Annotated in this window: 54 protein-coding genes (2 of these 54 running past the window's edge); 29 read left to right on the forward strand and 25 right to left on the reverse strand. The window is 73.0% G+C overall.

What is annotated here, in order from left to right; all coding sequences use genetic code 11:
• On the forward strand, nucleotides 1–520 hold the final stretch of the coding sequence (locus AB0G59_RS02350) for an SAV2148 family HEPN domain-containing protein (RefSeq protein ID WP_071964142.1). 725 nt of this gene lie to the left of the window's left edge; only the last 520 of its 1,245 coding nucleotides appear in the window; its start codon lies beyond the left edge, outside the window; the stop codon is at nucleotides 518–520.
• Between the two features lie 108 nt (nucleotides 521–628).
• Complete coding sequence (locus tag AB0G59_RS02355) at nucleotides 629–1,345, forward strand: 3'-5' exonuclease (protein WP_360907090.1); 717 nt, start codon at nucleotides 629–631, stop codon at nucleotides 1,343–1,345.
• 24 nt (nucleotides 1,346–1,369) lie between these two features.
• Here the strand turns inward: AB0G59_RS02355 and AB0G59_RS02360 are convergent, their stop codons facing one another.
• Nucleotides 1,370–1,720, reverse strand: a complete 351-nt coding sequence (locus AB0G59_RS02360) for a hypothetical protein (RefSeq protein WP_360907092.1) — start codon at nucleotides 1,718–1,720, stop codon at nucleotides 1,370–1,372.
• 196 nt (nucleotides 1,721–1,916) lie between these two features.
• Between AB0G59_RS02360 and AB0G59_RS02365 the strand changes: the two genes are divergently transcribed.
• Nucleotides 1,917–2,858 (forward strand): zinc metalloprotease, encoded by a 942-nt coding sequence (locus tag AB0G59_RS02365; RefSeq protein ID WP_360907094.1) that lies wholly within the window; start codon nucleotides 1,917–1,919, stop codon nucleotides 2,856–2,858.
• Between the two features lie 25 nt (nucleotides 2,859–2,883).
• On the opposite strand, the gene AB0G59_RS02370 is transcribed toward AB0G59_RS02365, so the two are convergent.
• Nucleotides 2,884–3,756 (reverse strand): aminoglycoside phosphotransferase family protein, encoded by an 873-nt coding sequence (locus AB0G59_RS02370; RefSeq protein ID WP_360907096.1) that lies wholly within the window; start codon nucleotides 3,754–3,756, stop codon nucleotides 2,884–2,886.
• A 178-nt stretch (nucleotides 3,757–3,934) separates the two neighbouring features.
• On the opposite strand from AB0G59_RS02370, the gene mgt reads away from it, so the two are divergent.
• Nucleotides 3,935–5,146, forward strand: a complete 1,212-nt coding sequence (gene mgt, locus AB0G59_RS02375) for a macrolide-inactivating glycosyltransferase (RefSeq protein ID WP_360907098.1) — start codon at nucleotides 3,935–3,937, stop codon at nucleotides 5,144–5,146.
• Here mgt and AB0G59_RS02380 read toward each other — a convergent pair.
• From AB0G59_RS02380 to AB0G59_RS02440, 13 genes are all read right to left on the reverse strand, one after another.
• Entirely contained in the window at nucleotides 5,115–5,921 is an 807-nt protein-coding gene (locus AB0G59_RS02380) for a sirohydrochlorin chelatase (protein WP_360907100.1), read from the reverse strand. The genes mgt and AB0G59_RS02380 overlap by 32 nt on opposite strands.
• A gap of 9 nt (nucleotides 5,922–5,930) precedes the next feature.
• Nucleotides 5,931–6,815: an ABC transporter permease gene (locus AB0G59_RS02385; protein ID WP_360907102.1), complete on the reverse strand. Its 885-nt coding sequence runs from the start codon at nucleotides 6,813–6,815 to the stop codon at nucleotides 5,931–5,933.
• Nucleotides 6,802–7,602, reverse strand: a complete 801-nt coding sequence (locus AB0G59_RS02390) for an ABC transporter ATP-binding protein (protein ID WP_360907104.1) — start codon at nucleotides 7,600–7,602, stop codon at nucleotides 6,802–6,804. Before AB0G59_RS02390 ends, AB0G59_RS02385 begins: the two co-directional genes overlap by 14 nt.
• 56 nt (nucleotides 7,603–7,658) lie before the next feature.
• A complete protein-coding gene (locus AB0G59_RS02395) occupies nucleotides 7,659–8,771 on the reverse strand; it encodes an aliphatic sulfonate ABC transporter substrate-binding protein (protein ID WP_360907106.1) in 1,113 nt (370 codons plus the stop codon).
• A 210-nt stretch (nucleotides 8,772–8,981) separates the two neighbouring features.
• The gene (locus AB0G59_RS02400; protein ID WP_360907108.1) at nucleotides 8,982–10,307 is read right to left on the reverse strand and encodes a GTP-binding protein; all 1,326 of its coding nucleotides are present in this window, start codon (nucleotides 10,305–10,307) and stop codon (nucleotides 8,982–8,984) included.
• A 2-nt stretch (nucleotides 10,308–10,309) separates the two neighbouring features.
• Nucleotides 10,310–11,218: a sulfate adenylyltransferase subunit CysD gene (gene cysD, locus AB0G59_RS02405; protein WP_360907110.1), complete on the reverse strand. Its 909-nt coding sequence runs from the start codon at nucleotides 11,216–11,218 to the stop codon at nucleotides 10,310–10,312.
• Entirely contained in the window at nucleotides 11,215–11,748 is a 534-nt protein-coding gene (gene cysC, locus AB0G59_RS02410; protein WP_360907112.1) for an adenylyl-sulfate kinase, read from the reverse strand. The genes cysD and cysC overlap by 4 nt, the downstream gene beginning before the upstream one ends.
• A 20-nt stretch (nucleotides 11,749–11,768) precedes the next feature.
• Nucleotides 11,769–12,452: a phosphoadenylyl-sulfate reductase gene (locus AB0G59_RS02415; RefSeq protein ID WP_360907114.1), complete on the reverse strand. Its 684-nt coding sequence runs from the start codon at nucleotides 12,450–12,452 to the stop codon at nucleotides 11,769–11,771.
• Complete coding sequence (locus tag AB0G59_RS02420; RefSeq protein WP_360907116.1) at nucleotides 12,439–12,615, reverse strand: hypothetical protein; 177 nt, start codon at nucleotides 12,613–12,615, stop codon at nucleotides 12,439–12,441. The genes AB0G59_RS02415 and AB0G59_RS02420 overlap by 14 nt, the downstream gene beginning before the upstream one ends.
• Entirely contained in the window at nucleotides 12,612–14,309 is a 1,698-nt protein-coding gene (locus AB0G59_RS02425) for a nitrite/sulfite reductase (RefSeq protein WP_360907118.1), read from the reverse strand. The genes AB0G59_RS02420 and AB0G59_RS02425 overlap by 4 nt, the downstream gene beginning before the upstream one ends.
• Nucleotides 14,310–14,427: 118 nt before the next feature.
• Nucleotides 14,428–14,511: a putative leader peptide gene (locus AB0G59_RS02430; RefSeq protein WP_360907560.1), complete on the reverse strand. Its 84-nt coding sequence runs from the start codon at nucleotides 14,509–14,511 to the stop codon at nucleotides 14,428–14,430.
• Between the two features lie 115 nt (nucleotides 14,512–14,626).
• Complete coding sequence (locus AB0G59_RS02435) at nucleotides 14,627–15,205, reverse strand: GNAT family N-acetyltransferase (protein ID WP_360907120.1); 579 nt, start codon at nucleotides 15,203–15,205, stop codon at nucleotides 14,627–14,629.
• 27 nt (nucleotides 15,206–15,232) lie between these two features.
• On the reverse strand, nucleotides 15,233–16,489 hold the full coding sequence (locus tag AB0G59_RS02440) for a GAF domain-containing protein (protein ID WP_360907122.1): 1,257 nt from the start codon (nucleotides 16,487–16,489) through the stop codon (nucleotides 15,233–15,235).
• A gap of 233 nt (nucleotides 16,490–16,722) precedes the next feature.
• On the opposite strand from AB0G59_RS02440, the gene AB0G59_RS02445 reads away from it, so the two are divergent.
• The 4 genes from AB0G59_RS02445 (at nucleotide 16,723) to AB0G59_RS02460 (ending at nucleotide 21,326) form a co-directional block, all read left to right on the forward strand.
• A complete protein-coding gene (locus AB0G59_RS02445; protein ID WP_360907124.1) occupies nucleotides 16,723–17,907 on the forward strand; it encodes a YihY/virulence factor BrkB family protein in 1,185 nt (394 codons plus the stop codon).
• A gap of 216 nt (nucleotides 17,908–18,123) precedes the next feature.
• The gene (gene rsgA, locus AB0G59_RS02450) at nucleotides 18,124–19,221 is read left to right on the forward strand and encodes a ribosome small subunit-dependent GTPase A (RefSeq protein ID WP_360907126.1); all 1,098 of its coding nucleotides are present in this window, start codon (nucleotides 18,124–18,126) and stop codon (nucleotides 19,219–19,221) included.
• A 103-nt stretch (nucleotides 19,222–19,324) separates the two neighbouring features.
• Nucleotides 19,325–20,827 carry an AlkA N-terminal domain-containing protein gene (locus AB0G59_RS02455; RefSeq protein ID WP_360907128.1) on the forward strand — a complete coding sequence of 501 codons (1,503 nt, stop codon included), beginning with the start codon at nucleotides 19,325–19,327 and terminating at the stop codon, nucleotides 20,825–20,827.
• A gap of 1 nt (nucleotide 20,828) precedes the next feature.
• Complete coding sequence (locus AB0G59_RS02460; protein WP_360907130.1) at nucleotides 20,829–21,326, forward strand: methylated-DNA--[protein]-cysteine S-methyltransferase; 498 nt, start codon at nucleotides 20,829–20,831, stop codon at nucleotides 21,324–21,326.
• 22 nt (nucleotides 21,327–21,348) lie between these two features.
• Here the strand turns inward: AB0G59_RS02460 and AB0G59_RS02465 are convergent, their stop codons facing one another.
• Both AB0G59_RS02465 and AB0G59_RS02470 read right to left on the reverse strand, forming a co-directional pair.
• Complete coding sequence (locus AB0G59_RS02465) at nucleotides 21,349–21,831, reverse strand: DUF456 domain-containing protein (RefSeq protein ID WP_360907132.1); 483 nt, start codon at nucleotides 21,829–21,831, stop codon at nucleotides 21,349–21,351.
• Nucleotides 21,832–21,925: 94 nt separating this feature from the next.
• Nucleotides 21,926–22,639, reverse strand: coding sequence for a winged helix-turn-helix transcriptional regulator (locus tag AB0G59_RS02470; RefSeq protein WP_360907134.1), 714 nt, complete (start codon nucleotides 22,637–22,639; stop codon nucleotides 21,926–21,928).
• A 112-nt stretch (nucleotides 22,640–22,751) separates the two neighbouring features.
• On the opposite strand from AB0G59_RS02470, the gene AB0G59_RS02475 reads away from it, so the two are divergent.
• Entirely contained in the window at nucleotides 22,752–24,545 is a 1,794-nt protein-coding gene (locus AB0G59_RS02475) for a protein phosphatase 2C domain-containing protein (RefSeq protein ID WP_360907136.1), read from the forward strand.
• A 30-nt stretch (nucleotides 24,546–24,575) separates the two neighbouring features.
• Here the strand turns inward: AB0G59_RS02475 and AB0G59_RS02480 are convergent, their stop codons facing one another.
• Entirely contained in the window at nucleotides 24,576–25,121 is a 546-nt protein-coding gene (locus tag AB0G59_RS02480; RefSeq protein ID WP_360907138.1) for a DinB family protein, read from the reverse strand.
• Nucleotides 25,122–25,335: 214 nt separating this feature from the next.
• Here AB0G59_RS02480 and AB0G59_RS02485 point away from each other — a divergent pair, with 214 nt between their 5' ends.
• Nucleotides 25,336–25,896: an ATP-binding protein gene (locus AB0G59_RS02485; protein ID WP_360907140.1), complete on the forward strand. Its 561-nt coding sequence runs from the start codon at nucleotides 25,336–25,338 to the stop codon at nucleotides 25,894–25,896.
• 43 nt (nucleotides 25,897–25,939) lie between these two features.
• Here AB0G59_RS02485 and AB0G59_RS02490 read toward each other — a convergent pair whose 3' ends face one another.
• Together AB0G59_RS02490 and AB0G59_RS02495 are read right to left on the reverse strand one after the other, a co-directional pair.
• Nucleotides 25,940–26,998, reverse strand: coding sequence for a DUF2637 domain-containing protein (locus AB0G59_RS02490; RefSeq protein ID WP_071963020.1), 1,059 nt, complete (start codon nucleotides 26,996–26,998; stop codon nucleotides 25,940–25,942).
• Between the two features lie 194 nt (nucleotides 26,999–27,192).
• Entirely contained in the window at nucleotides 27,193–28,038 is an 846-nt protein-coding gene (locus AB0G59_RS02495; protein ID WP_360907142.1) for a (2Fe-2S)-binding protein, read from the reverse strand.
• A gap of 116 nt (nucleotides 28,039–28,154) precedes the next feature.
• Here AB0G59_RS02495 and AB0G59_RS02500 point away from each other — a divergent pair, with 116 nt between their 5' ends.
• A complete protein-coding gene (locus AB0G59_RS02500) occupies nucleotides 28,155–28,901 on the forward strand; it encodes a GntR family transcriptional regulator (protein ID WP_360907144.1) in 747 nt (248 codons plus the stop codon).
• Nucleotides 28,902–29,046: 145 nt separating this feature from the next.
• Here AB0G59_RS02500 and AB0G59_RS02505 read toward each other — a convergent pair whose 3' ends face one another.
• Nucleotides 29,047–29,751 (reverse strand): hypothetical protein, encoded by a 705-nt coding sequence (locus AB0G59_RS02505; RefSeq protein WP_360907146.1) that lies wholly within the window; start codon nucleotides 29,749–29,751, stop codon nucleotides 29,047–29,049.
• A 335-nt stretch (nucleotides 29,752–30,086) separates the two neighbouring features.
• Nucleotides 30,087–31,766: a PucR family transcriptional regulator ligand-binding domain-containing protein gene (locus tag AB0G59_RS02510; protein ID WP_360907148.1), complete on the reverse strand. Its 1,680-nt coding sequence runs from the start codon at nucleotides 31,764–31,766 to the stop codon at nucleotides 30,087–30,089.
• 232 nt (nucleotides 31,767–31,998) lie between these two features.
• On the opposite strand from AB0G59_RS02510, the gene AB0G59_RS02515 reads away from it, so the two are divergent.
• The 6 genes from AB0G59_RS02515 (at nucleotide 31,999) to AB0G59_RS02540 (ending at nucleotide 39,262) form a co-directional block, all read left to right on the forward strand.
• Nucleotides 31,999–32,889 (forward strand): FAD binding domain-containing protein, encoded by an 891-nt coding sequence (locus AB0G59_RS02515; RefSeq protein ID WP_360907562.1) that lies wholly within the window; start codon nucleotides 31,999–32,001, stop codon nucleotides 32,887–32,889.
• Nucleotides 32,880–33,371, forward strand: coding sequence for a (2Fe-2S)-binding protein (locus tag AB0G59_RS02520; RefSeq protein ID WP_360907150.1), 492 nt, complete (start codon nucleotides 32,880–32,882; stop codon nucleotides 33,369–33,371). Before AB0G59_RS02515 ends, AB0G59_RS02520 begins: the two co-directional genes overlap by 10 nt.
• Entirely contained in the window at nucleotides 33,368–35,752 is a 2,385-nt protein-coding gene (gene pucD, locus AB0G59_RS02525; RefSeq protein ID WP_360907152.1) for a xanthine dehydrogenase subunit D, read from the forward strand. The genes AB0G59_RS02520 and pucD overlap by 4 nt, the downstream gene beginning before the upstream one ends.
• Nucleotides 35,753–35,832: 80 nt before the next feature.
• Complete coding sequence (locus AB0G59_RS02530) at nucleotides 35,833–37,278, forward strand: NCS2 family permease (RefSeq protein ID WP_360907154.1); 1,446 nt, start codon at nucleotides 35,833–35,835, stop codon at nucleotides 37,276–37,278.
• A 27-nt stretch (nucleotides 37,279–37,305) separates the two neighbouring features.
• Nucleotides 37,306–38,448: an XdhC/CoxI family protein gene (locus AB0G59_RS02535; RefSeq protein WP_360907156.1), complete on the forward strand. Its 1,143-nt coding sequence runs from the start codon at nucleotides 37,306–37,308 to the stop codon at nucleotides 38,446–38,448.
• Nucleotides 38,449–38,494: 46 nt separating this feature from the next.
• Entirely contained in the window at nucleotides 38,495–39,262 is a 768-nt protein-coding gene (locus tag AB0G59_RS02540) for a hypothetical protein (protein ID WP_360907158.1), read from the forward strand.
• A gap of 61 nt (nucleotides 39,263–39,323) precedes the next feature.
• Here AB0G59_RS02540 and AB0G59_RS02545 read toward each other — a convergent pair whose 3' ends face one another.
• Complete coding sequence (locus AB0G59_RS02545; protein WP_360907160.1) at nucleotides 39,324–43,277, reverse strand: SGNH/GDSL hydrolase family protein; 3,954 nt, start codon at nucleotides 43,275–43,277, stop codon at nucleotides 39,324–39,326.
• A 521-nt stretch (nucleotides 43,278–43,798) separates the two neighbouring features.
• Between AB0G59_RS02545 and AB0G59_RS02550 the strand changes: the two genes are divergently transcribed.
• Nucleotides 43,799–44,605: an MgtC/SapB family protein gene (locus AB0G59_RS02550; RefSeq protein ID WP_360907162.1), complete on the forward strand. Its 807-nt coding sequence runs from the start codon at nucleotides 43,799–43,801 to the stop codon at nucleotides 44,603–44,605.
• A gap of 37 nt (nucleotides 44,606–44,642) precedes the next feature.
• Here AB0G59_RS02550 and AB0G59_RS02555 read toward each other — a convergent pair whose 3' ends face one another.
• Nucleotides 44,643–45,092 (reverse strand): PPOX class F420-dependent oxidoreductase, encoded by a 450-nt coding sequence (locus AB0G59_RS02555; protein WP_360907564.1) that lies wholly within the window; start codon nucleotides 45,090–45,092, stop codon nucleotides 44,643–44,645.
• Between the two features lie 28 nt (nucleotides 45,093–45,120).
• Nucleotides 45,121–45,657, reverse strand: a complete 537-nt coding sequence (locus tag AB0G59_RS02560; protein WP_360907566.1) for a PadR family transcriptional regulator — start codon at nucleotides 45,655–45,657, stop codon at nucleotides 45,121–45,123.
• A 153-nt stretch (nucleotides 45,658–45,810) separates the two neighbouring features.
• On the opposite strand from AB0G59_RS02560, the gene AB0G59_RS02565 reads away from it, so the two are divergent.
• The 11 genes from AB0G59_RS02565 to AB0G59_RS02615 all read left to right on the forward strand — a co-directional run.
• Nucleotides 45,811–47,043, forward strand: coding sequence for an MFS transporter (locus tag AB0G59_RS02565; RefSeq protein WP_360907164.1), 1,233 nt, complete (start codon nucleotides 45,811–45,813; stop codon nucleotides 47,041–47,043).
• A gap of 223 nt (nucleotides 47,044–47,266) precedes the next feature.
• Entirely contained in the window at nucleotides 47,267–47,926 is a 660-nt protein-coding gene (locus AB0G59_RS02570; RefSeq protein WP_360907166.1) for a ScbR family autoregulator-binding transcription factor, read from the forward strand.
• Between the two features lie 745 nt (nucleotides 47,927–48,671).
• Complete coding sequence (locus tag AB0G59_RS02575; protein ID WP_360907168.1) at nucleotides 48,672–49,631, forward strand: ketoacyl-ACP synthase III family protein; 960 nt, start codon at nucleotides 48,672–48,674, stop codon at nucleotides 49,629–49,631.
• A gap of 15 nt (nucleotides 49,632–49,646) precedes the next feature.
• Nucleotides 49,647–50,630 (forward strand): ketoacyl-ACP synthase III, encoded by a 984-nt coding sequence (locus tag AB0G59_RS02580; protein WP_360907170.1) that lies wholly within the window; start codon nucleotides 49,647–49,649, stop codon nucleotides 50,628–50,630.
• 40 nt (nucleotides 50,631–50,670) lie between these two features.
• On the forward strand, nucleotides 50,671–51,408 hold the full coding sequence (locus tag AB0G59_RS02585; RefSeq protein WP_360907172.1) for an SDR family NAD(P)-dependent oxidoreductase: 738 nt from the start codon (nucleotides 50,671–50,673) through the stop codon (nucleotides 51,406–51,408).
• A gap of 77 nt (nucleotides 51,409–51,485) precedes the next feature.
• Entirely contained in the window at nucleotides 51,486–52,244 is a 759-nt protein-coding gene (locus AB0G59_RS02590) for an enoyl-CoA hydratase-related protein (protein WP_360907568.1), read from the forward strand.
• 79 nt (nucleotides 52,245–52,323) lie between these two features.
• Nucleotides 52,324–53,376, forward strand: coding sequence for a 2OG-Fe(II) oxygenase family protein (locus AB0G59_RS02595; RefSeq protein ID WP_360907174.1), 1,053 nt, complete (start codon nucleotides 52,324–52,326; stop codon nucleotides 53,374–53,376).
• The gene (locus AB0G59_RS02600; RefSeq protein ID WP_360907176.1) at nucleotides 53,373–54,374 is read left to right on the forward strand and encodes a DMT family transporter; all 1,002 of its coding nucleotides are present in this window, start codon (nucleotides 53,373–53,375) and stop codon (nucleotides 54,372–54,374) included. The genes AB0G59_RS02595 and AB0G59_RS02600 overlap by 4 nt, the downstream gene beginning before the upstream one ends.
• Nucleotides 54,371–55,135, forward strand: coding sequence for an FAD-dependent thymidylate synthase (gene thyX / locus AB0G59_RS02605; RefSeq protein WP_360907178.1), 765 nt, complete (start codon nucleotides 54,371–54,373; stop codon nucleotides 55,133–55,135). Before AB0G59_RS02600 ends, thyX begins: the two co-directional genes overlap by 4 nt.
• Before the next feature lie 131 nt (nucleotides 55,136–55,266).
• Entirely contained in the window at nucleotides 55,267–55,866 is a 600-nt protein-coding gene (locus tag AB0G59_RS02610; protein ID WP_360907180.1) for a TIGR00730 family Rossman fold protein, read from the forward strand.
• 16 nt (nucleotides 55,867–55,882) lie between these two features.
• Nucleotides 55,883–55,950, forward strand: partial view of an AMP-binding protein gene (locus tag AB0G59_RS02615; protein WP_360907182.1) — the 5' end (the start) only. It continues 1,582 nt past the right edge of the window; the window shows 68 of its 1,650 coding nt (coding positions 1–68); its start codon is at nucleotides 55,883–55,885; the stop codon falls past the right edge of the window.

A 55,950-nucleotide genomic window follows, 5' to 3' on the forward strand; every position in this document is an offset into this window, starting at 1 on the left:
GGAGGACCTCTTCGGCAGCGCCCGCCGCCTCGACGCGGTCGGCATAGGCCTGAACCTGCTCGTGCAGAACTACTCCGGGCGGCGCCTGGTGCGCCTGGCGGAGACCGGCTGCCGCGCCCGCCTGCTCTTCCTCAACCCCGCCAGCAGCGCGGTGCGCCGCCGCGAGCGGGAACTGGGGATCAAGAAGGGCGAGATGAGCCGGTCCGTGGAGATGAACATCATGCACATGCGGCGCGTGCGCGACCGCCTCCGCGACACCGCCGCCTTCGAGATCCGCGTCTTCGACGAGACCCCGCGCTTCACCGCCTACCTCGTCAACGGCGACGGCTCGGACGGGCTCGCCGTGGTGCAGTCCTACCTGCGCAAGGCGCGCGGCATGGAGTCCCCCGTGCTGGTGCTGCGGGGCGGGAACCGGGACGTGCTGCGCCAGGGCCGGCCCGCCGACGACACCGGCGGGCTCTTCGAGACCTACCGCGAGGAGTTCGAAGGCGTGTGGGCCGACTCACGGCCCGTGTCCTGAAGCACTCCTGACGCAGCCTCCGAAGGCCGCCGGCCACGGCCCGTTGTCAGTGGCGCGTGGCAGGCTGGGGAACCAGACGGGGGAAGCACCACCGAAGGGGGAACCGCCATGGCGTGGCACGAGGAGCTGCTGATCGGCTTCGACCTGGAGACGACCGGCACCGATCCCGCACAGGCCCGGATCGTCACGGCCGCGGTCGTGGAGACCAAGGGCGGCGAGCCGGTGCGCAGTCTGCACTGGCTGGCCGACCCGGGCGTCCCCATCCCGGCTGAGGCCGCCGCCATCCACGGCATCACGGGCGAACGGGCCGCCGAGCAGGGCCGGCCCGCCCGCGAGGTGGTGGAGGAGATCGCCGCCGCGCTGGCCGGGCACTGGGCGCTGGGCGTGCCCATCGTCGCCTACAACGCCTCCTTCGACCTCAGCCTGCTGGAGGCGGAGCTGCGCCGGCACGGGCTGCGCCCGCTGGGGGAGCGGCTGGCCGGGGAGACGGGCGAGCCGGCGACGGTGGGCCCGGTCGTCGATCCGTACACCATGGACCGGGCCGTCGACCGCTACCGCAAGGGCCGGCGGACGCTGGAGGCGGTCTGCCGGGAGTACGGCGTGGTCCTGGGCGAGGCGCACGAGGCCGGCGCGGACGCGCTGGCGGCGGTGCGGGTGGCCCGGGCGATAGCCGCGCGCCACCCCCGCATAGCGGAGGCGGAGCTGTGGGAGCTCCACCGCGACCAGGTGCGCTGGTACGGCGAGTGGGCCGCGGGCTATCAGCAGTGGCTGCGCCGCCAGGGGGATCCGCGGGCCGTGGTCGAGGGGGCCTGGCCGCTGCGCTGACCGCGGGCGCCGGGGCCCCGGCCGTCACTCCCGCAGCCTGAGCACCGTGGGGTCGCAGGCGAGGATCTCCAGCGCACGGCCGGGCCGGCCGGTGCCCGGGAAGGAGAGCGCGAGGTGCCGGCCGTCCTCGGTGCGCCAGGATCCGCGCACCGAGTCCGGGGCGTCGCCCCGCCCGATGGGGTGGTCGACGAAGGTGCAGTCCGCGGCGAACTCCATCGCGCGCCGGCCGCGGGCGGGCGGGAAGGCATAGCCGCCGGGCCGGTAGACCGTCACGCCGTCGCCGTCCTCCTCGCGGGAGTGCACCCAGCGCCGGAAGAGGGCGTCGGGCGGGCGGGCCGACCGCTCGGGGCCGGTGGGTCCGGCTGCCTCGTTCATGCCTCACGCACCTCCGAAATCACCCGGATTCACCGAGGTTTACCCGGGTTTACCCAAATATGGAATGCCGCTGCGCACTTACTGCCGGTTCTGCGATGTCCCTAGATGTCGTAGCTGTGCGGGTCTACGGTAATCCGTACCGGGCCCGCGTTCCCCACCCTGCCGTGTACGCACGGCGATTCGAGGAGGGCGCAGCATGCCCGAGAACCAGCCCCCCGCATCCCGGCCGCCCGGCCGCAGACTCTGCGCGACCATGGCGGTCCACCGCCGGCTGCTCAGCGAGAACCCCGCCTACGCCGCCGCCCGGGCGGCTGTGGAGAACAGGGCGTTCGCCTACGAACGGGGGATGGAGCGGCCCGCCCGTACTGGCATCACCTGCCTTCCCGTCGTCGTGCACGTCGTCTTCCACACCGACGAGCAGAACATCGACGACACGCAGATCGCCAGTCAGATCAGTGTCCTCAACGCCGACTTCCGCAAGCGCAACGCGGACGTCGCCCAGGTGCCGGCGGTGTGGCGGCCGCTCGCGGCCGACGCCCGGGTGGAGTTCCGGCTGGCCACGGTGGACCCCGCCGGGCGGCCCACCACGGGCATCACCCGTACGCGGACGGACGTGGCGGAGTTCCCCGCCGACGACTCGGTGAAGTCCACCGCGCAGGGCGGCCACGGCGCCTGGCCCGCGGACCGCTACCTCAATGTGTGGGTCTGCCTGCTGGGCGAGTCGCTGCTGGGGTACGCCCAGTTCCCCGGCGGCCCGGCCGCCACCGACGGGGTGGTCATCCTGCACTCGGCGTTCGGCACGTCCGGCACCGCGACGGCACCGTTCGACCTCGGGCGGACCGCCACCCACGAGGTGGGGCACTGGCTCAATCTGTTCCACATCTGGGGCGACGACGGCACCGGCTGCAGCGGCAGCGACTTCGTCGCCGACACCCCCAACCAGGGCGGCCCCAATTTCGGCAGCCCCGATTTCCCGCACGTCTCCTGCGGCAACGCCCCCAACGGCGACATGTTCATGAACTACATGGACTATGTCGATGACGCGGCCATGTTCATGTTCACGCAAGGTCAGGTGACCCGCGTGGACGCCACCCTTGACGGCCCCCGGAGCAGCTTCCCCGCCGCCGGCCCCTGCTGACGGGGCCCGGCCTCGTCGGAGGACGTCAGAAGGGGTACCACCGCACCGCCGGGTCCCCCTCCCGCAGGGAGGCGACCCGGCGGGCGAACTCCGCGCGCGCCGCCGGGTTGGCCGGCGCGTGCTGGGCCACCCATGCGCAGCTCGCCGTCTCCCGGGCCCCGCGCAGCACGGCGCAGCCGTCCCACTCCCGTACGTCCCAGCCGTAGGTGTGGACGAAGGTGTGGTAGGCCTCCGGGGCCAGCCCGTAGCGGTCCCGGCTGAGGGCCATCACGACCAGGTCGTGCTCGCGCAGATCGGTGGCGAAGGTCTCCAGGTCGACCAGGACCGGCCCGTCCGGTCCGATGTGCACGTTGCGCGGGAGCGCGTCGCCGTGGACCGGGCCCGGCGTCAGACGGGGCGTCAGTGCGGCGGCCGCGGCGGCGAACCCGTCGCGGCGCTCGCGCAGATAGTCGGCGTCGGCCGGGTCGATCGCGTCCCCGGCCAGCCGCAGCCACCGCTCGACGCCGCCGAGCAGCTCCCGGCGGGGCAGCGCGAAGCCGGGTTCGGGAAGCGCGTGGACCTGCCGCAGCAGTGCCGCCAGATCGGCGGGGTCCGCCGGGCGCACGGCCTCCGGGAGCCGGTGCCAGAGCGTCACCGGATGGCCGTCGGCGACCAGCGCCGTCGGCTGCGCCGCCCGTACGGCGGAAATGCCGCTCTCCGCGAGCCAGGCGGCGATGCGCAGCTCACGGTCGGCGCGCTCGCGCAGGGAGGCGTCCCGGCCGACCTTGGCGACGAGGCCGTCGGCGGCGAAGACCGCGTTCTCGCCGAGCGCGAGCAGCCGCGCGTCGGCCGCCGGCAGCGGCGTCCCGGCAGCGGCGAGGAGCTCGCGTGCCCGTTGTTCCGTGAATGCCGCGTCCACCACCACGTCGTACCTTCCGTGCCCCGCTGTTCCCGGGGCGTGCGTGCCCGGGCCGGTCATGGCAAGTGTCCCCTTTGGCGGGGAGCGGGGCGGCACCGGGTGGCCGGAAGGCCGCAGGGAAGGGGTGGCTCGAAAAAAACCATTGAACGAGACGTATCGTCTCGCCTATGGTGCTCCCATGCCTGCTTCCCCCGCCGTTCGGCCCGCCCATATCGCCATGTTCAGCATCGCGGCCTCCGGCCACGTCAACCCCACCCTCGAGGTCATCCGCGAACTCGTCGCCCGTGGCCACCGGGTCACCTACGCCATCCCCGAGTCCTTCGCCGAGGTCGTGGCCGCGGCCGGCGCCGAGCCGAAGATCTACGACTCGACGCTTCCCACCGCTGAGGACCCCGACGCCTGGGGCTCGGAACTCATCGACCACTTCGAGCTGTTCCTCAACGACGCCGTCCATGTCCTGCCGCAGCTGATCAAGGCCTACGAGGGCGACGAGCCGGACCTGGTCCTGTACGACATCACCGCCTACCCCGCCCGCGTCCTCGCCCACCGCTGGCGCGTGCCCATCGTCCAGCTGTCGCCCAACCTGGTCGCCTGGGAGGGCTACACGGAGGAGGTCGGGGCCGCGATGGTCGAGCCGATCAAGCGCTCCCCGCGCGGCGCCGCCTACTACGCGCGCTTCGCCGAGTGGCTGCGGGACAACGGCCTCGCCCTGGACCCCGACTCCTTCAAGGGCCGGCCCGACCGGTGCCTCGCCGTCATCCCGCGCGCCATGCAGCCGCACGCCGACCGGGTCGACGAGACGGTCACCACCTTCACCGGGCCGTGCCAGGGCGACCGCGCGGACCAGGGCACCTGGCAGCGCCCGGCGGACGCGGAGAAGGTCCTGCTGGTCTCCCTGGGCTCGACGTTCACCAAGCAGCCCGGCTTCTACCGCGAGTGCGTCAAGGCCTTCGGCGACCTGCCCGGCTGGCACGTGGTGCTGCAGATCGGCAAGCACGTCGGCCTCGGGGACCTGGGCGAGGTGCCCGCCAACATCGAGGTGAGCCGCTGGGTGCCCCAGCTCTCCGTCCTCCGCCAGGCCGACGCCTTCGTCACCCACGCCGGCATGGGCGGCTCCCAGGAGGGTCTGGCGTGCGGCGTCCCCATGGTCGCGGTGCCACAGGCCGTCGACCAGTTCGGCAACGCCGCGATCCTCCAGGAGCTGGGCGTCGCCCGGCACCTGCCGACGGAGGAGGCCACCGCCGAGGCGCTGCGGGAGGCGGTGCTGTCCCTGACCGGCGACCCCGCGGTGGCCGCGCGCTCGGCGGCGCTGAAGGCCGAGCTCGCGGCGGAGGGCGGCACTCCTTACGCGGCCGACCTCATCGAGGCGGAGCTTCGGCCCGCCCGCTGACCCCTGGTACGGTCCCGTGCCAACGGTCGCCGTGCCCAACCCCCACGGGGCGCGGCGGCCGGCGTCCGTCGTCGTAGCGCCGCAGCAGCAGCGAGACCACCTCCGGCGCCGGCCCCAGCACCTCGGCCAGCACATCGGCCCCCGCCGCCCGGGCCCCCGCGGCGATGCGGTCCGGCAGCCGCCCGGGAGCCAGCGCGTACGGGGCCACCGCGATCCGGCGGACCCCCTCCGCGCGCAGCGCCCGCACGGCGTCCTCGGTGCGCGGCGGGGAAGCGGAGGCGAACGCGGGCCGCACGGCGCACCAACCGGTGTGCCGCCACTCCCGCGCGATGTCAGCGATCACCGCGTTCGCCTCCGGGTCGGAGGAGCCCGCCGAGGCCAGGACGACCCCGGTCGAGCCCCGGTGGCCGGGGCGCACCCCGGCCTCGTACAGCCGCCGCTCCAGCGCCGCCGTCAGCAGCGTGGAAGGACCGAGCACCCTCGCCTGACGTACCGTCAAACCGGGCAGTGCGGCCCGCGCCCGGTCCAGGACGGCGGGGACGTCGGACTTGGCGTGGAAGGCACGGGTCAGCAGCAGCGGCACCGCGACCACCTCCCGCTCGCCCTCCGCGGCCAGCCGGGCCAGCGCCTCCTGCACCCCGGGGACGCAGAAGTCCAGGAACCCCGCCTCCACGCGCAGCCCGGGCCGCCGGGCCGCCAGGCGCGAGCACAGCGCGGCGACCGTCGCCGCGTGCCGGGGATCGCGGCTGCCGTGCGCGACGATCAGCAGGGCCACGGCCGGCCCCTACCGCGTCGCCAGCCCGCGCGTGCGCAGCACACGGCGTTCCAGCGGGCTGAAGACGATCAGGTCGATGGCGATGCCGACGAACAGGATGAGCAGGATGCCCAGCAGCACCCCCGGCATGTCGGAGTCGGTGCGGGCGTTCTCCAGGAACTGCCCCAGGCCCAGCCCCAGATCCGGGGAGGAGGCGATGAGCTCCGCCGCCATCAGCGAGCGCCACGAGAACGCCCAGCCCTGCTTGAGCCCGGCGATGTACCCCGGCAGGGCCGCCGGCAGCAGGACGTGCCGCGCCCCGCGCACCCCCGTCGCGCCCATCGTGCGGCCCGCCCGCAGATACAGCGGCGGCACCTGGTCGATGCCGGAGACCAGGCCGTTGGCGATGGACGGCACCGCGCCCAGCAGGATCACCGCGTACATCGCCGAGTCCGTGATGCCCAGCCAGATCACCGCCGCCGGCACCCAGGCCACCGACGGCAGCGACTGCAGCCCCGACAGGATCGGCCCGAGGGCCGCCCGCACCACCGGCACCCGGGCCACCAGCAGCCCGAGCGGGGTACCGAGGGCGAGCGCGGCGAAGAAGCCCAGCAGTCCGCGCGAGACGCTCGTCCAGACGATGGACAACAGCGTGCCGTTCAGCCACAGTTCGCGCAGGCTGCTCCAGACCGCGGACGGGTCGGGCAGCTTGTAGTCGTCGGTGACCTCCGCCAGGACCAGCAGCTTCCACACGGCCAGCACCAGCACCACGGCCACCAGCGGCGGCAGCACCTTCTGCAGCAGCACCTGCCGCAGCGGGGTGCGCTTGACCTGGACCGCGTCCAGCGCGTCGAGTCCGGCCTCCAGGCCGGCGAGGTCGCCCTCGGCGGCCTTGGTGGTCTCAAGTCCGGCCATGGCGGCGGATCTCCCCCCGTAGTTCCTCGGTGATCTCCACCGACAGATCGGCCACCGCCGCGTCCTCGATGCGGCGCGGCTGCGGGATGCCGACCTCCCACTCGCGCACCACCCGGCCCGGCCGGGACGACAGCAGCACCACCCGCTGCCCCAGCCGCACCGCCTCGCGGACGTTGTGCGTCACGAACAGCACCGACAGCCGCGTCTCCGACCAGATGCGGGTCAGCTCGTGGTGCAGCACGTCCCGCGTGATGGCGTCCAGCGCCGCGAACGGCTCGTCCATCAGCAGCACCCGGCTGTCCTGCGCCAGCGCCCGGGCCAGGGCGACGCGCTGGCGCATGCCGCCCGACAGCTCGTGCACGCGCTTGCCGTACGAGCCGCCCAGCCGGACGAGGTCCAGCAGCCGCTCGGCCTCCGCCTGCCGGGCGCCCCGGGGCACCCCGCGCAGCCGCAGGGCCAGTTCGATGTTGCGGCCCGCCGTCAGCCACGGGAACAGCGCGTGCTCCTGGAACATCAGCGCGGGGCGGCCGCCGGGCACCGCGATGGTGCCGGCGGACGGCCGGTCCAGCCCGGCGACCAGGTTCAGCAGCGTGGACTTGCCGCAGCCGGACGCGCCCAGGAGGCAGACGAACTCGCCGGGCCGGACGTCGAGCGTGATGTCGTCGAGCACGGGCCGGTCCGCGCCCGGGCGGCCGAAGCTCTTGTGGACGTTCTGGATCCGGACGGCCGCCGGTATGTCGTCATCGACGGCCGTGCCGGAGGTCGCGGTGGTCAACGCCGGGGTCATCCGGTCACCTCCTGGAGTGCGGACGGGCATGCGCGCCCCTACTGCCGTGTACACGGTCACTGCCTGCCGAGCTTCGCGGTGTCGACGGCCGGCTTGCCCTCGGCCTTGAGCACCTTGTTGAGGAGGGTCACGTCGTAGATGCCGGACAGGTCCGGCCGGTCCAGCAGCCCGGCGCCGACGGCGTGGTCGGCCTGGGCCCGCAGCGTCGTCGCCAACGGATCGTCGGTCGTGACGATGGACTTCCACGCCGGGTCGAGCACCTGGGCCGGCAGCTCCTTGCCGGAGAGCTTCTTCAGCGCCGCGTTGGCCGAGGCCTTCGCCTTGTCCGGGTTCGCCGCGATCCAGGCGTTCGTACGCACCGATCCGCGCAGCACGGCCTCGACCACGTCCGGGTGCGCGTCGAGGAACTTCTGCGACACGACCACATTGGTGATCACGAACTTTCCGTCCGGCCACAGCGAGCTCTCGTCCAGCAGCACCTTGCCGCCCTGCGAGACCAGCTTGGAGGCCGTCGGCTCCGGCACCCAGGCGCCGTCGACGGAACCGGACGCGAAGGCGTCGGGCGTGACCTTGTTGTCCGTACGGACCACGGAGACGTCGCCCTTGCCGCTGCTCGGGTCGACCTTCCAGCCCTTCTCCGCGATCCAGTGGAGGAAGGCCACGTCCTGGGTGTTGCCCTTCTGCGGCGTGGCGATGCGCTTGCCCTTGACGTCGTCGAGGGAGGAGACGCGGTCCGGGTGCACCACGAGCTTCACCCCGCCGGAGGCGGAGCCGGAGACGATCCGCAGGCTCTTGCCCTTGGACTTCACATAGCCGTTGATCGCCGGCGACGGGCCGATCCAGCCGATGTCGATGGAGCCCGCGTTGAGCGCCTCGATCTCCGACGGCCCGGCGTTGAAGGTCGTCGACTTGAGCTCGGTGCCGCCCAGTTCCTTCTGCAGGAGCCCCTCCTGCTCGCCGACCAGCGGAGTTGCGTGGGTGATGTTGGGGAAGTAGCCGATGCGCACGGTGTCGGCGGAGAGCTTGCGGCCGTCGGCCGTGGCCTTCGCGCCGGCGGTGGAGGAGTCCTTCTGCGATCCGTACCCACAGGCCCCGAGGAGGCCGGTCAGCAGCGGGAGGGCGACCGCGGCCGCCAGGGCTCGGCGGCGGGGAGATGCGGCGGCAGACATGAGGGGGGTTCCTCTCTGCGGGCCGGTGCGTACGGCGGGTACGCCCGGCGGGTTCACATGGGGCTGGGGGGACGGGGATGCGGCGGGGGTACGGACGTCAGCGCGCACATCGCCCGACGCCGCCCTGCCCGCTGCCGAGGACACCGCTGCCGATGCGGCCGCCCTCCTTGTCGAATGCCGAGAAGAAGTCCCGGGTGAGCCCGGTCATGGTCAGAAGTCCCAGCCCTCGTCGTCGGCCGCCGCCCGCGGGGCCGGCGCCGCGAAGGCCGCACCCGCCATGCCCGCCGTCAGTGTCGTCCCGTCGGCCGGGTCGACCAGCAGGAACGAACCGGTGCGCCGGGAGTCGGCGTACGCGTCGAGCGCCAGCGGCTCGGCGGTGCGCAGCACCACGCGGCCGATGTCGTTGGCGGCCAGTTCGCCGGGCGCGCGGTGGTGGGACAGGTCGCCCAGCGTCAGCCGCGAGGGGATGTCCTTGACGATCGCCTTGACCGTACGAGTGGTGTGCTTGAGCAGCACCCGGTCCCCGGTGCGCAGCGGCCGGTCGGCCACGTGGCAGACGGTCGCCTCGACGTCCCGGGTGGGGACGGGCGCGCCGGCGGTGGGGGCGATCAGGTCGCCGCGGGAGACGTCGAGGTCGTCGGCCAGGCGCAGGGTCACCGACTGCGGCGCCCACGCCAGGTCCACGCTCGCGCCCAGCGCGTCGATGCCGGCGATCGTGCTGACCCGTCCCGAGGGCAGCACGGTGACGGGCTCGCCGACGCGCAGCACCCCGGAGGCGAGCTGGCCGGCGTAGCCGCGGTAGTCGGGGTGCTCGGGCGTCTGGGGGCGGATGACGTACTGGACGGGAAAGCGGGCCGGGTCGCCGGTGGGGTCGGCCACGACGGGCACGCTCTCCAGGTGCTCGAGGACGGTCGGGCCGCCGTACCAGTCCATGTGCGCCGAGGCGGTCACCACGTTGTCGCCGGCCAGGGCCGAGATCGGGATCGCGGTGACGTCGGGCACGCCCAGCGAGGCGGCGTACGCCGTGAACTCCCCGGCGATGGCGGCGAAGACGGGCTCGGCGTAGTCGACGAGGTCCATCTTGTTGACGGCGAGCACCACGTGCGGGACCCGCAGCAGCGCCGCGACGGCGGCGTGCCGCCGGGTCTGCTCGACGACGCCGTTGCGGGCGTCGACCAGCACCACGGCCAGCTCGGCGGTCGAGGCGCCGGTGACCATGTTGCGGGTGTACTGCACGTGCCCGGGGGTGTCGGCGAGGACGAACCGGCGGCGCGGCGTGGCGAAATAGCGGTACGCGACGTCGATGGTGATGCCCTGCTCGCGCTCCGCGCGCAGCCCGTCGGTCAGCAGCGCCAGGTCCGGCTCCTGCTGTCCGCGGCCCCGCGAGGCCCGCTCGACGGCCTCCAGCTGGTCGGACAGCACCGACTTGGAGTCGTGCAGCAGCCGGCCCACCAGCGTGGACTTGCCGTCGTCCACCGAGCCGGCGGTGGCGAAGCGCAGCAGCGAGGTCGCCGCCGGGTCGATCGATGTGCTCATGGCTAGAAGTACCCCTCGCGCTTGCGGTCCTCCATCGCGGCCTCCGACAGCTTGTCGTCGGCCCTCGTCGCGCCCCGCTCGGTGAGCCGGGACGCGGCGATCTCGGCGATGACCTCCTCGATCGTCACCGCGCCGGAGTCGACGGCCCCGGTGCAGGACATGTCGCCGACCGTGCGGTAGCGCACCAGCCGTCTCTCGGTCCGCTCGCCCTCCCGGGGGCCGCCCCACCCGCCCGCCGCCAGCCACATGCCGTCCCGGGCGAACACCTCGCGCTCGTGGGCGTAGTAGATGGCCGGCAGCTCGATCTTCTCCCGGGCGATGTACTGCCACACGTCCAGCTCGGTCCAGTTCGACAGCGGGAAGACCCGCACGTGCTCACCGGGGGAGTGGCGGCCGTTGTACAGCTGCCACAGCTCCGGGCGCTGCCGGCGCGGATCCCAGCCGCCGAACTCGTCCCGCAGCGAGAAGACCCGCTCCTTCGCGCGCGCCTTCTCCTCGTCCCGGCGGCCCCCGCCGAAGACGGCGTCGAAGCGGTGCGCGGCGATCGCGTCCAGCAGGGGGACGGTCTGCAGGGGGTTGCGGGTGCCGTCGGGGCGCTCACGCAGCCGGCCGTCGTCGATGAAGTCCTGTACGGACGCCACGTGCAGCCGCAGACCGTGCTCGGCCACCGTGCGGTCGCGGTAGGCCAGGACCTCGGGGAAGTTGTGGCCGGTGTCCACGTGCAGCAGCGAGAACGGCACCGCCGCCGGCGCGAACGCCTTCAGCGCCAGGTGCAGCATGACGATCGAGTCCTTGCCGCCGGAGAAGAGGATCACCGGCCGCTCGAACTCCCCCGCCACCTCGCGGAAGATGTGCACCGCCTCGGACTCCAGGGAGTCCAGGTGCGTCAGGGCGTAGGGGCTCTCGCTCACAGCAGCCCCCGCCCGGCCAGCAGTCCGTACACGGCCGCCGCCGACTCCTCGACGCTCTGCTCGTGCGCCTCGACGCGCAGGTCCGGATCGAGGGGAGCCTCGTACGGGTCGTCCACCCCCGTCAGACCGGACAGCTCGCCCGCCGCCTGCCGCGCGTACAGGCCCTTCACGTCCCGTACGGAGCACACGTCCACCGGCGTCGCCACGTGCACCTCCACATATCCGGTGCCGTGTTCCTGATGGCGCTTGCGGACCGCCTCGCGCGAGTGCGTGTACGGCGCGATGACCGGTACGAGCACGGTCACGCCGTGCGCGGCCAGCAGCCGGGCGACGAAGCCGATCCGCTGCACATTGGTGTCGCGGTCCTCGCGGGAGAAGCCGAGACCGGCCGAGAGGAACTCGCGTATCTCGTCCCCGTCCAGCACCTCCACCCGGTGCCCCTCGTCACTCAGCCGTCCCGCCAGCGCACGGGCGATCGTCGTCTTGCCCGCGCTCGGCAGCCCGGTGAGCCAAACCGTGGCCCCACTCATGTCCCGCTCCCCGTCTCGTGTCATCCGTGCAACCCGCACTCGGTCTTGCCGCGCCCGGCCCACCGGCCGGCCCTCGCGTCCTCGCCGGCCGCGACGGGCCGGGTGCAGGGCGCACATCCGATGGAGGCATATCCCTCCGTCAGCAGAGGATTGGTGAGCACTGCGTGTTCCGCGACATAGGCGTCCACGTCGGCCTGCGTCCAGCGGGCGATCGGCGAGACCTTCACCTTTTGCCGGCGGGCGTCCCAGCCCACGACCGCGGTGCCCGCCCGGGTCGGGGACTCGTCGCGGCGCAGTCCCGTCGCCCAGGCGTCGTAGGAGGCGAGCCCCTCCTCCAACGGCCGCACCTTGCGCAGCGCACAGCACAGGTCGGGGTCCCTCTCATGCAGCCTCGCCCCGTACGCGGCGTCCTGTTCGGCGACGCTCTGGCGCGGGGTGAGGGTGATGACGCGCACGTCCAGCACGGCCGCCACGGCGTCCCTGGTGCCGATGGTCTCCGGGAAGTGGTAGCCGGTGTCCAGGAAGACCACGTCGACGCCGGGCAGGACGCGGGAGGCGAGGTGGGCGACCACCGCGTCCTCCATGGAGGAGGTCACGCAGAAGCGCTCCCCGAAGGTCTCGGCCGCCCAGCGCAGGATCTCCTGCGCCGGCGCGTCCTCCAGCTCGCGGCCCGCCCGCCGGGCCATCCCCTCAAGTCCGCTCATCGACGGCCCCCTTGGCCAGGCCCCGGGCGAGGAGCCCGAGGAACGAGAGCTTGAAGGCCCGGTTGCAGGCACCGCACTCCCAGGCGCCGTGGCCCTGTTCGCCGGGGCGCAGGTCCTCGTCACCGCAGTACGGGCAGTGGAAGGGCGCGGCACGCTCACTCATGAGAGGTCCTCCTCGTCGGCCCGCGTCACCCACTGCGCGAAGCGCTCGCCGTCCGCGCGCTGCTCCTGGAAGCGCCGCAGGACGCGTTCGACGTAGTCGGGCAGCTGCGCCGAGGTCACCTTCAGCCCCCGCACCTTGCGGCCGAATCCGGCTTCCAGGCCCAGGGCGCCGCCCAGGTGCACCTGGAAGCCCTCGACCTGGTTGCCCTCGTCGTCGACGACCAGCTGGCCCTTGAGGCCGATGTCGGCGACCTGGATGCGGGCGCAGGCGTTCGGGCAGCCGTTGACGTTGATGGTGAGGGGCTCGTCGAAGTCCGGGAGGCGGCGCTCGAGTTCGTCGATGAGCGAGGCGCCGCGCGCCTTGGTCTCCACGATCGCGAGCTTGCAGAACTCGATGCCGGTGCAGGCCATCGTGCCGCGCCGGAAGGGGGAGGGGCCGACCCGCAGGTCCAGCGCCTCCAGGCCCGCCACCAGCGAGGCGACCTGCTCCCCGGGCACGTCGAGGACGATCATCTTCTGCTCGGCGGTGGTGCGCAGCCGGCCCGAGCCGTGCTCCTCGGCGAGGCCCGCGATCTTGGTGAGGGTGGCGCCGTCGACGCGGCCGACGCGCGGGGCGAAGCCGACGTAGAAGCGGCCGTCCTTCTGCCGGTGCACGCCGACGTGGTCGCGCCAGCGCTCCACGGGCTGGGCGGGGGCCGGTCCGTCGGTGAGCGGGCGGCCCAGGTACTCCTCCTCCAGCACCTGCCGGAACCTCTTCGGACCCCAGTCGGCGAGGAGGAACTTCAGCCGGGCGCGGTTGCGCAGCCGCCGGTAGCCGTAGTCGCGGAAGATGCCGATGACGCCGCCGTAGACGTCCGCGACGTCCTCCAGCGGCACCCAGGCGCCCAGCCGGACGCCGATCCTGGGGTTGGTGGACAGACCGCCGCCCACCCACAGGTCGAAGCCGGGGCCGTGCTCGGGGTGGCGGACGCCGACGAAGGCGACGTCGTTGATCTCGTGCGCCACGTCCAGCAGCGGCGAGCCGGACACCGCCGACTTGAACTTCCGCGGCAGGTTGGAGAAGTCGGGGTTGCCGATGAAACGGCGGTGGATCTCCTCGATGGCCGGGGTGCCGTCGAGGATCTCGTCCTCGGCGATCCCGGCGACCGGCGAGCCGAGGATGACCCGGGGCGTGTCGCCGCAGGCCTCGGTCGTCGACAGGCCCACGGCCTCCAGCCGCCGCCAGATCTCCGGCACGTCCTCGATGCGGATCCAGTGGTACTGGATGTTCTGCCGGTCGGTGAGGTCGGCGGTGCCGCGCGCGAACTCCTCGGAGATCTCGCCGACGACGCGCAGTTGCGCGGTGGTCAGCCGGCCGCCGTCGATGCGCACCCGCAGCATGAAGAACTCGTCGTCCAGCTCCTCCGGCGCCAGGACGGCCGTCTTGCCGCCGTCGATGCCGGGCTTGCGCTGGGTGTACAGGCCCCACCAGCGCATACGGCCACGCAGATCGCTGGGGTCGATGGAGTCGAAGCCGGCCTTGGAGTAGATCGTCTCAATGCGTGTCCGCACATTGAGACCGTCGTCGTCCTTCTTGAACTGCTCGTTGGCGTTCAGGGGCGTGAAGTGGCCGACGGCCCACTGGCCCTCGCCGCGGTGGCGGCCGGTTTTGCGCCGGGGCGGGGCGGCGGGTGAGGCGGAAGGGGAGTCAGCCATGGCGAAATGTCCTTAAAGTCCGCATGCGTGGGTAAGGAAGGCATGGGAAAAGGGGTAGGGAGAGACCCCGTCGGCGGCAGTGGCGACGAGAGGTGGAACGGCGGTGGTGCTGTGACTGTCAGCCCGCCGGACAGATGGCGCTGGACATGCGGCAGAGATCGACGTGACGCCGACTCACCAAGGCGATTCCAGCACGGGACATGGGGGAAGCGTGGCACGGCGCTCTTCGGCCAGTCCACTGTTGTCCGTATGATGAGAAAAGCCGTCCCGAATGATGGGACGGCTTTCTGTTCCGGCGGGCCGTGCCCGCCCTGCGGCTAGCGGGCGCCGGGCCAGGGGCCGGGCACGGGAACGTCCGGCTCCTCCTCAGTCCTCGTCTCGAACACACGGAAGCCGCGCCGCTCGTAGTTGGCCACCGCGTGCGGCCCGTCCTTGCTGCAGGTGTGCAGCCAGACCCGCTTGGTGGGCTCCCGCTCCGGCCAGCGAACGGCCAGGTCCCAGGCCCGCGCCGTGCCGAACGCCAGCAGGTGCCCGCCGATGCCGCGGCCCTGGAACTGCCCCATCAGACCGAAGTAGATGATCTCGACGGCCCCCTCCGGCTGCGGGTCGAGCTCGATGTACCCGGCCGGCGTCCCGTGCTCGTACGCCACCCACGTCTCGACGCCGGGTCGCTCCAGATAGGCGCGCCACCGCTCGTACGACCACGGCAGCCGGTCCGTCCAGCTCAGGTCCCCGCCCACGGCCGTATAGAGGAAGCGGCTGAACTCCGGCGAGGGCACCTCCGCCCGTTCGATCCGGATCCCGGACGAGGTGTCCGGAACGCGGGCGGGCCGCAGGTCGGCCGGCGAGGTCTGCTCCATGGACCAGGTGGTCACGGTCGTCGTGCTGTCGCTCATGCACCGAAGCCAACCACGGCCGCCGCCCTAACCCGTTGGCAGCCCCCGCCGCGCCGCCATCACCACCGGCGCCCTGGAGGCGGGCAGCAGGTCCTCGGCCCGGGTCGGTGCCAGCAGCCGCACCTCCAGCCCGTCGGCGAAGCGGTACGGGCGGTGGCCGAGCACCCCCGCCAGCGTGCGCCGTATCCGCGACAGCTCCGCCCGCACCGTCACCGTGCGCGTCGGATCGCCGAACAGGTCCGCCGCCAGCTCCGCGGCCGTCCGCCCGGCCGGGTGCCGGGCCAGTACGTACAGCAGCTCCGCGTGGCGCGGGCTGAGCTCGTGCGACCAGTCGCCCGCCGCACCGGAGACGGTGACCGTCCAGTCGCGGGGCCGGCGCAGGTCCAGCACCAGCCGGCCCGGCGGGGCGTCCTCGCCCCGGTCCTCCTCGATCCGCACCAGCCAGCCGTCCGGCAGCGGTTCGAGCAGGCACGGTCCCAGCGACGGCAGCCACACCCGTCCCGGCCGCACGGACCGCGGCAGCACCACCCGGCCGACCGGGGCCATGCCCGTCACCGCCGCCGTCCAGCCGTCCCGGTCCACGGCCAGCGCCCGGCCGCGCAGCCGCGCCAGCATCGGCGCGGCGACCGTACGCAGCCGGTCCACGGACTCCCAGTGCCGGGCGCGCAGCTCCGCCTCGCCCACCTTGGCGACGGCGGTCACCAGCGCCAGCGTCGCCGGGTTGAACGCGGGCGCGGGCCCGCTGACGTTCAGCACCCCCAGCAGCCGCCCGTCGCGCGGATCGTGCAACGGGGCCGCCGCGCACGTCCAGGCGTGATGGGAGCGCACGAAGTGCTCGGCGGAGTGCACCTGCACCGGCCGGCGCTCCACCAGCGCCAGCCCGATGCCGTTGGTGCCCACCAGCTCCTCCGTCCAGGAGGCCCCCACCTCGAAGCCCAGCCGGTCGGCGGACCTGCGCACCCCCGAGCTGCCCTCCCGCCACAGCACCCGGCCGTCCGTGTCCGTGACGGCAATCAGGTGCCGCACGGCGTCGGCCGCCTCCAGCAGCCCCTCGCGCAACTGCGGCAACAGCTCGCCCAGCGGGGAGGCGTGGCGGCGGTGCTCCAGCTCCTCGGCCGAGATCAGCGGGACCGGCCGCCCGTTGTCCGGGTCCACGCCGTGCCGGCGCACCCGGTGCCACGACTCCCCGATGACCGGTCTGGGCCGCGCCGGGGGTCGTGAGCCGGCGAGGGCCGCCTCCCGGATGGCGGGAAGCAGCCCCGCGTCGATTGGTATGCGCTTCACGCTGCAATGGTGCCCGCCCGAAGGCGCCCCGCGCCGGGGCATCCGCGATATTGCAACGCCATGCAACCATTGCGGCCGCCCTCGCCCCGGGCGGAAGGTGACGGTGAGCGGCCGGAGGGTGGTGCCGAGTCGGCGCAGCACCACCCTCCGCGGCCTCCCACCAGCGGTGTCCGCGCTTCCGTCCGCCGGGCCGCCGGATGAATCGACCCGCCCGCGGCCGATACGGTTAGGGCGTGCAGGCAGCAAAAGAACATTCGGCCCGGCAGGTCGGCCGGCTCCACAGGGCCAGGGCCCTGTACCGAAATGTCTCCAAACGCAGGATGACGTGGCTGCTCCTGAAGGACACCGTCAACTCCTGCATGGAGTACCGCGTCACCGGCCTCGCCGCGGAGGCCGCCTTCTTCACCCTCCTGTCGCTGCCGCCCCTGCTGCTCGGCCTCCTCGGCCTGCTCCGCTACCTGGACGACTGGACGGGCACCGACACCATCGGCGCCATCCAGCAGAACATCCTCACCGCCTCCGCGGCCGTCCTGTCGGACAAGGGCACCCAGGAGATCGCCCAGCCGCTGGTGCGCGAAGTCATCAGGATCGGCCGCCCGGACGTCATCTCGGTCGGCTTCGCCGTCGCCCTGTGGTCCGGCTCCCGGGCCGTCAACGTCTTCGTCGACACCATCACGATCATGTACGGGCTGGAGGGCAAGCGCGGCATCGTCAAGACCCGGCTGCTGGCCTTCCTCCTCTACGTCGTGGCGCTCGTCGTCGGGGCGGTGGCCCTGCCGCTGATGGTGGCCGGGCCCGAGGCGGTGGTGGACATCGTGCCGTGGAGCGCCGACGTCGTGCGCTTCCTGTACTGGCCCGTCGTCATCATCCTGTCCATCGCCTTCCTCACCACCCTCTACCACGTGTCCGTGCCGGTGCGCTCGCCGTGGGAGGAGGACATCCCCGGAGCCCTCGTCGCCCTCGCGATGTGGGTGCTCGGCAGCTTCCTGCTGCGCCTCTACCTGACGCACACGGTCGAGGGCGTCACCATCTACGCCTCGCTCGCCGCGCCCGTCGCCGTGCTGCTGTGGATCGGCGTCTCGGCCTTCGCGGTGCTCGTCGGCGCCGCGGTCAACGCCGCGTTGGACCGCGTCTGGCCGTCGGTCGCCACCGCCGCCGCCCGCGCCGAGGTCGACCGCCTGCGCGAGGCCGCCGCGGCCCAGGCGGCCGCCGAACGCGCCGCGCTGGCGTTGGTGCACGAGCTCGAGGACGACCCCTTCGAGGAGCCCGAGGACGACGGCGTCATAGGCCAGGACCGCGAACCCCCCTCGGAGTTCCCCGAGCGCTGGGCCCAGTTCCTCCCCCACGAGGACGTCCGCTCCCGCCTCCACAAACCGGAACACCAGCCCAAACACGCGAAGCCGAACCGACGCGACTGACTGTCCTCAAACGCCGGACGGGCTGGAGAAATCCAGCCCGTCCGGCGTTTGAGGACAGAAAAAACCCGTGGCGACAGGGCGCCCACCGCACCTACGATCGCCGCACCAGCACAAGGTCCCCCACAGGAGGTGAGTACGCGATGACTGTCACGGCAACGGGCACGGCCCGCACTCGGAAGCACGCTCATCCCACCTCCCTCCTGAAGGACCACTGTCTTGTCCGAGTTCCCCACCGCACACCCCCTCACCGCCTACGGCTGGGACGCGGGGTTCGCTGACAGCTTCGCCCCGCACGCCGCCGACGGGCTCGTGCCCGGGCGGATCGTCCGCGTCGACCGCGGCCGCTGCGACCTCGTCGTCCCCGACGGCGACGGCGTCCGCACCGTCCTGGCCGACACCGCGCTCGTCACCACCGGCGACCCGCTGAACATCATGTGCACCGGCGACTGGGCCGCCGTCGACCCCGCCGGGCGCTACGTACGGGCGCTGCTGCCGCGCCGCACGGCCTTCGTGCGGTCCACCTCCTCCAAGCGGTCCGAGGGCCAGGTCCTCGCCGCCAACGTCGACCACGCCGTCGTCGCCGTCTCCCTGGCCGTCGAGCTCGACCTCGGCCGGATCGAGCGGTTCCTGACCCTGGCCTGGGAGAGCGGCGCCGTACCGCTCGTCGTGCTCACCAAGGCCGACCTCGTCCCCGGGCCCGACGTCCTGGGCCACCTGATCGCCGACACCGAGGCCGCGTCGCCCGGGGTCCAGGTGCTGGCGGTCAGCGCCGAGACCGGCGAAGGCGTCGACGTCCTCGCCGCGGTGCTGGCCGGCGGCACCTCCGTGCTGCTCGGCCAGTCCGGCGCCGGGAAGTCCACCCTCGCCAACGCCCTCGTCGGCGAGGACGTCCAGGCGGTGCAGGCCGCGCGCGACCGGGACGGCAAGGGGCGGCACACCACCACCACGCGCAATCTGCTGCCGCTGCCCGGCGGCGGCGTCCTCATCGACACCCCCGGCCTGCGCGGCGTGGGGCTGTGGGACGCCGAGGGCGGCGTCGCGCAGACCTTCTCCGAGATCGAGGCCCTCGCGGAGGACTGCCGCTTCCACGACTGCGGCCACGACGCCGAGCCGGGCTGCGCGGTCCTCGAAGCGGTCGCCGGCGGCGCACTGCCGCAGCGCCGCCTCGACAGCTATCGCAAGCTGCTCCGCGAGAACGCCCACATCGCGGCCCGTACCGACGCCCGGCTACGGGCGGAGATGCGCCGCGAGTGGAAGCTGAAGATCACCGCCGGACGGCACATCGCCGCCCACAAGCGGGGTGACATCCGCTAGCCGCACCCACCGGCCGCCCCACCACGGCATGGCCCTCGCCCCGGCGAGGGCCATGTCCGTTTTCCGCCAGTCCCGGCCCCGTGCGTACCGCAGACTGGAACGCATGACGGACCTCGCGAGACAGCTCGACGACTCCCGCTACCAGGCGGTGAGCAGCCGGGACGCGCGCTTCGACGGAGAGTTCTACTTCGCCGTGGCCACCACCGGCATCTACTGCCGCCCGAGCTGTCCCGCCGTGACCCCCAAGCGCGTCAACGTGCGCTTCTACCCCTCGGCGGCGGCCGCCCAGGGCGCCGGCTTCCGCGCCTGCCGCCGCTGCCGCCCCGACGCGGCCCCCGGCTCGGCCGAGTGGAACGTACGGGCCGACCTGGCCGGCCGCGCGGTGCGGCTGATCGGCGACGGCGTCGTCGACCGCGACGGCGTCGAGGGCCTCGCCGACCGCCTCGGCTACAGCTCCCGCCACGTGCACCGCAGCCTCACCGAGGAACTGGGCGCCGGCCCCGTCGCCCTCGCCCGCAGCCGGCGCGCCCACACCGCCCGGGTGCTGCTGGAGACCACCGGCCTGCCGGTCACGGAGATCGCCTTCGCGGCGGGCTTCGCCAGCGTCCGGCAGTTCAACGACACGATCCGCGAGATCTACGCCCGCACCCCCAGCGAGCTACGGGCCCGCCCCGCCCACCGCCGCACCGGCGACGGCGTGCCGGGCGGCATCCCGCTGCGGCTCGCCCACCGCGGCCCCTACGCCGCCCGCCAGGTCTTCGACTTCCTCCAGCGCCGCGCCATCACCGGCATCGAGGAGGTGCTCGGCGAGAGCGGCGCCCGCCGCTACCGCCGCACCCTGCGGCTGCCCTACGGCGCCGGCATCGCCGAGGTCCGCGAACCGCGGCCCGCCGCCTCCCGGAGCGGCGACTGGCTCGAGTGCCGGCTCCACCTCACCGACCCCCGCGACCTGTCGACGGCCGTGCAGCGCGTGCGACGGCTCTTCGACCTCGACGCGGATCCCTACGCCGTCGCCGAGCGGCTCGGCGCCGACCCCCAGCTGCGGCCCCTGGTCGCGGCCCGCCCGGGGCTGCGCTCGCCCGGCGCGGCGGACGCCGAGGAGCTGGCGGTACGGGCCGTGCTGGGCCAGCAGGTCTCGGTGGCCGCGGCCGCGCGGCTCGCCGGCACGCTGGTGGCCGCCTACGGAAAGCCGCTGGCCGCGCCGGACGGCGCCCTCACCCACGTCTTCCCCGAACCCGGCACGCTGGCCGGCGCCGCCCTCGACGAGCTGGGCATGCCGGACGCGCGCAGGCGCGCCCTGCGCACGCTCGCCGCCGCGCTGGCGGACGGCTCGGTCCGGCTCGACGCGGGCGTCGACCGGGACGCCGCCGAGCGCGAGCTGCTCGCCCTGCCGGGCATCGGCCCCTGGACGGCCGGCTACATCCGGATGCGGGCGCTCGGCGACCCGGACGTCTTCCTGCCGGGCGACGCGGGCGTACGCCACGGGCTCGCCGCGCTCGGCGCCACCGCGGGCGACGCCCGGGCCTGGCGGCCCTGGCGCTCGTACGCCCTGCACCACCTGTGGAACGCCCCCGGGCACACCCCGGACACCCCGAAGGACATCTGACATGCTCTACACCGACTTCGACAGCCCCCTCGGCCGGCTGCTCCTCACCGGCGTCCCCTCGGCCACCGCCCCCGGCGGGACGGCCATCGCCTCCCTGTCCGTACCGGGGCAGAAGAACGCCCCGACCGTGGAACCGGACTGGCGGCGCGAGTCGGCCGCGTTCGCGGAGGCACGACGGCAGATCGAGGCCTACTTCGCGGGGGACGCCCAGGACTTCACCCTCGAATACACCGTCCAGGGCACCGAGTTCCGCCGGAAGGTGTGGGACGCGCTGGACGCCGTCCCGTACGGCGCCACCACCAGCTACGGCGCGCTGGCCGCCCGCATCGGCGCACCGCGCGCCGCGGTGCGCGCCGTGGGCGGGGCGATCGGCGCCAACCCCCTGCTCGTGCTGAGGCCCTGCCACCGGGTGATCGGCGCGGACGGCTCCCTCACCGGCTACGCGGGCGGCCTGGAGCGCAAGCGGCTGCTGCTGGCGCTGGAGAACGCCCCGCTGTGAGCCGCCCGCGGCCGCGGGCGGCTCAGCCCGCGACCACCGCGCCGATCCAGGCGCCCACCACCAGCAGGCAGGCGAACAGCTCGACGAGCACGCTGGTGCCCAGCGCCCGCATCACCGTCCGCGTGGACGCCCACGCCTCGCCGCGGCCGCCCAGCCGCTGCCGTTCCATGCCGTAGATCCCGGCCAGGAAGCCCGGCACCGCACCGAGCAGCGGAACGACGAAGAAGCCGGCTATCCCGGCCGCGCCCGCCACCAGGAAGGCGCGGCGGGTGATGCCCGCGCCCTTGAGCCGGCGCGGCGGCAGCAGCCGGATCACGGCCTGGTCCAGCAACAGCACACCGGTCGCCCCGGCCAGCACGGCCCAGGCCAGGGCGGTGCCGGCGGCCGTCGACCACCACAGGATCCCGGCCCAGACGATCAGCGGTCCGGGCACGCCCGGAGTCACCACACCGAGCAGTCCGAGCAGCATCACGAGGCCGACGAGGAGCAGCTGCCAGGTCCCCATGGACCCAGGTTGCCGGAACGCGGCCGGTGGCGCCCCCGGGCGATTGTGGCCACGTGGGCCGAGACCTTTCCCCTGCCGGCGCCGGCCCGGTACGTCAGTGGCGCGTGGTCCAGCCGTGCTCGGCCGCGTGCCAGCCCAGCTGCAGCCTGGTGGTCACCCCGGCGAGCTCCATCAGCCGCTTGACCCTGCGCTGCACGGTGCGCAGGCCGAGGCCGAGCTGCTTGGCGACGCTGGCGTCGGTCAGGCCGGCCAGCAGCAGCGCCAGCACGTCGAGGTCGGTGGCGTCGGGGCCGGCCGCGGTGCCCCCACAGCCGGCGCCGGGCACGCCGGGGCGCAGCGGGCGGCCCTCGTGCCAGACGTCCTCGAAGAGGTCGACCAGGAAGTTCAGCAGCCTGCCGTCGTGGACGACGAGGGCGGCGGCCCCGTCGGTGCCGCAGGTCAGGGGCAGCAGGGCCACCCGGCGGTCGGCGATGACCAGTTCGGCGGGTATGCGGTCGACCACCCGCAGGCGCCCGCCGCGCCCGCCGTCCGGCACGAGGGCGACCGGGTGTTCGACGACGGTGCGGTGAGACACCGCGTGGGCGCCGTCGGGAACGGCGCCGCGGGGTCTCTCCGTCAACGCCCCGGGTCTGCCCGTCAACATGGCGCACACCTCGTCCACCGCGCCGAGCCGTAGTCGCAGCAGCCGACGGGCGACCGCTTCGACGCCCGTCACCACCTCCACCGGACTTCCGCCGACGGGCCGTTCCACCCGTCTTTCCCCGTGTGCCGCCTGCCGGATGGCGTCCACACCCATGGCACCGAGCATGCGCGACTCCCCTCCCCGTCCCCACAACCGCGTTGCGCCTCGGGACATCATCCCTGGGGTGGTGTTCGCCGTGCACTCTTCCCGTATGCCCCGCAGTGTGGACAATAAGGGCATGAGTCAGCAGGGGGACCATTACGCCGAACAAGAGGACGCCTGGTGGCGCGAGTTGTACGGCAGGAGTGAACCCGACACGGGAGCGGCCGCCGGCGACAGCCTCGACGAGAGATTCTCCTCCGCCTCGGCGGTGGTCGGGCCCGAACCGGTACGGCCGAGGGCCGAGCCCAAGCGGCCGCGCGTCGCCGAGCCGCCGGGCCGGCCCGACCAACGCGTGCTGCCCGGGCCGCCGTCCGCCTCTCCGTCCGGGCTCTCGCCCGCCCTCTCGCGCGGGGTGCCGCGGCAGACCAAGCGCTGGGTCGCGCCCGCCAACGGCTCCCTGCCCGTCCCCGCCGACCCGGCCGGACCGCAGCCCCCGGCCCCGCCCCCCGGCGCCGGCGCTCGTGAACCGCGCCCGTCCGTCGGCCCGGACCTGATCCCCGAGGGCCCGCCGCCCCCCGACCCCCGCACCCGGGTCTGCCCGCCGCCCCCGCCGGCGCCGGGGGCCGTCGACGTGCCGGACGCACCCCGGGCCCCGCAGGTCCCCAAGGCGTCCCCGCCCCCGCAGGCACCGGAAGGCTCCGGGATCGCCCGGGGCGGCGCACGCCAGGCCAGGGCCGCGAGGGAAGCCCGCGAGGCCGCGGAGGCCGGGGAAGCGCTCGAGATCAGGGAGGCCCGGGACGTCACCGGCTTCACCGACGTCACTGGCTTCACCGACGTCACCGGCTTCACGGACCTCACCGACCTCGCCGACTTCTCCGAGGCGGCCGGAGCCCTCGACACCGCCGAGATGTCCGAGGTCCCTCCGCCGGTCCCCCCGCACCGCACCGCACCCGCGCGCAGGAACGGAACACGGCTGCGCGCCGCCGAGTTCGTCGGCCGGCGGCCGCCCACCTACGAGGCCGAGCCGACCGCCTGGCCGCCCGCCGACCCGGGCGCGCTCGAGGACCTCGTGCCCGACACCGTGCTCGACGGCGCCCGCTACGGCGCCATGGTCCTGCGGGCCGTCTCACTGCGCGGCGACTCCGCGCGCTACCGCGGCGAGCCCCGCCGCGACGCCCTGCTCACCGCCCGCTTCGGCACGGGGGAGGACGCACTGCTCCTGGTCGCCCTGGCGAGCGGCGCCCGTGCCGCGGAGGGCGCCCACCTTGCGGCGCGCGAGGTCTGCGAGTGGATCGGCGGCGCGGTGGGGCGCAGCCACGCCCGGCTCGCCGAGGACATCCACGCGGGCCGCCGCGACGAGCTGAAGTCCGGACTGCACCGGCTCACCGACCGCACCTACGGGCGGTTGCGCGTCCGCGCGGGCGAACTGGGCCTGCGCCCGGCCGAGTACACCGCGAGCCTGCGCTGTCTGCTGCTGCCCGCCGACGTCCGCTGCCGCACCCGGGTCTTCTTCGGCGTCGGCGTGGGCGGCCTCTTCCGGCTGCGCGACGGCTCCTGGCAGGACCTGGACCCCGAGCCGCACGAACCGGAGCCGACGGGCGAGCCCGTCGTCGGCTACGGCGCCGGTGACCGCATCACCGTGGACCTGGGCATCCCCACGCCCGGCATCACCCCCGTCATAGACCCCGCCGACGTGCCCAGCGAACCCTTCCGCTTCCGGGCGTCGATCGCGCGGCCCGGTGACGCCCTGCTGCTGTGCACCGCAGGGCTCGCCGACCCCCTGCGCGGCGAGCCGGAGCTGGGCGTACGGCTCGCCGAGCGGTGGGCGCGCGAGGAGCCGCCGGGGCTCGCCGAGTACCTCGCCGACGTCCAACTGCGCGTCAAGGGCTACGCCGACGACCGCAGCGCCTGCACCGTCTGGGAGGGATGAGCCGGGCATCCGTGGGGCAAGGAGCGGCGCTCAGAACCCCGTGGCGCCGTCGATGCGCTCGCGGAGCAGGTCGGCATGGCCGGTGTGGCGGGCGTACTCGGCTATGAGCTTGACCAGGACGACCCGCAGGGAGATCGGCTTCCCGGTCGCGACGACCCGGCCCGTGGCGTCCAGCGACGGCGTGGCGGCGACGATCTCGCGGGCCCGCTCGCACTCCGCCCGCCATACCGCGAGGGCCTCGGCGGGATCGCCGTCCAGCGACGCGAAGTCCTGGTCCGGATCGTCGTCCGCGTAGTACAGAAGGGGCACGTCCTCACCTGCGAACTGCGTGCGGAACCACCAGCGTTCCACCCCGGCCAGGTGCCGGATCAGGCCGTGGAGGCTCAATCCGGAGGGCGGAACACCCTTGTCGGAGAGGCGCTCCGGGGCGACGCCTGAGCATTTGAGCGCGAAGGTCTCGCGATGCCAGTCCAGGAACGCGGTCAGGATCTCGCGCTCGCCGCCGGTCGTGGGCAGCTCGGGACGGGATCCGTCGCGCCAGCCCGGGGCGTAGTTCTCTGCCGGAATCTCGGTCATGCGGCGAGTCTCGCAGGGGGCACTGACATTCGGCGCCGCCCGCCGCCCGGCAGGCCCCTGGCAGCTATTCGCGAAGGGCACAAGAGGCGCCCCCATGCCGGTCATATAACCATGTTGATGCGTCAACAGGCGTCGATTCAGCCGGTGCGGGGCATGCATTTGCCGTGAGCCTGTTCGATGCCGGGGCGCCGGGGAGGGGTCGGGGCGGCGAAGGATGAAGCGGCGGACTGCACACTGGGTGGGCGCGGAGCGGCGCGAGGGCAGGGGAGGGTCCGCCGAGGGCATCGCTCAGGAGGCGGCGGGGGAAAGCGATCCGGTGGCCACGGCGCGGTGCTGGGAGAGACGGCTCCGGCGCAAGGAACTGACGGCCGTCGCGGAGGTGCGCTCGGGACTGCGCGAGCTGCTCGCCCGATGGGGCGGCCCCGGGCGGGCGGACACCGCCGAACTGTTGGTGAGCGAGCTGGTGACCAACGCGCTCGTGCACACCGACGGCGGAGCGGTGGTCACGGCCAGGTTCACCGGCGGCCCGGAGGCGCCCGAGAAGGGCCGGTTGCGCGTGGAGGTGCGGGACTTCCTCTCCCGGCACCCGACGCTGCGCCCGCCCCCGGCCGGCTCCGCGCGCGGCAACGGCACCGCCGGCCCTCCGGGGGCCGAGGCGACCGCCACCTCCGGGCGCGGGCTGCTGCTGGTGCACGCCCTGGCGGACGGCTGGGGCGTGCGGGCCCACGGGGTGGGCAAGGCCGTGTGGTTCGAGCTGGACGCGCAAGAGCCCTGAGCCGCCTCGTGTGCGACGGCTCAGGGCTCCTGGACGGTGGACGTCAGCCGAACTGGCGCTCGATCTGGGCCAGTTTGGCCTCCAGCGAGTCGAGTCGCGGGATGGCCTGGGTGTCGTCCTCGGCGGTGAGGTCGATGGGGTCTGGCTTGCCCACCGCCTGCAGTGGGCGGGAGCGTACCGGAAGCTGACCCGGCTCGACTATGGAGGGATCCGACCCCGCTTGCGAGCCGATCTGGGCCGGCTGCGCGGCCGACGGCATGGCGGGCCCGGTGACGTCGACCTGCCGGCCGCCGCGGGCGCGGCCCCACACGCGGTGCTGCCGGTTGTACGCCTTGATGCGGGCCCGTTCCAGCTTGCCCGCCTCCCTCCGGCGCATCCGGTGCTGTGCTTGCTGACGTTTGTCCTCGCGGACCTCCTCCACGGCTTCGTCCAGCGTGCGCACGCCCTCGAGGAGCATCAGCGACCAGGCGCCGAAGGTCTCGCGCGGCGCCCGCAGCCAGCGCACTATGCGGATCTGGGGCAGAGGGCGCGGTACGAGCCCCTGTTCGCGCAGCGCCGCCCGGCGGGTCTGCTTGAGCGCCCGGTCGAAGAGCACCGCCGCCGACAGCGACATGCCGGCGAAGAACTGCGGAGCCCCCGCGTGGTCCAGGCCCCTCGGGGCGTGCACCCAGTTGAACCAGGCGGCCGCGCCGGCGAAGGTCCACACCAGCAGCCGGGAGCCGAGCGCGGCATCGCCGTGGCTCGCCTCGCGCACCGCCAGCACCGAACAGAACATCGCGGCACCGTCGAGGCCGAAGGGCACCAGGTATTCCCAGCCGTCCGTCAGTCCCAGATTCTGCTGGCCGAATCCGACCAGGCCATGGAAGGACAGGGCCGCGGCGACCGCGGCGCAGCAGAAGAGAAGTACGTACGAGGCGCTGCCGTAAATGGCCTCCTTGCGGCGTCTGCGCTCCTCGTTGCGCTCCCAGGAGTCCGTGCCGGCCGCTGTGTCCTCCGAGCCGGATTGCCGGCCGCGCGCGTACACCGTCACCGCCACCACTGCCCCGATGAGTGCCACGGCACTGGGGAGCACCCAATTCAGCGGTATGTCGGTCACTCTCATCTTGCGTCCCTTGCGTGCAGTACGGTTTCGCGCGCCATCCTGACGGAATCGGGCCGTACGCCAAGGGGTTTCGCAGCAACTCACCGCGAATGGACGGCAAGGATATACGGAGAGCGACGATGAATTTCGAACGCCCCCCAGGCGAAAGGTCATTGAGTTCTAATCAATCCACCCTAACGGGTGGCTTAGGTGATTCACTGCGCTGACAGACGCTCGATGCGGTCGGCATCGCTGGTGCGCGGGCAGGTGGCGCAGGTGTCGTCGGGGCGCAGGGTGTAGAAGAAACAGCAGCTCGCGCGGTCGCGGGTGGGCCACGACTCGCCCCGGGGGCCGGTCAGTTCACGGAAGGCGGCGCCCCCGACGTACGGCGCCGTGGCCCCCGGCAGCAGCAGCCCCAGTTCGTGCCGTGCGCGCTCCTCCTCGCCGAGCAGCCGGCCCACGTGCCACAGGCCCTCGGCGACCTCGTCCGTCGCCATGCCCCACAGGGCCCGCGCCCCGCGCCGCATGCGCGGCCGGAAGCCCTCCAGCACGGGCGCCAGGTGTGCCGCCACCGCCGCGCGCACCTCCGCGCGCAGCACCTCGGCGTCCGCCACGGGCCGGGCTCCCGGCAGCGCCGCGGCCGGGTCGCCGGGCAGACAGGCGAACTCCCCGGTCTCGGCGGTGATCCGCCCGGTGCTCCGGTGGAACGACACGGCCCCCGCCGGCAGCCGGGGCACGCGCCGGTGCAGGAACCAGGGGAGGGTGATCAGCAGGCACGCGTGCCACGCGTAGCGGTGCAGCCCGAACGAGGCGACGACGTCGGGGCGGGCCCGCTGCCCGTAGTCGCGCAGCACCTGCGCGTCGTCCCACGCGAGGAACGCGTCGAGCTCGGCGCCGCCCGCCGCGATCCCCGCGGCGCTCACCCAGCCCTTGCCGCGCCGTGGGGGACCGGACAGCACGGTCAGCGCCGGCAGGGCCTCCTTCAGCCGGGCGTACGCGGCCGCGAAGGGGGAGGCGGCCCGGGGGCCGTACGAGAGCGGGGCAGCCGAGGCAGCGGACATGCGAGGACCACCGAATCTCGATCGTTAACAGGTAAGGCTTACCTTACCCGCGCTGCCCGGGGTTTGAACTGCTGGAGGGGCCGCCTATCGTTCCGAATGACACCAGGAGGACCCCAATGGAGCAGGGCAGACCCCACGGCACGGGAGTACGGCCGGGCATCGCCGTCCCCGCACAGGCGACGTCGTCCGCGCGGGGGGAGCACACCCACGACGAGAGCGAGTACGACTACGGCCGCGCGGCCCGGCCCGCGCGGCGGGTCCCGCAGCGGTACTCCGTGCGGGGACAGGTCCTCGACGCCCTGCGCAAGGCGCTCGTCAGCGGGGAGCTCGTGCCGGGCGAGGTCTACTCGGGCCCCGCGCTCGGCGAGCGGTTCGGGGTGTCGGCCACGCCCGTCCGCGAGGCCATGCAGCAGCTGGCCCTCGAGGGCGCGGTCGAGGTCGTCCCCAACCGCGGCTTCCGCGTCACCAGCCGCACCCCGCGCGACGTGGCCGAGCTCGCCGAGGTCCGCGCGCTCCTCGAGGTCCCCGCCCTGCTGCGGATGGCCCGGACCGTGCCGGCCGGGCGCTGGTGCGAGCTGCGGCCGCTGGCCGAGACCGCGGCCGTGGTGGCGGCGGGCGGCGACCGGGCCGCGTACGCGGAGGCGGACCGGGCCTTTCACCGGGCGCTGTTCGCCCTGGGGGGCAATCAGCAGCTGGTGCTCGTCGCCGACGAGCTGCACCGGCGGGCGCAGTGGGCTGCGCCCTGTGCCGCGAACCTTGTCGCTGACGCGGCGGAGCACTTGGCGTTGCTCGACGCATTGGCTGCGCGGGACCTCGCGGCGGTTGAGGCCCTCGCCGCGAGGCACTGCGGAGTCTGCCTCTGACCCTCCCTCTCACCGTCTCTTGTCCTCAATCGCCGGACGGGCTGGATTTTCCGCCGGTTCCGGGCAACAAATCAGCCCGTCTGGGGGCACCTCCCAGCGGTAGCTGGGGGAGATTGAGGACCGGGGTCCGGGGCGGAGCCCCGGGTCAGGGCAGGCGCTTCGCCAGCCAGGCCGGGACGCCGCCCAGGAGGCGGACCAGGCGGCGGGCCTCCGCGCGCAGGCGGGCCGCCTCCTCGGCGTCCGGCAGGACCGCCGCCAGCGAGGCCAGCGCCGGGGCGATCCCGACCAGATAGCCCAGCTCCTCCCGGATGCGCAGCGACTCGGCGAAGCCGTGCCGTGCCTCGGCGAGCTCGCCGTCGTGCTCGGCCATCGCCGCCACGTGCCGCCAGGTGAACGAGAGCAGCAGCTGGTGGCCCTGGGCCGTGGCGCCCGTGTGCGCCCGCTGGAAGGCGGCGGTCGCGTCGGAGGGGTTGTCGGAGAGGTGCTGGGCGATCAGGCCCCGCCGGAAGTCCAGCAGCGGCCGCGTCGGTGAGCGCGGCGTGAGCAGGGCCGCCGCGCGGCCCAGGGCGGACCGTGCCTCGTCGGCCCGGTCGCGTACGCCCAAAAGAGTGGCCGCGTACGCGAGGTGACCGCGTTCGCAGGCCGCCGCGCCGCGTTCCTCGTCGTCCGTGGCCAGGGCTTCTGCCGACCGGAGGGAATCCTCGGCGGCCGCCCAGCCCTCGGAGGTGAACATGCACCGTTCGACGAGGATCGCCGTGCGGTGCAGCGCCGGACCGGCCTCGGTCGCCGCGCGCGGGGCGAGCAGCGCGGCCGCGTCGTCCCAGCAGGCCCGCGAACGCAGCCGCCACACGGCGCGGACGAGCGGATCTTCCCCCAGCGGATCCAGTGGTTTCCGTGGTCCCGGTGGCTCCGACAACCCAGAATTCCGCATGGCGGTGTCCGCCACAGTGCCCTCCCCAAGCGCGCCGTCGAGCTGGAAGCCTGCTCCGATCACAGCACGAAGGCACGGGCGCGGCCAAGGGCCAGGTGTGAACCAATTCACAAACCCGGGGGCCCGTACGCCAAAAGGGTGGCCGCCGAGGCGCCCCGCGACTCGTGGTGACGGGCGCAGGCTACCCAAGATCGAACCGCTCCATGAGCGGCGATCCGGGGCCCGCGGTGCGCGCGCGGCGGCCTGATATCCCGTCAGCTCATGCGCAGCGCCAGGAAGAAGTCCAGCTTGTCCTCCAGGCGGGACAGGTCGCGCCCGGTCAGCTGCTCGATGCGGCCCACGCGGTACCGCAGCGTGTTCACGTGCAGATGCAGCCGGGTCGCACAGCGCGTCCAGGAGCCGTCGCAGTCCAGGAAGGCCTCCAGCGTCGGGATCAGCTCCGCGCGGTGCCGGCGGTCGTAGTCGCGCAGGGGGTCCAGGAGGCGGGCGGTGAAGGCGCGCCGGACGTCGTCGGGGACGAAGGGCAGCAGCAGGACGTGCGAGGCCAGCTCCTGGTGGCCCGCCGCGCAGACCCGGCCCGGCCGGGCGGCGGCCACGCGGCGTGCGTGCCGGGCCTCCTCCAGGGCGCCGCGCAGGCCCTCGGCCGAGTGGACGGCGGCGCTGACGCCGAAGGTCAGGCGCCCGTCGTCGGCGAGGCCCTGGGCCAGCGGGTCGCGGACGGCCGCGAGGAGCGTGTCGGCGTGCAGGCTCGGCACGGCCGGCTCCTCGGCCCCGGTGAGCACGGCCGGCAGCGGCACGAGCGCCACGGCCTCGTCGCCCGTATGGGCGACGGCGATGCGGTCGGAGGGCTCGGGCCCGGACGCGTCCGGGTCGACCAGCACCTCCTCCAGCAGCGCCTGGGCCACCGGGCCGCCGGGGATGTCGCCGCCCTCCCACTCGACGCGCGCCACGACGACCTGCCAGTGCGGGGCCGTGCCCAGCCCGGGCAGCAGCACGGGCGCGGCCACCCGCAGCCGGGCCGCGATCTCGGCGGGCGCGGCACCCGCCTGGACCAGTTCGAGGACCTCCTGGGCGAGCCGGCGCCGCACCGTACGGGCCGCGTCCCGGCGGTCCCGCTCGACGGCGATCAGCTGGGTGACGCCGTGCAGCAGGTCGAGCCGCTCCTCGGGCCAGTCCCCGGCGTCCGCCTCGACGGCCAGCAGCCAGTCCGACAGCACCGTCTCGCGCACGTCCCGGGCGGACGCGGCGCGGCCGCTGCTGCGAATGGGGAACAGGGAGTACGTGCTGCCGGCCGCCGTCACCCGGTGCGGGCCGCGCCGGCCCGTGCGCGCGGCGGCCAGGTGCTCGCCCGCCAGGGCGGCGCCGACGGCGGCGGGCAGGCCGGGCCCGGAGTCCGCCAGCGAGGAGCCGGCGATCTGCCGGCCGGTGGGGGACAGCACCCAGGCGCGCAGGTCCAGGTCGGAGCCGAGCAGGTCCAGCACGACCTCCGGGCCGCCGCCCGCCGGGCCGCCCGTCATCAGGCGGCGGTGCCGGTCCACGACGGCCGCCAGGTCGCCCGCCCGCTCGCTGGAGACCTGCCGCACGACGTGCTCGGTGATGGAGGCGAAGGAGACCTTCTCGTTCACCGAGAACAGCGGCATCCGGTGCCGGGCGCAGGCCTCGATCAGGTCGTCGGGCGTCGAGGCGATCTCCGCCTCGCCCGCGGCGAGCCCGGCCACGCCCGCGGCCGTCAGGATGCGGACGAACCGCTCGGAGTCCTCCGGCTCCCGCCGCCACGCGAGCCCGGTGAGCACCAGCTCCCCGCCGGAGAGATAGCGGCTGGGGTCGCGCAGGTCGGTGGTCATCACGCCGCGGACGGTGCGGTCCAGCTCTTCCTCGCCGCCGAGCAGCCGAAGGCCCAGGGCATCGGTCTCCAGCAGTGCGCGCAGCCGCATCGTCGTCGCCGCCGATCTGTCTTCTTGTAACCAGTGGAATGCAGTGAGGTTTCTGAACCCCGTCTTTCGTTCGAATCTACAAGACAGGGGCCCTGGCCAGCCAACCGCTTCATGTTTTCGGTGACTGCACCGGCGGGTCCGTACGTCGCTCTACTGGGCCCACGCCGCGAGAAACCGTCCCGGAACAGCCATGAACGACCCCGCCGCAGCCCCCCTCGAGAAGAGACATTTCATGGACTTCCTGCGCCCCGCCAGCTGGGAGGAGGCTCTGGCCGCGAAGGCCGAGCACCCCACGGCCGTGCCCATAGCGGGCGGCACGGACGTGATGGTCGAGATCAACTTCGACCACCGCCGGCCGGAGTACCTGCTGGACCTCAACCGCATCGGCGAACTCCACACGTGGCAGACCGGCGAGCACCACGTCCGCCTGGGCGCCGCCGTCCCGTACACCCGCATCCTCGAGGACCTGCGCACCGAGCTGCCCGGCCTCGCGCTGGCCGCCCACACCGTCGGCTCCCCGCAGATCCGCAACCGCGGCAGCGTCGGCGGCAACCTCGGCGCCGCCTCCCCGGCCGGGGACAGCCACCCGGCGCTGCTGGCGGCGGGCGCCGAGGTGGAGGCCGCCTCGGTGCGCGGCACCCGCATGATCCCGGTCGAGGAGTTCTACACCGGCGTCAAGCGCAACGCGCTCGCGCCCGACGAGCTGATCAGGGCCGTGCACATCCGCAAGGCCACCGGACCGCAGCAGTTCTCCAAGGTCGGCACCCGCAACGCCATGGTCATCGCCGTGTGCGCCTTCGGCATCGCCCTGCACCCCGGAAGCCGCGCCGTGCGCACCGGCATCGGCTCGGCCGCGCCCACGCCCGTACGGGCCCGTGTGGCGGAGGAGTTCCTGGCCGCCGCGCTGGAGGAGGACCGTCTGTGGGACTCCGGCCGGCCCATCGCGCCGGCCACGGCCGGGGAGTTCGGCCGGCTGGCGGCCGGCGCCTGCAGTCCCATCGACGACGTGCGCGGCAGCGCCGCCTACCGCAGGCGCGCCGTCGCCGTCATGGCCCGCCGCACGCTGGGCTGGGTCTGGGACGCCTACCGGGGAAGCGAAGGGAGGGGAGCACTGTGCGCGTGAACTTCACCGTCAACGGCCGGTCCCAGGAGGTCGACGACGTATGGGAGGGCGAGAGCCTGCTGTACGTCCTGCGCGAGCGCGTCGGCCTGCCGGGCTCGAAGAACGCCTGCGAACAGGGCGAGTGCGGCTCCTGCACCGTCCGCCTCGACGGCGTCCCGGTCTGCGCGTGCCTGGTGGCCGCCGGCCAGGCCGAGGGCCGTGAGGTGGTCACCGTCGAGGGCCTCGCCGCTCGCGCCGGGGCCCCCGAGGGGCAACTCGCCCCGGTCCAGCAGGCGTTCGTCGACGCCGGCGCCGTCCAGTGCGGCTTCTGCACCCCCGGCCTCCTGGTCGCCACCGACGAGCTGCTGGAGCGCAATCCCGGCCCCTCCGACGCCGACATCCGCGAGGCCCTCTCGGGCAACCTGTGCCGATGTACGGGCTACGAGAAGATCCTCGACGCCGTGCGCCTGGCCGCCGCCCGCGCAGAGGCGGCCCGGTCATGAACGAGGTGACGCGCACCCCCACCGCCCTCACCCAGGGCAGCCGCACCCCGGGCGGCATCGGCGAGTCCACCCCGCGCCCGGACGGCACCCTCAAGGTCACCGGCGAGTTCGCCTACGCCTCCGACCTGTGGCACAAGGACATGCTGTGGGGCTTCACCCTCCGCAGCCCCCACGCCCACGCGCGGATCCGCTCCGTCGATGTCTCCGCCGCCCTCGCCACGGCGGGCGTCCACGCCGTCATGACGCACGACGACCTCCCCGCCGCGACCCGCTACGGGCTGGAGATCCAGGACACCCCCGTCCTCGCCGACGGCGTCGTCCGCCACCACGGCGAACCGGTGGCCCTCGTCGCCGCCGACCACCCCGAGACCGCCCGCCGCGCCGCCGCCAAGATCAAGGTCGACTACGAGCAACTGCCCGTCGTCACCGACGAGGAGAGCGCCACCGCCCCCGGCGCCCCGGTCCTCCACCCCGGCCGCACGGACGACCACGCCCCCCACGTCCCGCACCCCAACATCGTCCACCGCCAGCCCGTCGTCCGCGGCGACGCGGCCGCCGCCCGGGCCCGCGCGGACGTCGTCGTCAGCGGCGAGTACACGATGGGCATGCAGGACCAGGCCTTCCTCGGCCCCGAGTCGGGCCTGGCCGTCCCCGCCGAGGACGGCGGCGTCGACCTCTACATCGCCACCCAGTGGCTCCACGCCGACCTGCGCCAGATCGCGCCCGTCCTCGGCCTGCCCGAGGACAAGGTCCGCATGACCCTCTCCGGCGTCGGCGGCGCCTTCGGCGGCCGCGAGGACCTCTCCATGCAGGCCCACGCCTGCCTGCTCGCCCTGCGCACCGGCCGGCCCGTGAAGATCGTCTACAACCGCTTCGAGTCCTTCTTCGGGCACGTCCACCGCCACCCCGCCCGCCTGCGCTACGAACACGGCGCCACCCGCGACGGCAAGCTCACCCACATGACGTGCCGCATCGTGCTGGACGGCGGCGCCTACGCCTCCTCCTCCCCGGCCGTCGTCGGCAACGCCGCCTCGCTCTCCGCCGGCCCCTACGTCATCGACGACGTCGACATCGAGGCGGTCGCGCTCTACACCAACAACCCGCCCTGCGGGGCGATGCGCGGCTTCGGCGCCGTCCAGGCGTGCTTCGCCTACGAGGCGCAGATGGACAAGCTGGCCGCCGCGCTGGGGATGGACCCGGTGGAGTTCCGCCGCCTCAACGCCATGTCGCAGGGCTCTACCATGCCCACCGGCCAGGTCGTCGACTCGCCCGCGCCCGTCGCCGAACTCCTGCGCCGCGTCAAGGCGATGCCGCTGCCGCCGCAGCGGCAGTGGGAGAGCGCCGGCGGCGCCCCCGACATCCGCGCACTGCCGGGCGGGCTGTCCAACACCACCCACGGCGAGGGCGTGGTCCGGGGCGTCGGCTACGCGGTCGGCATCAAGAACGTCGGCTTCTCGGAGGGCTTCGACGACTACTCCACCGCCCGCGTCCGGCTGGAGGCGGTGGCCGGCGAGCCCGTCGCCACCGTCCACACCGCCATGGCGGAGGTCGGCCAGGGCGGCGTCACCGTGCACGCCCAGATCGCCCGCACCGAACTGGGCGTCGCCCGCGTCACCATCCACCCTGCCGACACCCGCGTCGGCTCCGCCGGCTCCACCTCCGCCTCCCGCCAGACCTACGTCACCGGCGGCGCCGTCAAGAACGCCTGCGAGGCCGTGCGGGAGCGGGTGCTGGAGCTGGGGCGGGCCAAGTTCGGCACGTACCACCCGGCGTGGGCGTCGGCCGAACTCCTGCTGGAGGGCGGCAAGGTCGTCACCGACGGCGGCGAGGTCCTCGCCGAGCTCGCGGACGTCCTCGAGGACGGCTGCGTCGACATCGAGCGGGAGTGGCGGCACCGCCCCACCGAGCCCTTCGACCTGCGCACCGGCCAGGGCTTCGGGCACGTCCAGTACTCCTTCGCCGCCCACCGCGCGGTCGTCGAGGTCGACACCGAGCTGGGCCTGGTCAAGGTCGTCGAGCTGGCCTGCGCCCAGGACGTCGGCAAGGCCCTCAACCCGCTGTCCGTCGTCGGCCAGATCCAGGGCGGCAGCACCCAGGGCCTGGGCCTCGCGGTCATGGAGGAGATCGTGGTCGACCCGGCCACCGCGAAGGTCCGCAACCCCTCCTTCACCGACTACCTGATCCCCACCATCCTCGACACCCCCGCCCTCCCCGTCGACGTGCTCGAACTCGCCGACGACCACGCCCCGTACGGCCTGCGCGGCGTCGGCGAGGCGCCCACGCTCTCCTCGACACCCGCCGTCGTCGCGGCCGTCCGCCAGGCCACGGGCCTGGCCCTGGACCGCGTCCCGGTCCGCCCGGAACACCTCACGGGCACCTGACCCCCGCGGCGCCGTCATCCGTTTCGTCTCGGGCCGTCCCCCGGGTCGTGCAGCCCCCCACCGGACCTGGAGCAGGCACCATGACCCACGCACCCGCCCGGCACCCCACGGCGGCGGGCTCGCGCCCGCCCGCCGGACGGTCCCGGCTCGACCGCTACTTCCACATCACCGAACGGGGGTCGACGCTCGCGCGCGAAGTGCGCGGCGGCATCACCACCTTCATGGCGATGAGCTACATCCTGCTGCTCAACCCGCTGATCCTCTCCGGCCCCGACGCGGCGCACCACACCCTCGGCCGGGCCGGGCTGATCACTGCCACCGCCTGCGCCGCGGCGGCCTGCACGCTGCTGATGGGACTGGTCGGCAAGGTGCCGCTGGCGCTGGCGGCCGGGCTGGGCGTCTCGGGGGTGGTCTCGACCCAGGTCGCACCCCATATGACATGGCCCCAGGCGATGGGCATGTGTGTGATCTACGGTGTGGTGATCATGCTGTTGGTGCTCACCGGTCTGCGCGAGCGCGTCATGAACGCCATTCCCCTGGCGCTCAAGCACGCCATCACCATGGGCATCGGCATGTTCATCGCCCTGATCGGCCTGGTGAAGGCCGGCTTCGTGCACGCCTCCAAGGCCGGCGGCCCGGTCACGCTGGGACCGGCCGGCGAGCTGGCCGGCTGGCCCGTGCTGCTCTTCTGTGTGACGCTGCTGCTGATCTTCATGCTGCAGGCGCGCGAGGTGCCCGGGGCGATCCTCATCGGCATCGTCGCGGGCACCGTGCTCGCGGTCGTCGTCAACGCCGTCGCCGGCCCGGACCCCCGCACCTGGCAGAACGGCGCCCCCGAACTGAAGGGCGGCGTCGTCTCCATGCCCGACTTCTCGCTCTTCGGGAAGGTGGAGTTCGGCGGCTGGGGCGCGGTGGGCGGAGTGACCGTCGGCATGATCGTCTTCACGCTGGTGCTGGCCGGCTTCTTCGACGCCATGGCCACCATCATCGGCGTGGGCACCGAGGCCGGCCTCGCCGACGAGCGGGGCCGGATGCCCGGACTGAGCAGGGCCCTGCTCGTCGACGGCGCCGGCGGCGCGATCGGCGGTGCGACGGGGGCCTCGGGGCAGACGGTCTTCATCGAGTCCGCGACGGGGGTGGGCGAGGGCGCCCGCACCGGACTGTCCTCCGTCGTCACCGGGCTGTTCTTCGCCGCGTGCCTGTTCTTCACCCCGCTCACCCGCATCGTCCCCGGCGAGATCGCGGCGGCGGCCCTGGTCGTGATCGGCGCCATGATGATGAGCCACGCCCGGCACATCGACTGGACGGACCGCGCGGTCGCGATCCCGGTCTTCCTCACCGTGGTGTTGATGCCGTTCACTTATTCGATCACCGTGGGAGTCGGCGGCGGCGTCATCGCCTACACGGCCATCAAGGCCGGGCAGGGCAGATGGCGCGAGCCGGGCGCCTTCATGTGGCTCCTGAGCGTGGTCTTCGCGGGCTACTTCGCCCTGCACCCCATCGAGCACTGGCTCGGCGTGAAGTGACATGAGACCGAGGAGAGTAGGGCCGCTGTGCTGGACATCGCCGGGGAACTGCACCGCTGGTGCGCGGAAGGACGCGACTTCGCGGTGGCCACCGTCGTAGCCGTGCGGGGCAGCGCGCCCCGGCAGCCGGGCGCGGCGCTGGCCGTCGACGCGGACGGCACGGCGGTCGGCTCGGTCTCCGGAGGGTGCGTGGAAGGCGCGGTGTACGAACTGTGCCGGCAGGCCCTCGCGAGCGGCGAGCCGGCGCTGGAGCGCTTCGGCTACTCCGACGAGGACGCCTTCGCGGCCGGTCTGACGTGCGGCGGCGTCATCGACGTCCTGGTGGTGCCGGTACGGGCCGGGGCGCCCCAACGCCCCGTGCTGGCCGCCGCGTCGGCCGCCGCCGCCCGGGGGGAGGCCGCCGCGCTCGCCCGCGTGGTGTCCGGGCCGCCCGGCACCCCGGGCCGCGCCCTGCTCGTACGGGCCGACGGCACCGTCACCGGCGGCCTCGGCGGCGGCGCGGCCCTGGACCGCTCGGCGGCGGCCGAGGCGGCCGCCCTGCTGGACGCGGGCCGCACCGCCACCGTGGAGATCGGGGCGGACGGCGCGCGGTGCGGGGAGCCGGTGGTGCTGCTGGTCGAGTGCAGCGTGCCGCCGCCCCGCATGATCGTCTTCGGGGCGATCGACTTCGCCGCCGCGCTGGTGCGGGCCGGCTCGTTCCTCGGCTACCACGTCACGGTCTGCGACGCCCGGCCCGTCTTCGCCACCGCCGCCCGCTTCCCCGCGGCCGACGCGGTGGTCGTGGACTGGCCGCACCGCTACCTCGACTCCCAGGTCCTCGACGCCCGCACCGTCCTGTGCGTGCTGACCCACGACGCCAAGTTCGACGTGCCGCTGCTGACCCGGGCCCTGGCCCTGCCGGTGGCCTACGTCGGGGCGATGGGCTCGCGCCGCACGCACGAGGACCGGCTGGCCCGTCTGCGGGAGGAGGGGGTGACCGAGGAGCAACTGGCCCGGCTGCGCTCCCCGATCGGCCTCGACCTCGGGGCCCGGACGCCGGAGGAGACGGCCCTGTCCATCGCCGCCGAGATCGTCGCGGTCCGCCGCGGCGGCTCGGGCCGGCCGCTCGCGGCGGTACGGACGCCGATCCATCACGGGGTGGGGGCGGGGCTGGTGGGGGCCAGGGTGTGACGCGATGGCCGTTGTTCCTGGGACCGGGGCCACTTAGCGTGGCGGCATGTACCGAAGAGACCTCTCCCGACCCGTGCGGGCGGCGCTGACCGCCGCCACGGCCCTTGTGCTCTGCGTGGGCTGCACGAGCGCGTCGGAGACGACGACGAACGCCCGCGAGGAGGCCACGTCGCCGGCGGCGAAGGAGGCCCGGGCCGCGGGCGGGAAGGAGAGCACGGAGACCGCCGGGGCCCTCAAGCGGCAGGCACCGGGCCTGACCCCCTACCGGGAGGTCGAGCGGGACCTGTGCGAGGCGGGCGAGGACGAATCGTTCAACCACAGCCGTGACACGTACCGCTTCCGGTGCGTCCGTACGCTCCTGCTGTACTTCGGGGCGGACGGCACCGTAGAGGACCGGATCAAGGAGGTCGACGCGGCCGTCAAGGACGTCGTGCGGAAGCGCACCGGCGCCGCGCCGCGCACGGACCAGCCGACCGAGACGGCGGAGGCGGCCCTGCGCTTCTACGCGAGCGGCGGGGAGGGTTCGGCGCCGACGCTGGTCTACCGCTGGTCGTCGGCCGGGGGCGGCGCGCAGAACACGTTCACGGCACGGGTGGACTGGGAGGACCCGCTCAGGGACAAGCACGGCTTCACCCTGTCGGACCCGCAGAACCGGCTCTGCGACACGAGCGGCGGCGGGTCCCGCGAGCAGCGCACGGCGGTGCAGAAGTGCCAGGCCGTGGACCAGAAGGCCGACGTGGCGAAGATCCGTGAGCGGCACCGCGCCGCGTTCCGGGTGACCCTCGAGGACAACTACTACGAACTCGGCTGGTAACAGCACGGTGGGGCAGGCGCGAGTGCGCCTGCCCCACCGTGGGGTTCATGCCTGACGGATGTCAGCCCATGGTCTTCAGCGTGGCCTCGAGGGAGTTGGCGTAGTTCCGCGCGCCCTCGATCTTCGGGTGGAAGGACTGCGCCGAGATGCCGAAGTCCAGCGGACCCCAGCTCGCCATCGGCTTGTCACCGGGGGTCATGTCCGTGACGAGTCCGTGGATCGTCTCCGGGCTGCCGCAGATGCCCTGGTTCTTGAAGAACTCCTTGGGGTCGGAGAAGGTCACCTTGCCCTTGGAGGCCTTGGCCGCCGCCAGCATGTTCTCCGACAGGAAGTCGGCGATGCCGTTCAGCCACATCGACTCGGACATGTTGATGCCGACGTTCGGGCTCAGGATGCCCAGGTTCAGGCACTTGGCGTTGTTCGACAGCAGGGGCGGATAGCCCATCAGGACGATCTTGGCGTTGGGCGCCAGCTCGTTGATCTTGTCGAGCGTGTTGGTGATCGCCGGGCGCACCGTGTCCTTGATCAGGGCCCGCTCGTCCTTGTCCTGCGTCTCACAGGTCATCGACTTGAAGCACTCCTGGAACACCTTGGTGAACTCGGAGTCGTTGCCGCCGATCGAGATGGTGACGAGCGTGGTGTTCTTGTCCAGGTAGCCCTGCTGGATCTGCGGGAGCTCCCCGTACTGGCCCTTCTCGGTGATGTTGTACGTCCTCGCTCCGGAGCAGGCGATCATGTGGTAATCCATGTCGCTGTCGCGGAGGTCGGCGTCGTTGCCGATGGAGGCGTTGGCGCCGGGCAGCTTGGCCTGGCGGGACCAGGCGTACTTGGACCGGTGGCAGGCCGCCCGCAGGTTGCCGTTCTTGCCGTTGTTGTCGGTCTCGGAGTAGTAGTCGCCGCCGCCGGACTTGGACGCGCCCTCGCCGGAGGAGTACGAGTCACCCATCGCGACGATGAAGTTCTTCGGCTTGCCGGGCAGCTTCTGGAAGCCGACGGCGTCCCAGGCGATGTCCTCGGTGCTGTCGCCGTCCTGGGTGCCGGTGGAGAGCGAGACCTTCGGGGTGCCGGCCATCTCGAACACGCCGAGGTCGACCCAGCGGTTCTCGCCGGTGCGCTGCTGCGCGACCCGGTAGAAGGTCCCCTTGCCGGTGTCGATCACGTACTTGGCCTGGCGGGTGTGCGCGCCGTGGTCGGGCATGTGCACCATGACCCGGGTCCAGCCGTTGATGGCCTGGTTCAGCTTCCAGGTGCCGGTGATCTTCCACTGGTCACTGCCGGGCACGTCCAGGCGGGTGTGGCTGAAGTAGAAGTGACCGCCGAAACCGGCAGCCAGCTGGTGGGTGTCGATCTTGGACGGATAGGTGCCGTCACCGCGGCCGCCGAAGTCGAAGGAGAAGGTGCCGTTCGAGTACGTGCTGCCGCACCGGGTGCTCGGGGTGCCGTTCGGGACGTTGTCGACGATCAGCGTGTCGTGCATGCTGGGCTGTTCGGCGGTGCACTGCGGCGGGTAGGCGTCCCCGTCCGCCTCTTCCTTGTACGTGTCGTTGAAGCGCAGGATCTCGGTGCCGCACTGCGCCATGCGGCCGCAGTCCTTCCACTGGACCGGCTGGTTCCAGAAGCAGTGGAGGTCCTTGCGGGTGCAGGCGCCCTTGCCCTCGTCGTTGGAGTCGAGGTCGGCGATCTTGCTGGGGTCGCAGCTGTTGGCCGAGGTGCAGAAGAGGCTTTCCTTCGGCTTCACGGTGGTGCGGTCGGCGTTGGTGGTCCAACCCGCCGGCCGGAATCCGCTGACCATCTTGCCGGGGGACTCCAGGCCCTCCAGCGGGTGTCCGGCCCAGCCCAGGACCTTCTCCTGGTAGGGCCAGTCCTGGGGGTGCTTGGCGTGGGAGTAGTCGTCCTTGCCGTTGGCGTTCTCCAGGAAGGGGGTGCGGTTGGCCTTCCACAGCGGGTTGGCGGGGTTGTTGGTGAAGCCGACGCCCCACACGCCCTTGTTCTTCGCCGCGTCTTCCTTCGGGTAGAAGCCGGCGTTGTACGCCCAGAGCGCGAAGAACCAGTTCTCGATGTACTTCGGGTCACCGCCGTTGACGGTCATGCCCGCCGCACGGGTCTTGTTCCACTTCTCGATCAGGATGTTGACGCCCGCGGCGATGTTGGCCGTGTAGTCGAGGGCGATGGCCTCCTGCTTCAGCGGAGAGAGGGCCGTCTCGCCCTTCTTCTCGTGGCCGGCGATGCGCATGCCGTCGGTGGCCTGGGTGATGCCGTAACCGCAGTCGGCCTCGTCCCAGTTGACCTTCCACGGGTCGGTCTGCTGGCCGTCGGAGGCGTAGCCGACACCGTAGTAGTTGCCGATCAGCGGGTTGGCGGAGACGCCCGGCACGGCGAGGCGGGTGGCCTGCCACATGTTGGACTCCTGCGCCGTGATGCCCAGCATCACCTGCGCCGGCACCCGGCCGCCGCCCTCCAGCGGGGTCAGCGGGAACAGGCTCTGCGGCTGGTAGGCCCCCATGCCGAGGTTCTTCCAGTCCGCGGACCGGGAGATGTGCTTGTTGAGATTGCCGGTGATCGTCTGGTCCACCGCCCACTCGACCTGACGCGGCTTGGGCTGCATGGCCATCTTGCGCGGGTCGTTGCGCGGGACGGAGCAGTACCGCTCGGCCTCGACGACCTGGTTGGGGGAGCCGGCGGCGGCCGCGAGGGAGCGCGCCTTCGCCGCGGGCTTGCTACCGCCCTTGGCGGTGGCCAGCGCCGGGGACAGCTCGCGGCCCTCGGCGGCGTGGGAGCCGGACGAGGTGGGAGGCACCTCGAACTGGGCGCTCTTGCCGGTGCCCAGGCTCTTCACCTTGATCTTGGCGGTACGGGCGGTGAGGGCCTCCTCCGGACGGATCCGGGAGTCCTTGCCGTCGGCCCACACCGTCTCGGTGACCATGGCCCGGCCGCGCACGGTCGGGTGGGAGTCCTTGGGCACCTCGGGGCGCTTGACGGTCGACGGCAGCTTGCCCGCCGCCGTGGTCTCGCCGGTGATGAAGACGGTGCCGTCCGGGGTCGAGGACAGGTCCATCGAGGTGAGTTTGCCGGTGGCCAGGGTCGTGGCGCGGTTCTTGGCCGCGTCCGCCTTGGCTATCTCCCCCGCGGAGACCCGGTTGACTGCACCCTGCGGGACCGCGGTGCTCGCGGCGAGGCCCTTGGCGGCCTTCGCGGCGGGACGGTCCATGTAGACCAGACCGCCGTCGGCGTCCGGCTTGAGCAGGAAGGGGATCCCGTTGGTCTTCACCACGGGGGTCCGCTTGCCGCTCTTGTCGTCGATCTTGACGACACGGGCGGCGTCCGCCGCGAGGATCTTCCCGTCGGTCGCCGGAACGGCCGAGGTGATCTGGCCCTCGAGCTCGACGGGCTTGGCGGTGGCGCCGGTCGCCGCGTCCACCTTCACCAGGCGGGTGGCGTTCTTGTCCTCGCCGGCGTACTGCGAGAGCACCGCGCTCTCACCGATGCCGCAGCCGGGGCTGAAGTGGGCGAGGGAGGCCTGCAGGCCCAGCTTGTTGACCGCGCCGGTGCCCAGGTCCACGACCGCCGTGAAGGCGCCGCGGTGCATCAGGTCGGCCTTGTTGGTGAACGTACGGGGCGCGTAGGCGACCACCGCGCGCTTGCCGGAACCGGTCACACAGGCGTTGCCGATCCAGGCGTCCGTGTCGAAGCCCGGCTCGGACAGGGTCGCGGCGGTGCGCCAGGTGAACCCGTCCTTCTCGTCGGCCACCAGCAGGTGGAAGCCGTCGCCGTCACCGGAGGTCGTCCAGGCGTGGTCGGTGGACTTCTTGTAGTCCTTGCCGAGGATGCCGGCGCGCTGCGACGGCTCGACCGCCAGGCCGGCCTTCCCCTTGGTGTCCGCCGCCGGGGCGGGGGTCGGCGAGGGCTTGCCGTCGGCCGCCCAGGCGGCGGCGACGCTGCCCTGGGTCAGACCGGCGACCATCAGAGCGGCGGCCGCGGCCGCTATGGGCACCCGCGCTCTTCGTCGGAATCTCAACGATTCTCCTTTTTCGCAGGGTCGATCCGCGGTTCGGCGCATGCCGGACGCGGAGAGCGGCCGCCCATGACCGGCCCTGGGCGACTGGGGGTCACCGGACCGGAGGGCGGCACATCAGGGGTGGTTCCGGGCCGGCTCGGGCAGTCGACGCCTGGACGGCGGAGGGCATCCGAGGGGGCCTGGAACACTGCTCCTACAGGGAATACGGGGAAGCTAATCGGGTGTCATCGATCGCGAACACAGCCATGAGCGGCACAAACATCCCGGTAGGGCGAGGAGTTGGAAAGTCTCGTACAGGTGTACGTAGCAGTCTCATAAAGCTGGCTTAAAGACACAAGATCTTTAAGCCGACTTGGCTGAAAAGGGCGGTGGGTGGCGTTAAGTGATCTAGGAAGAGGAACTTCCGGATCGGGACCATAAAACCGGAGCGTCTGCGTCCGTAGGCTTTACGACCCCATTGCCCGGTCATGCGGGCGAGACGCATCAGGGCACATGGTGCGCAAAAAGGAAGGCGGTGCGGCATGGCGGTGGTCAACGAGTGGCACATGGCGGCCAACATCGGGGCGGGCCTCGGCTTCGGCGCGATCATCGGGCTGGAGCGACAGTGGCGGGCCCGGATGGCGGGCCTGCGCACCAACGCGCTCGTGGCCGCCGGCTCCGCCCTCTTCGTCCTGCTGTCGACCTACGGCTTCGCCGACGCCACCAGCTCGGCCGGCTACGACGGCTCGCGCGTCGCCGCTCAGATCGTCTCCGGCATCGGCTTCCTCGGCGCGGGCGTCATCATGCGCGACGGACTGAGCGTACGGGGCCTGAACACCGCCGCGACCCTGTGGTGTTCGGCCGCCGTCGGCGCCCTCGCCGGAACCGGCCTGTATGTGATCGCCGCGCTCGGCACGGTCGGGGTGGTCGGCGCCAACACCCTGCTGCGCCCGCTGGCCCGGGGCCTGGACCGCGGACCGCACGGCGGGGCGGAGGTCTCCACCGACTACCACTTCGAGGTGGTGTGCACCGAGCCCGAGGAGGCCCACGTCCGCACCCTGGTCGTCCAGGCCGTCACCCGCCCCGGCTTCCGGCTGCGCTCGGTGGACAGCCGCGACGCGGAGACCGCCGGCAAGGTGACGGTGTCGGCCGAGCTCACCACCGAGCGCCGCGACGACAGCCTCCTGGAGGAGGCCGTCAGCAGGCTCTCGCTGGAGCCCGCCGTCTCCGCCGTCGGCTGGACCGTGCTGCACGCCCCGGACGACGACAACGGCGACCCGGACGACGACTACGACTCGGGCCGCCGCCGGGGCCGGCGCCGGGTGCGGAATCTGTTCACGGGGCGGTGAGCCCCGCCGACCCCGTCGCCGTCGCCCGGCGACGGGGTCAGTCGGCGATGCCGCGGAAGGCGATGACCCGGTCCACGGTGGCGCGGACCAGGTACTCGCCGGCCACGGAGTTGCGCTCGCCGTACGCCGCGGCCCGCTCGGCCCCCATGTACCGCCCGCCGATGCGGGTGGCCCAGGCGCGCAGCTCGTCCGGGTCGTCGGTGAAACGGGCCGTGCACTCCAGGGTGACGTAGCTGTAGGGCGGTTCCTGGTCGTCCACGCACAGGGCGAAGCGCGGCTCGCGGCGCAGCGCCCGGTACTTGAGCGACTCGTGCCAGGTGGTGAAGACGACCTGAACGGCGCCGTCGGTGTCGCCGTCGGCGCCATCGGTGTCGTCGAGGAGGAACCACACCGGGGTGACGTGCGGACGGCCGTCCTTGCGGGTGGTCGCCAGCTTGCCGGTCCGGGAGCCGGAGAGGACGAACGCGCGCCACTCGCCCTCGGTCATGGATCGCACGGGGGTGTCTCCCTTCCGCCTAGCGGGCGCTCAGGTCCGCCAGGTCCGCGATGGTCTCGTGCAGCCAGGCGAGTTCGGCCTCCGAGGTGGCCCTCGCGATGGTGAGGACGCCGCGCCGGAACGGGTCGTCGACGTCCTTGCTGCTCAGGGGGCGGTCCCCGCTGTAGAAGAAGCTGCTCGGCTCCTGAAGGAAGGTCAGGCGCCGGCGCAGCACGTCCGCCTGCGCCCCGGGGTCCGGAAGGTGGCGCAGGAAGGCGAGGAGGGTGAACCAGCGGTTCTCGTCGGTGATGAACGGGTCGTCGGGCTTGCGGAGCAGCTCCAGCAGGGTCTGCCGGCCCTGGTCGGTCAGGCTCAGCATGTGCCGGGGCGCGGCCGCCGCGCCGGGCTGTGACTCCCGTACGAGCAGGCCGGCCTTCTCCATGCGTTTGATCGCGGGATACAGGGTGCCGTGGCTGATGGCGCGTACGTGGCCGGTCAGCCGGGCGATGCGGGTGCGCAGCTCGTAGCCGTGCAGCGGTTCTTCGTAGAGGAAGCCGAGGGTGGCGAGGTCCAACATGCTTGACATGGTCGGACAGCATAGGGCTAGAGTTGGGCATAGGTCGATACGACTCATGGCGTATACGACATACATAGATGACGATGCCTGGCCTGCTGCGTGTCTTCCATCCGCGGATCCGGGCAAGGAGGTACAGCCTTGTCGGCCTCATCCATGCCACAAACCGCCGAGAGCGCGAGCCGGGAGCAGTTAGCCGCCCCGCCGTCGGCACCCGCGACGTTCCCCGTCGCGGCGCTGGCCGCGCTCTCGCTCTCGGTGTTCGCCCTGTGCTCGGCCGAGTTCGCCCTGATCGGCCTGCTGCTCAACGTCTCGGACGACCTGAACGTCTCGGTGGCCAGTGCGGGCCAGCTGCTGAGCGCCTATGCGATCGCGGTCGCGATCGGCGGTCCGCTCGTGACCGTCGCGACCTCGCGCGTCGCACCCAAACTCCTCGCGCTCGTCCTGCTGTCGGTCTTCGCGGCGGCGAACGTCCTGGGCGCCCTCGCCCCCTCGTTCTCCCTGCTCATGGGCGCCCGCACCCTGGGGGCGCTGACCCACAGCACCTTCGCGGCGGTGTGCATCCTCATCGCCGTGCGCCTCTCGCCCCCGGACCGCCGGGCGTCCGCCATCGCCTGGGTGGCCGGCGGTCTCGGTCTGGCCACCGTGCTGGGCGGCCCGATCGGCACCGCGATCGGTGAACAGTGGGGCTGGCGCGCCACGTTCTGGTGCGTCGCCGGCGCCGCGGTGCTGGGATTCGTGGCCCTTTCCTTCCTGGTCCCCGGCCACCTGGACCGCGGCGAGAGCGAGTCCATGCGCAGTGAACTGGGCATCCTGCGCCGCCCGCAGGTGCTGTGGGCCCTGGCGGTCACCGCCGTCTCGCAGGCGGGCTGGTTCCTGCTCTACAGCTACATCTCGCCGCTCCTGCAGAACGTGACCGGCTTCGGCGCGGGCGTCGCCACCATCCTGCTCTTCGTCTTCGGATTCGGCGGGTTCGTGGGCAACGCCCTGGGCGGCAAGCTGGCCGACCGCACCCTGCGCGGCACCCTCGCGAGCATGCTGGTCCTGCTGGCGGCCACGTTGCTGCTGCTCTCCTTCACGGCCGAGTCCAAGGTCGTCGTGCCGGTCACGGTCTTCCTGATCGGCCTGGCGTCCGGCGCCCTCGTCCCGCCCCTGCAGTCCTGGGTGCTGGGTGCGGCGGGCGGTGGCTCCGCACTGGCCCTGGCGGCCAACACCTCGGCCTTCAACCTCGGCAACGCCGCGGGCTCCTGGTCGGGTTCGCAGTTCCTGGACTCCGGGACGGACGTCACCTCGCTGGCCTGGATCGGGGCCGGGGTGGTGGTCGTCGCCCTCGCCGGCACGCTGGTGGCCCTCGGCCGGCGCCGGAGCCGCGACACCGCGGCCATCTGAGACCGCGGGCCCGCGTGGGGACCCCCGCTCCGCGCAGGCCCGCTTCCCCGGCCGGTCGGCAGACGCCGGCCGGCCGGCTCGTGTTTCCGGCCGGGGCCACGGTCCCCTCACGGTTGACCGATTCGCACGGGTCCGCGGCGCCGGACTCTTCTGAACAGGCCCCCTGCTGATGAAGAATGAGACCGTTCGGTATGAGTTTTGGACCAACCCCCGAGGAGAACCTGTGGCGAAGCCGAAGCAGTTCCGGTCCGAGCAGACGCGCCAGGCGCTGATCCTGGCGGCCGCGGAGCTCTTCGATCGCTACGGCTACGGCGCCACCAGCGTGAGCGACATCCTGGAGCACGCGGCGTCGTCGAAGGGGGCGATGTACTTCCACTTCGCGGGCAAGGAAGAGCTGGCGTACGCGGTGGTGGAGGAGCAGCACCGGCTCTGGACGGCGGAGGCCGAGGTGCTGGCGGGCGCCCAGGGCTCGGGTCTGGAGCTGATGCTGCAGTTGTCGCGGGACCTGGCCGAGCTCCTGCGCGTCAATGTGGTGGTGCGTGCCGGCATCCGGCTCACCTTCGAGAACGCGACGTACCGGGACCCGGTCCCCGGGATCTACGGGGACTGGGTCGGCGTCATCACCGGCCTGCTGGAGCGGGCCCGTGACCAGCGGGAGCTGCGCGCGGACGTCCAGCCGGACTTCCTCGCCAGGGTCTTCGTCAGCTCCTACACCGGGGTACGGGTGCTGTCCCAGGCGCTGGGCACCGAACTGGCCCCGCAGCTGGGCGAGATGTGGGAGGCGCTGCTTCCGTGCGCCGTGCACCCGCGCAAGCTCGCCCACTTCCGGGCGTACGCCAGGGCCCTGCACTGCGGGGGTGTCGCCGTCGCGCGACCGGTCTGACCGGCAGGCACGGGCGGGCGCCTTCGGGCGCTCGAACCAGGGGAGTTGCTGCTTCTGGCACGCCAACTCTGCGTAAACAATGCAGAGTTGGGTCTGCGGTGGGCGAGAGGGCGCGGAATCGCGGTCTCGTCCGCCGATGCGACCCAGGGCGCGCGGGGCGGTAACTCCCCTTCTTTCGCGGCGCCTTCAGTGACTTCCCCCGTTGCCGACATGGTCGTCCCTCCCAGAACTTGTATGTAGCAGCCAGATATTCGTACCACGCGGTCTGGCTTGCCGCCCAGATTCTTTGCTGGGTCTTGGTGATCCCCGAACGTCCCCCTCCCGCGCTGCCCGTATGTCCATATTCGGGTGGATCGCTCCGGTGGGTGCTCCGCCTCCGGCTGGATGAAACATGGGCAAACCGGGCCATGCATCGAATCGATCTATGTCTGTTGACAAGGACGATCGGTTTGGTCTTAGTTGGGGTCTGGCGGCGGCCGGATCCACGGAAGCGACACGGAACCGGCACTGAGGACGTGCATCCCCCCGCGATACAGCGGTGATTGAGGAAGCGTCACCGCGACGACTGCCCCACATCCCAGCTCACCCCCCACCCCGGCCATCCGGCGCCCTGGCCCAGGCGCGCCGGACGCCGCTGCGGTGCGGCCGGTCGAAGAGGAGCGACACCGTGAGGTTCGGCAACGACTTACGCATCAGAGCGGTCGGTTCCTGGTTCCCCGAAACCAGCGAAACCGCTGCTCAGGCGATGGATGACGGCCGCCTGGACGAGGGCTCCGCGTCACGTGCGGGCATCAGCGCCCTGCCGGTCTCGAACGTCCCGGCACCCGACATGGCCGTGCTGGCCGCACGCACTGCACTTGAACGCTCCGGATGGCAGTCGAACGACATCGACCTGCTGATCCACACCTGGCTCTACTACCAGGGCCACGAACTCTGGTCGCCCCCGCACTACATCGCCCACCGGCTCGGCGCCACCTCGTGCCTGCCCCTGGCCATCCACCAGGGCTGCGACGGCGGGGCGCTCGCCCTCTACGACGCGGCCCTGCGGCTGCGGGCGGACCCCGGCGTCTCCAAGGCCCTGGTCACCTCCTCCGACCGCTTCGTGCGCCCCGGCATCGACCGATGGAACTCCTATCCGTCCATGGGGCTCGGCGACGCCGCCGCCGCGATCCTGCTGCACCGGTCCACCGCGGGGGACGACGCGTTCATCCTGCCGGCGCTGAACACCGTCTCCGCCGTCGAGATGGAAGTCGTCCTGCGCGGCCACGCCCCCCTCGCCGCCGCACCCCTGGAGGCCGGCTCGCCCGTCGACGCCGTGACCGCCGCCCGCCAGGCCACCGCGGACATGGGCAAGGGCGTCTTCGACGCGATCGCCCGCGAACGCATCCGCACCGTCCTGACGAACACCCTGCGCGACGCCCTCGTCGAACCCGACGACCCGCGCCTGCGCTGCCTCGTCCTGCCCCGCGTCGGCGCGCGCACCCTCGACGCCCAGTACCTGCCCGTCCTCGAGGACGTCCTCAAGTGCGAGCAGCTGCGCTTCGACGACCGCACCGGCCACCTCGGCTGCAGCGACTGGGGAGCCGACCTCGACGAGCTGTACACCCGGCAGATCCTCGCCCCCGGCGAGATGGCCGTCCTCATCGGCGCGGGCGGCGGCTTCACCTGGGTGTGCGCCCTGGTGCAGGCACCCGGCACCGACTAGCGAGAAGGCGAGAGAGTGAACACCGGACTGCTGTCCCTCGGCACGTACCTGCCCGAGACCGTCATCGACAACGACCGCATAGCCCAGTGGACCGGCGCCGACGCCGCCTGGGTGACCGAACGCACCGGCGTCCTGGAACGGCGCTACTGCGCCCCGGGGACCACCACCTCGGAGATCGCCCACCGGGCGGCCGCCCGCGCCCTGGACGGACTGCCCCAGCTCGCACAGCAGCTGCAGCACATCGTCGTGGCCACCTCCACGCCCGACCAGCCGCAGCCCTCCACCGCCGCCGTCCTCCAGGACCGGCTCGGCCTGCCGGGCGTGCCCGCCTTCGACGTCAACGCCGTCTGCTCGGGCTTCCTCTACGGCCTGTCCATCGCCGACTCCCTGCTCACCACCCGGTCACCCGGACGCACCGCGCTGGTCGTGGGCGCCGACATCTACTCCACCATGATGGACCGGACCGACCGGCGGACGGTCAGTCTCTTCGGCGACGGAGCCGGGGCCGTGGTCCTGGGACCCGTACCCGAGGGATACGGCATCCGCCACGTCCACCTGACCGCCGACGGCGCCCACCGCGAGTATGTCGAGGTCGTGGCGGGCGGCACCCGGCAGCCGCTGGACGCCGGGGCCCGCGAGCGCGGCGAGCACCTCTTCCGCATGCGGGGCCGCGAGGTGCGCGACTACGCGATGCGCACCTTCCCCAAGGTCATCTCCGAGGCCCTCGCCGGGAGCGGACTGCGGCTCGAGGACATCGGGCGCTTCGTCTTCCACCAGGCCAACACCCGGCTCATCGAAGCCTGCGTCCGCGAGATGGGCATCGACCCCGCCCGGGTCCCCCTCACCGCCCCCTTCCTGGGCAACACCGCGGCCGCCTCCATCCCGCTCACCCTCCACCACGAGCACGGCCGCCGCCCGTTCGAGCGAGGGGAGCACGTGCTGCTGGCCGCCGTGGGCGGCGGCATGACCGCCGGCGCCGCCGTCGTCACCTGGTACTGACCGCGTCCCCGACCCGCCGATCCACCGGAAGGAGACCAGCGTGCGACTCGCTGGACGAACAGCAGTGATCACCGGAGGCACCCGTGGCCTCGGGCGCGCCATCGCGGAGCGCTACCTGGACGAGGGCGCCAACGTCGTCGCCGCGGCGAGGAGCCCGTACGACTTCAAGGAGGTGCTGGACCGCCACCCGGACCGGGCCCGCCTGGAGATCGTGGACGTCACCCGCGCCGACTCGCTGCGCACCCTGATGACCTCGGCCCACGAGCACTTCGGCGGGGTCGACGTGGTCGTCGCCAACGCCGGGGTCAGCCGCGACGGCCGCATCGAGCGGCTGCCGGAGGAGCAGTGGCAGGAGATGATCGACACCAACCTCACCGGCACCTTCCTCACCACCCAGGCGGCGGTTCCGGTGCTGCGCGAGCGCGGCGGCCGGATCATCAACGTCTCCTCCAGCATGGCCACGCGGGTCGCCGTGGGCGCCGCCGGCTACTGCGCGACCAAGGCCGCCATCGAGATGTTCACCAAGGTCTCGGCCATCGAACTCGCCCGCCAGGGCATCCTGGTCAACGCCCTCGCCCCCGGGATCATCGACGCGGGCATGGGCCAGGACCTCAAGAACAACGACAAGGCCTGGGAGGCCTACCGCACCCGCTTCGCCCTCGGCCGGGCCGGGCGTGCCGAGGAGGTCGCGGACGCCGCGGTCTTCCTGGCCTCCGAGGCGAGCTCCTACGTCAACGGACATGTGCTCGAGGTCAACGGAGGCCTGCTGTGGGCGTGATCGCAGACCAGCACCCGGCCGGCGCCGGGTCCGCGCAGGAGCGGACCGACTCCTCCGCCGCCGAGGTCCGGCTCGAGCTGCTGCCCGGCGCGGTGGCCGTCATCAGGCTCGACCGGCCCCCGCTCAACATCCTCGACCGTGACATGCAGGCACAGCTGCACCGCGCCGCCGACGAGGCCGCGGAGCGCGACGACATCCGGGCGGTCGTCCTTTCCGGCGGTCCGCGGGCGTTCTCCGCCGGCGCCGACATCCGCGAGATGGCCGGCATGTCCCACCTGGCCATGTCGCGCCACGCCCCCCTGCTGCAGGCCGCGTTCAACGCCGTGGCCGCCATCCCCAAACCGGTGATCGCGGCCGTCAACGGCCCGGCCCTGGGCGGCGGATGCGAACTGGCCCTCACCGCGGACCACCGGATCTGCGGCCGGGGCGCCCGGCTGGGGCTGCCGGAGGTGCTGCTGGGCGTCATGCCCGGAGCGGGCGGCACCCAGCGGCTGCCGCGCCTGGTCGGGCCCGCCGTCGCCAAGGACCTGATGATGACCGGCCGGGTCGTCAGCGCGGCCGAGGCCCGGTCCATCGGCCTGGCCGACGAGGTCGTCACGGACGCCCAGGTGCTGGAGACGGCCGTCGCCCGGGCCACGGCCCTGGCCAAGGGCCCCGCGGTCGCCCTCGCGGCCATCAAACAGGCCGTCGACCAGGGCGGTACGAGCGACCTGGGAACGGGACTCGTCCTGGAGACGCGGCTGTTCTCCGCGCTGTTCGCCACCGACGACCGGACCGCCGGCATGCGGGGCTTCCTCGAGAACGGGCCCGGCCGCGCCGAGTTCACCGGCCGGTGACCCCGCCCACCACGGCCCGCGAGGACGCGCCCGCCGCCGGCGGGAACCCCCAGGACACCAAGGAACAAGGAGCCAAGAGGTGACGACGAGCACACCGCCGCGGCCCGCGGCGACGGAGACCAGGCCCATCACCCTGGTCGACGGGTACGTCCCCGTCATCGACATCTCCGGCGCCCGCCAGGGCGACCGCGACGGCCGCCTCCAGGTCGCCCGGACCATCGGAGACGTCTGTGAGAACAGCGGCTTCATGGCCATCACCGGGCACGGGGTGCCCCAGACGGCCATCCGCGACGCCTACGAGGCCACCCGGGCCTTCTTCGCCCTCCCCGACGAGCACAAGCAGCGCCTCCTCGCCGACCGGGACGACCCGCTGATGCGGGGCTTCGGCCGCAAGGGCAACCTGGCCGCGGCCAACGCCGGAGCGGACCCCGAGCAGGCCCGCCGGCTCGCCGACCTGTCCGAGACCTACACCTACAACCGGCTCGGCGACCCCGGCGCCACCGGCCTCCCCGCCGACGCGCCCGCCCTGCTGAGCCTGCCCAACAAATGGCCCGACCTGCCGGGCTTCCAGGACGCCTACACCGCCTACTACGCGGTCATGGAGGAGCTGGCCCAGGAGCTCATGCGCCTCTTCGCGCTGGCCCTGGACCTCCCCGAGACCTGGTTCGACGACAAGATCGACCGGCACATGACCAACCTGACGGCCAACTACTACCCCGGCCAGCAGCACCTGCCGGAGCCCGGACAGCTGCGCAAGGGGGTCCACAGCGACTGGGGAAGCCTCACCATCCTGTACCAGGACGGCGCCCCCGGCGGACTCCAGGTCCTCGACAAGGACGGCCGGTGGGTGGACGTGCCGGCCATCGCCGGAACGTTCGTCATCAACATCGGCGACCTCATGGCCTTCTGGACCAACAACCGCTGGGTGAGCACCGTCCACCGCGTGGTCAACCCGCCGCGCGACGTGGCCCTGCGCGAGCGCTATTCCGTGCCGTTCTTCCTCCAGCCCAACTACGACGCCCCCATCGAATGCATCCCCACCTGTACGGGGCCGGGCAACCCGCCGCGCCACCCGGCCACCACCTCCGGGGCCTATCTCACCGGCAAGCTCAGCGCCGCGTACGGGATATGAGCGCCGGCCCGGCCCAGCGGGCCGGGGCACGCGCCCGGCCCAGGGCATGGGCGATCGGCTCCGCCACCGCGGCGGGGGCGGTGCTGGCCCTGCAGGCCTGGATCAACGGCCGGCTGGGCGAGGCGGTCCACGACCCCGTGGCGGCGGCCGCCGTCTCCGACGGCCTCAGCTTCGCGGTGCTGGCGCTCTTCTGCCCCTTCCTGCCGGGATTCCGCCGCGGCACCGCCAGGCTCGCCCACCGCGGCACCCCGGGGCCGGGCCTGCGGCCCTGGCACTTCCTCGGCGGCATCGTCGGGGGAGTGGTGGTGCTGTCCCAGGCGACGAGCACCACCGCGCTGGGCGCGGCCCTCTACACGATCGCCCTGGTGGCGGGCCAGAGCCTGAGCGGGCTGTGGGTCGACCACCGCGGCATCGGCCCCGGCCCGGCCACCAGGGCCGACGCCCGCCGCCTGGCCGGAGCCGCACTGGCCCTGGCCGCCGTGACCGTCCCGCTCCTGGGCTCCCTCACCGCCCGCACCCTCTGGCTGGCCCTGCTCCCGTTCGCCGCGGGCATCGGCCTGTCCTGGCAGATGGCCGTCAACGGCAGGCTCAACGCCGTGGCCGGCAGCCCCTATCCGTCCGTGGCGCTGAACTTCCTCCTCGGCGTCCTCGTCGTCGCGGCCGCCCTGGTCGTCGACCTCGCCGTGTCGGGAGCACCGACGCACTGGCCGCACGACGCCCTGCTCTACAGCGGCGGTCTGCTGGGCGTGGTCTTCGTGATGGTCTCGGTGCTCCTGGTGCGCCACACCGGCGTGCTGGTCATGGGCCTGGCCATGACCGGCGGACAGACCCTCGGGTCCCTCGCCCTGGACCTCGCCGCCGACGGCGGCGGGCGGACGGGCACCACCACGCTTCTGTCCTCCGCGGCGATCGTCCTCGCCGCCGTCCTCGCCGCCCGGCCGCCCGCCGTGCGCCAGGACGATCCGCACACCCCTCTTCCCGAAAGGCAGCTGACATGACCCTCCAGATCAGTGAAGAGACCACGGCCGGCACCGCCCTCGCCGGGCGCCCGGACATCGAGCTGCGCAGCGACATCACCGTCGAGCTCGTGGACCACAGCGCCAGCGACCTCAGCGTGGTCCGTGCGGCCCGGGTCTCCACCGCCGGCGAGCGCGCCCAGCGCGAGGACAAGGGCGACGGCTACACCGAGGGCCTGATCAAGTACCTGATGCGCTGCCGCCACGGCAGCCCCTTCGAGCACAACTACATGACGTTCCTCATCAGCGCCCCCATCTTCACGGTCCGGCACATGATGCGGCACCGCACCTGGTCCTTCAACGAGGAGAGCGCCCGCTACCGCGAGCTGGAGCCCGTCTTCTACGTCCCCGACGAGCAGCGCCTGCTGCGCCAGGAGGGCAAGCCCGGCCACTACCAGTACGTGCCCGGCGGCCCGGGCGACTTGGAGGACGTCGTCACCTCGGCGAGCGAGGTCTACCTCTCCGCCTACCGCGAGTACAGCCGGATGCTGGACTCCGGCATCGCCCGTGAGATCGCCCGCATGGTGCTCCCGGTCGCCACGTACTCCTCGGTGTACGCCACCTGCAACGCCCGTGCCCTCATGCACTTCCTCGGCCTGCGCACCAACCGCCCCGACTCCGCCTACCCGTCCTCCCCGCAGCGGGAGATCGAGCTGGTGGCCGAGGGCATGGAGGCCGAGTTCGCCCGTCTGATGCCCCTCACCCACGCGGCGTTCGAGTCGTACGGGCGCGTCAGCCCGTAACACCCGCACGCCCCCCGACAGCCGGCCGGGCCGCGGCTCCCCCTACCGCCGCCCGGCCGGCGCCCCTCCTCCTCTTCTCTCTTGTCTCTCCCGGCCCTTCCTCTCCCTCACCCAGACAGGTTGGATTCCACGTGCGCGTCACCATTTATGCGGGATCGTCGTCAGGCAACCGTCCGGCCTTCGCCCAGGAGGCGGCCGCCTTCGCCCGCAGACTGGCCCAGGCCGGGGCGGACATCGTCTACGGCGGCGGAAGCGTCGGCCTCATGGGAGTGGTCGCCGACGCGGCCCTCGCGGCGGGCGGCAAGGTCATCGGAGTGATCCCGACGTCCCTGGCCGATGCGGAGGTGGCCCACACCTCGCTGACCGAACTCCACATCGTCGACACGATGCAGGAACGCAAGCACATGATGGAGACGCTGGGCGACTGCTTCGTCGCGATGCCCGGCGGCGTGGGAACGCTGGAGGAGACCTTCGAGGTCTGGGCCGCGCTCGTCCTCGGCCACCACGGCAAGCCCGTCACCCTCCTGAACACCGAGAACTACTGGAGCCGTCTGCTCTCCCTCGCGACGAAGGCCGCCCACTACGGCTTCATGAGCCCGCGGGAGAGCGCCTCGCTGCTGCCGGTGCGGGACGCCGACGAACTGCTCGAGCTGATGGACCGCTGGACCCCGCCGCCGCCGCGCTGGCAGCGGCCCACCGCCGTCCCCGCCGCCCTGACCGCCGCCGGCTGAGGAAGGAGAGCCCGCCATGGAAGCCGAAGCCCTCATCGAACAGCTCCTCTGCCAGGACTCCGACACCGTCGTGGACATCGCCGG

Source organism: Streptomyces sp. NPDC021096, assembly GCF_040641275.1.
In the GTDB taxonomy this organism is placed as follows: Bacteria; Actinomycetota; Actinomycetes; order Streptomycetales; family Streptomycetaceae; genus Streptomyces.

Coding starts and splice junctions, on each gene's coding strand:
- AB0G59_RS02355 (WP_360907090.1), top strand. CDS start 629: ATGGCGTGGCACGAGGAGCTGCTGATCGGCTTCGACCTGGAGACGACC.
- AB0G59_RS02360 (WP_360907092.1), bottom strand. CDS start 1,720: ATGAACGAGGCAGCCGGACCCACCGGCCCCGAGCGGTCGGCCCGCCCG.
- AB0G59_RS02365 (WP_360907094.1), top strand. CDS start 1,917: ATGCCCGAGAACCAGCCCCCCGCATCCCGGCCGCCCGGCCGCAGACTC.
- mgt (WP_360907098.1), top strand. CDS start 3,935: ATGCCTGCTTCCCCCGCCGTTCGGCCCGCCCATATCGCCATGTTCAGC.
- AB0G59_RS02385 (WP_360907102.1), bottom strand. CDS start 6,815: ATGGCCGGACTTGAGACCACCAAGGCCGCCGAGGGCGACCTCGCCGGC.
- AB0G59_RS02390 (WP_360907104.1), bottom strand. CDS start 7,602: ATGACCCCGGCGTTGACCACCGCGACCTCCGGCACGGCCGTCGATGAC.
- AB0G59_RS02395 (WP_360907106.1), bottom strand. CDS start 8,771: ATGTCTGCCGCCGCATCTCCCCGCCGCCGAGCCCTGGCGGCCGCGGTC.
- AB0G59_RS02400 (WP_360907108.1), bottom strand. CDS start 10,307: ATGAGCACATCGATCGACCCGGCGGCGACCTCGCTGCTGCGCTTCGCC.
- cysC (WP_360907112.1), bottom strand. CDS start 11,748: ATGAGTGGGGCCACGGTTTGGCTCACCGGGCTGCCGAGCGCGGGCAAG.
- AB0G59_RS02415 (WP_360907114.1), bottom strand. CDS start 12,452: ATGAGCGGACTTGAGGGGATGGCCCGGCGGGCGGGCCGCGAGCTGGAG.
- AB0G59_RS02420 (WP_360907116.1), bottom strand. CDS start 12,615: ATGAGTGAGCGTGCCGCGCCCTTCCACTGCCCGTACTGCGGTGACGAG.
- AB0G59_RS02425 (WP_360907118.1), bottom strand. CDS start 14,309: ATGGCTGACTCCCCTTCCGCCTCACCCGCCGCCCCGCCCCGGCGCAAA.
- AB0G59_RS02430 (WP_360907560.1), bottom strand. CDS start 14,511: ATGTCCCGTGCTGGAATCGCCTTGGTGAGTCGGCGTCACGTCGATCTC.
- AB0G59_RS02435 (WP_360907120.1), bottom strand. CDS start 15,205: ATGAGCGACAGCACGACGACCGTGACCACCTGGTCCATGGAGCAGACC.
- AB0G59_RS02455 (WP_360907128.1), top strand. CDS start 19,325: ATGACGGACCTCGCGAGACAGCTCGACGACTCCCGCTACCAGGCGGTG.
- AB0G59_RS02460 (WP_360907130.1), top strand. CDS start 20,829: ATGCTCTACACCGACTTCGACAGCCCCCTCGGCCGGCTGCTCCTCACC.
- AB0G59_RS02465 (WP_360907132.1), bottom strand. CDS start 21,831: ATGGGGACCTGGCAGCTGCTCCTCGTCGGCCTCGTGATGCTGCTCGGA.
- AB0G59_RS02470 (WP_360907134.1), bottom strand. CDS start 22,639: ATGCTCGGTGCCATGGGTGTGGACGCCATCCGGCAGGCGGCACACGGG.
- AB0G59_RS02475 (WP_360907136.1), top strand. CDS start 22,752: ATGAGTCAGCAGGGGGACCATTACGCCGAACAAGAGGACGCCTGGTGG.
- AB0G59_RS02480 (WP_360907138.1), bottom strand. CDS start 25,121: ATGACCGAGATTCCGGCAGAGAACTACGCCCCGGGCTGGCGCGACGGA.
- AB0G59_RS02485 (WP_360907140.1), top strand. CDS start 25,336: ATGAAGCGGCGGACTGCACACTGGGTGGGCGCGGAGCGGCGCGAGGGC.
- AB0G59_RS02490 (WP_071963020.1), bottom strand. CDS start 26,998: ATGAGAGTGACCGACATACCGCTGAATTGGGTGCTCCCCAGTGCCGTG.
- AB0G59_RS02495 (WP_360907142.1), bottom strand. CDS start 28,038: ATGTCCGCTGCCTCGGCTGCCCCGCTCTCGTACGGCCCCCGGGCCGCC.
- AB0G59_RS02500 (WP_360907144.1), top strand. CDS start 28,155: ATGGAGCAGGGCAGACCCCACGGCACGGGAGTACGGCCGGGCATCGCC.
- AB0G59_RS02510 (WP_360907148.1), bottom strand. CDS start 31,766: ATGCGGCTGCGCGCACTGCTGGAGACCGATGCCCTGGGCCTTCGGCTG.
- AB0G59_RS02515 (WP_360907562.1), top strand. CDS start 31,999: ATGGACTTCCTGCGCCCCGCCAGCTGGGAGGAGGCTCTGGCCGCGAAG.
- pucD (WP_360907152.1), top strand. CDS start 33,368: ATGAACGAGGTGACGCGCACCCCCACCGCCCTCACCCAGGGCAGCCGC.
- AB0G59_RS02530 (WP_360907154.1), top strand. CDS start 35,833: ATGACCCACGCACCCGCCCGGCACCCCACGGCGGCGGGCTCGCGCCCG.
- AB0G59_RS02540 (WP_360907158.1), top strand. CDS start 38,495: ATGTACCGAAGAGACCTCTCCCGACCCGTGCGGGCGGCGCTGACCGCC.
- AB0G59_RS02550 (WP_360907162.1), top strand. CDS start 43,799: ATGGCGGTGGTCAACGAGTGGCACATGGCGGCCAACATCGGGGCGGGC.
- AB0G59_RS02555 (WP_360907564.1), bottom strand. CDS start 45,092: ATGACCGAGGGCGAGTGGCGCGCGTTCGTCCTCTCCGGCTCCCGGACC.
- AB0G59_RS02560 (WP_360907566.1), bottom strand. CDS start 45,657: ATGTTGGACCTCGCCACCCTCGGCTTCCTCTACGAAGAACCGCTGCAC.
- AB0G59_RS02565 (WP_360907164.1), top strand. CDS start 45,811: ATGCCACAAACCGCCGAGAGCGCGAGCCGGGAGCAGTTAGCCGCCCCG.
- AB0G59_RS02575 (WP_360907168.1), top strand. CDS start 48,672: ATGGATGACGGCCGCCTGGACGAGGGCTCCGCGTCACGTGCGGGCATC.
- AB0G59_RS02600 (WP_360907176.1), top strand. CDS start 53,373: ATGAGCGCCGGCCCGGCCCAGCGGGCCGGGGCACGCGCCCGGCCCAGG.
- thyX (WP_360907178.1), top strand. CDS start 54,371: ATGACCCTCCAGATCAGTGAAGAGACCACGGCCGGCACCGCCCTCGCC.